The sequence below is a fragment of the Collinsella sp. BIOML-A6 genome (assembly GCF_009875845.1).
In the GTDB taxonomy this organism is placed as follows: Bacteria; Actinomycetota; Coriobacteriia; order Coriobacteriales; family Coriobacteriaceae; genus Collinsella; species Collinsella aerofaciens_H.
Map to the genome: position 1 here is coordinate 57672 of NZ_WWSL01000005.1, position 57671 is coordinate 115342.

General features: G+C 59.7%; 52 protein-coding genes, 1 tRNA gene and 1 pseudogene (1 of these 54 only partly in view). 6 read left to right on the forward strand and 48 right to left on the reverse strand.

Translation table 11 applies throughout. The features are described from left to right. Positions 1 to 21, reverse strand: a pseudogene (locus tag GT495_RS10810) (transposase) (its annotated part extends 219 nt beyond the left edge of the window); the annotation flags it as partial. A gap of 254 nt (positions 22 to 275) precedes the next feature. Between GT495_RS10810 and GT495_RS02835 the strand changes: the two are divergent. Further along, positions 276 to 1709 (forward strand): radical SAM protein, encoded by a 1434-nt coding sequence (locus GT495_RS02835; protein ID WP_161161418.1) that lies wholly within the window; start codon positions 276 to 278, stop codon positions 1707 to 1709. A gap of 188 nt (positions 1710 to 1897) precedes the next feature. Here the strand turns inward: GT495_RS02835 and GT495_RS02840 are convergent, their stop codons facing one another. The 9 genes from GT495_RS02840 to GT495_RS02880 all read right to left on the reverse strand — a co-directional run bounded on the left by GT495_RS02840 (position 1898) and on the right by GT495_RS02880 (position 12609). Next, entirely contained in the window at positions 1898 to 2509 is a 612-nt protein-coding gene (locus tag GT495_RS02840; RefSeq protein WP_158558596.1) for a TetR/AcrR family transcriptional regulator, read from the reverse strand. 116 nt (positions 2510 to 2625) lie between these two features. Beyond that, positions 2626 to 3933, reverse strand: coding sequence for a lysylphosphatidylglycerol synthase transmembrane domain-containing protein (locus GT495_RS02845; protein ID WP_161161419.1), 1308 nt, complete (start codon positions 3931 to 3933; stop codon positions 2626 to 2628). Between the two features lie 151 nt (positions 3934 to 4084). Further along, a tRNA-Glu gene (locus GT495_RS02850) sits at positions 4085 to 4161 on the reverse strand. Between the two features lie 127 nt (positions 4162 to 4288). Next, positions 4289 to 5683, reverse strand: coding sequence for a CCA tRNA nucleotidyltransferase (locus tag GT495_RS02855; protein ID WP_161161420.1), 1395 nt, complete (start codon positions 5681 to 5683; stop codon positions 4289 to 4291). Positions 5684 to 5848: 165 nt separating this feature from the next. Next, on the reverse strand, positions 5849 to 6781 hold the full coding sequence (locus GT495_RS02860) for a 1-phosphofructokinase family hexose kinase (RefSeq protein ID WP_161161421.1): 933 nt from the start codon (positions 6779 to 6781) through the stop codon (positions 5849 to 5851). A gap of 189 nt (positions 6782 to 6970) precedes the next feature. Next, positions 6971 to 7903 (reverse strand): 1-phosphofructokinase family hexose kinase, encoded by a 933-nt coding sequence (locus GT495_RS02865; RefSeq protein WP_161161422.1) that lies wholly within the window; start codon positions 7901 to 7903, stop codon positions 6971 to 6973. Between the two features lie 74 nt (positions 7904 to 7977). After that, positions 7978 to 9681, reverse strand: coding sequence for a phosphoenolpyruvate--protein phosphotransferase (ptsP, locus tag GT495_RS02870; RefSeq protein WP_035138206.1), 1704 nt, complete (start codon positions 9679 to 9681; stop codon positions 7978 to 7980). Between the two features lie 133 nt (positions 9682 to 9814). Next, the gene (locus GT495_RS02875; RefSeq protein ID WP_022094575.1) at positions 9815 to 10078 is read right to left on the reverse strand and encodes an HPr family phosphocarrier protein; all 264 of its coding nucleotides are present in this window, start codon (positions 10076 to 10078) and stop codon (positions 9815 to 9817) included. Positions 10079 to 10605: 527 nt separating this feature from the next. Beyond that, the gene (locus GT495_RS02880; RefSeq protein ID WP_161161423.1) at positions 10606 to 12609 is read right to left on the reverse strand and encodes a fructose-specific PTS transporter subunit EIIC; all 2004 of its coding nucleotides are present in this window, start codon (positions 12607 to 12609) and stop codon (positions 10606 to 10608) included. A gap of 272 nt (positions 12610 to 12881) precedes the next feature. Here GT495_RS02880 and GT495_RS02885 point away from each other — a divergent pair, with 272 nt between their 5' ends. After that, a complete protein-coding gene (locus GT495_RS02885) occupies positions 12882 to 13739 on the forward strand; it encodes a MurR/RpiR family transcriptional regulator (protein ID WP_240128422.1) in 858 nt (285 codons plus the stop codon). 59 nt (positions 13740 to 13798) lie between these two features. Here GT495_RS02885 and GT495_RS02890 read toward each other — a convergent pair whose 3' ends face one another. The 25 genes from GT495_RS02890 to ileS form a co-directional block, all read right to left on the reverse strand. Beyond that, positions 13799 to 15427 carry a DNA repair protein RecN gene (locus tag GT495_RS02890; RefSeq protein ID WP_161161425.1) on the reverse strand — a complete coding sequence of 543 codons (1629 nt, stop codon included), beginning with the start codon at positions 15425 to 15427 and terminating at the stop codon, positions 13799 to 13801. Beyond that, positions 15417 to 16277 (reverse strand): NAD(+)/NADH kinase, encoded by an 861-nt coding sequence (locus tag GT495_RS02895; RefSeq protein ID WP_035138200.1) that lies wholly within the window; start codon positions 16275 to 16277, stop codon positions 15417 to 15419. The genes GT495_RS02890 and GT495_RS02895 overlap by 11 nt, the downstream gene beginning before the upstream one ends. Then, the gene (locus GT495_RS02900; RefSeq protein ID WP_161161452.1) at positions 16274 to 17077 is read right to left on the reverse strand and encodes a TlyA family RNA methyltransferase; all 804 of its coding nucleotides are present in this window, start codon (positions 17075 to 17077) and stop codon (positions 16274 to 16276) included. Before GT495_RS02900 ends, GT495_RS02895 begins: the two co-directional genes overlap by 4 nt. Positions 17078 to 17112: 35 nt before the next feature. Then, positions 17113 to 17352, reverse strand: a complete 240-nt coding sequence (locus tag GT495_RS02905) for an exodeoxyribonuclease VII small subunit (protein ID WP_006233978.1) — start codon at positions 17350 to 17352, stop codon at positions 17113 to 17115. A 2-nt stretch (positions 17353 to 17354) separates the two neighbouring features. Beyond that, positions 17355 to 17939: a transcription antitermination factor NusB gene (gene nusB / locus GT495_RS02910; protein ID WP_082437720.1), complete on the reverse strand. Its 585-nt coding sequence runs from the start codon at positions 17937 to 17939 to the stop codon at positions 17355 to 17357. A gap of 3 nt (positions 17940 to 17942) precedes the next feature. Continuing rightward, positions 17943 to 18305, reverse strand: a complete 363-nt coding sequence (locus GT495_RS02915; protein WP_006233982.1) for an Asp23/Gls24 family envelope stress response protein — start codon at positions 18303 to 18305, stop codon at positions 17943 to 17945. A 24-nt stretch (positions 18306 to 18329) separates the two neighbouring features. After that, complete coding sequence (gene efp, locus GT495_RS02920) at positions 18330 to 18893, reverse strand: elongation factor P (RefSeq protein WP_006233983.1); 564 nt, start codon at positions 18891 to 18893, stop codon at positions 18330 to 18332. A gap of 160 nt (positions 18894 to 19053) precedes the next feature. Then, positions 19054 to 20184, reverse strand: a complete 1131-nt coding sequence (locus tag GT495_RS02925) for a Xaa-Pro peptidase family protein (protein ID WP_161161426.1) — start codon at positions 20182 to 20184, stop codon at positions 19054 to 19056. 132 nt (positions 20185 to 20316) lie between these two features. Further along, positions 20317 to 21426: a hypothetical protein gene (locus GT495_RS02930; RefSeq protein ID WP_055309496.1), complete on the reverse strand. Its 1110-nt coding sequence runs from the start codon at positions 21424 to 21426 to the stop codon at positions 20317 to 20319. Beyond that, positions 21423 to 21956, reverse strand: coding sequence for a shikimate kinase (locus GT495_RS02935; RefSeq protein ID WP_161161427.1), 534 nt, complete (start codon positions 21954 to 21956; stop codon positions 21423 to 21425). The genes GT495_RS02930 and GT495_RS02935 overlap by 4 nt, the downstream gene beginning before the upstream one ends. A gap of 8 nt (positions 21957 to 21964) precedes the next feature. After that, positions 21965 to 22462: a YqeG family HAD IIIA-type phosphatase gene (locus GT495_RS02940; RefSeq protein ID WP_118098527.1), complete on the reverse strand. Its 498-nt coding sequence runs from the start codon at positions 22460 to 22462 to the stop codon at positions 21965 to 21967. A 1-nt stretch (position 22463) separates the two neighbouring features. Next, positions 22464 to 23897 (reverse strand): endolytic transglycosylase MltG, encoded by a 1434-nt coding sequence (gene mltG / locus GT495_RS02945; protein WP_229042312.1) that lies wholly within the window; start codon positions 23895 to 23897, stop codon positions 22464 to 22466. Beyond that, positions 23890 to 24318 carry a Holliday junction resolvase RuvX gene (gene ruvX / locus GT495_RS02950; RefSeq protein ID WP_035138185.1) on the reverse strand — a complete coding sequence of 143 codons (429 nt, stop codon included), beginning with the start codon at positions 24316 to 24318 and terminating at the stop codon, positions 23890 to 23892. The genes mltG and ruvX overlap by 8 nt, the downstream gene beginning before the upstream one ends. A 17-nt stretch (positions 24319 to 24335) precedes the next feature. Then, positions 24336 to 26993, reverse strand: coding sequence for an alanine--tRNA ligase (gene alaS, locus GT495_RS02955; RefSeq protein WP_161161428.1), 2658 nt, complete (start codon positions 26991 to 26993; stop codon positions 24336 to 24338). Between the two features lie 440 nt (positions 26994 to 27433). Next, the gene (locus tag GT495_RS02960; RefSeq protein ID WP_161161429.1) at positions 27434 to 28846 is read right to left on the reverse strand and encodes an AI-2E family transporter; all 1413 of its coding nucleotides are present in this window, start codon (positions 28844 to 28846) and stop codon (positions 27434 to 27436) included. Continuing rightward, positions 28843 to 29634, reverse strand: a complete 792-nt coding sequence (locus tag GT495_RS02965; RefSeq protein ID WP_022094589.1) for an RNA polymerase sigma factor SigF — start codon at positions 29632 to 29634, stop codon at positions 28843 to 28845. Before GT495_RS02965 ends, GT495_RS02960 begins: the two co-directional genes overlap by 4 nt. 1 nt (position 29635) lies before the next feature. Beyond that, complete coding sequence (locus tag GT495_RS02970; protein WP_161161430.1) at positions 29636 to 30013, reverse strand: ATP-binding protein; 378 nt, start codon at positions 30011 to 30013, stop codon at positions 29636 to 29638. Beyond that, complete coding sequence (locus tag GT495_RS02975; protein WP_138374846.1) at positions 30006 to 30593, reverse strand: hypothetical protein; 588 nt, start codon at positions 30591 to 30593, stop codon at positions 30006 to 30008. The genes GT495_RS02970 and GT495_RS02975 overlap by 8 nt, the downstream gene beginning before the upstream one ends. 100 nt (positions 30594 to 30693) lie before the next feature. Beyond that, complete coding sequence (locus GT495_RS02980; protein WP_161161431.1) at positions 30694 to 32043, reverse strand: replication-associated recombination protein A; 1350 nt, start codon at positions 32041 to 32043, stop codon at positions 30694 to 30696. 60 nt (positions 32044 to 32103) lie between these two features. Further along, positions 32104 to 33351 (reverse strand): deoxyguanosinetriphosphate triphosphohydrolase family protein, encoded by a 1248-nt coding sequence (locus GT495_RS02985; protein WP_161161432.1) that lies wholly within the window; start codon positions 33349 to 33351, stop codon positions 32104 to 32106. 31 nt (positions 33352 to 33382) lie between these two features. After that, positions 33383 to 33805 carry a prepilin peptidase gene (locus GT495_RS02990; protein ID WP_161161433.1) on the reverse strand — a complete coding sequence of 141 codons (423 nt, stop codon included), beginning with the start codon at positions 33803 to 33805 and terminating at the stop codon, positions 33383 to 33385. An 81-nt stretch (positions 33806 to 33886) separates the two neighbouring features. Next, the gene (locus GT495_RS02995; RefSeq protein WP_022094595.1) at positions 33887 to 35182 is read right to left on the reverse strand and encodes a glycosyltransferase family 2 protein; all 1296 of its coding nucleotides are present in this window, start codon (positions 35180 to 35182) and stop codon (positions 33887 to 33889) included. A gap of 82 nt (positions 35183 to 35264) precedes the next feature. Then, on the reverse strand, positions 35265 to 36278 hold the full coding sequence (locus GT495_RS03000) for an RluA family pseudouridine synthase (protein WP_161161434.1): 1014 nt from the start codon (positions 36276 to 36278) through the stop codon (positions 35265 to 35267). Beyond that, positions 36278 to 36877, reverse strand: coding sequence for a signal peptidase II (gene lspA, locus GT495_RS03005; RefSeq protein WP_240128075.1), 600 nt, complete (start codon positions 36875 to 36877; stop codon positions 36278 to 36280). The genes GT495_RS03000 and lspA overlap by 1 nt, the downstream gene beginning before the upstream one ends. A gap of 222 nt (positions 36878 to 37099) precedes the next feature. Beyond that, positions 37100 to 39877, reverse strand: coding sequence for an isoleucine--tRNA ligase (gene ileS / locus GT495_RS03010; protein WP_192924118.1), 2778 nt, complete (start codon positions 39875 to 39877; stop codon positions 37100 to 37102). Between the two features lie 511 nt (positions 39878 to 40388). Between ileS and GT495_RS03015 the strand changes: the two genes are divergently transcribed. Continuing rightward, entirely contained in the window at positions 40389 to 41471 is a 1083-nt protein-coding gene (locus GT495_RS03015; protein WP_161161436.1) for an iron-containing alcohol dehydrogenase family protein, read from the forward strand. Positions 41472 to 41519: 48 nt separating this feature from the next. On the opposite strand, the gene GT495_RS03020 is transcribed toward GT495_RS03015, so the two are convergent. Both GT495_RS03020 and ftsH read right to left on the reverse strand, forming a co-directional pair. Further along, on the reverse strand, positions 41520 to 41975 hold the full coding sequence (locus tag GT495_RS03020; RefSeq protein ID WP_161161437.1) for a DUF523 domain-containing protein: 456 nt from the start codon (positions 41973 to 41975) through the stop codon (positions 41520 to 41522). A gap of 76 nt (positions 41976 to 42051) precedes the next feature. After that, positions 42052 to 43944: an ATP-dependent zinc metalloprotease FtsH gene (ftsH, locus tag GT495_RS03025; protein WP_192924114.1), complete on the reverse strand. Its 1893-nt coding sequence runs from the start codon at positions 43942 to 43944 to the stop codon at positions 42052 to 42054. A gap of 92 nt (positions 43945 to 44036) precedes the next feature. Here ftsH and GT495_RS10815 point away from each other — a divergent pair, with 92 nt between their 5' ends. After that, entirely contained in the window at positions 44037 to 44135 is a 99-nt protein-coding gene (locus tag GT495_RS10815; protein WP_229042206.1) for a cob(I)yrinic acid a,c-diamide adenosyltransferase, read from the forward strand. 29 nt (positions 44136 to 44164) lie between these two features. Next, a complete protein-coding gene (locus GT495_RS10820) occupies positions 44165 to 44284 on the forward strand; it encodes a cob(I)yrinic acid a,c-diamide adenosyltransferase (protein WP_370457578.1) in 120 nt (39 codons plus the stop codon). A gap of 84 nt (positions 44285 to 44368) precedes the next feature. Here GT495_RS10820 and GT495_RS03035 read toward each other — a convergent pair whose 3' ends face one another. The 4 genes from GT495_RS03035 to thyA form a co-directional block, all read right to left on the reverse strand. Continuing rightward, positions 44369 to 45718, reverse strand: a complete 1350-nt coding sequence (locus GT495_RS03035; RefSeq protein WP_161161438.1) for an MATE family efflux transporter — start codon at positions 45716 to 45718, stop codon at positions 44369 to 44371. A gap of 125 nt (positions 45719 to 45843) precedes the next feature. Beyond that, positions 45844 to 46758, reverse strand: coding sequence for an RNA methyltransferase (locus tag GT495_RS03040; RefSeq protein ID WP_161161439.1), 915 nt, complete (start codon positions 46756 to 46758; stop codon positions 45844 to 45846). 109 nt (positions 46759 to 46867) lie between these two features. After that, the gene (locus GT495_RS03045) at positions 46868 to 47386 is read right to left on the reverse strand and encodes a dihydrofolate reductase (RefSeq protein ID WP_138374836.1); all 519 of its coding nucleotides are present in this window, start codon (positions 47384 to 47386) and stop codon (positions 46868 to 46870) included. A gap of 9 nt (positions 47387 to 47395) precedes the next feature. After that, complete coding sequence (gene thyA / locus GT495_RS03050) at positions 47396 to 48244, reverse strand: thymidylate synthase (RefSeq protein WP_161161440.1); 849 nt, start codon at positions 48242 to 48244, stop codon at positions 47396 to 47398. Positions 48245 to 48462: 218 nt separating this feature from the next. Between thyA and GT495_RS03055 the strand changes: the two genes are divergently transcribed. Continuing rightward, entirely contained in the window at positions 48463 to 49227 is a 765-nt protein-coding gene (locus GT495_RS03055; protein ID WP_161161441.1) for a DUF134 domain-containing protein, read from the forward strand. A 115-nt stretch (positions 49228 to 49342) separates the two neighbouring features. On the opposite strand, the gene ffh is transcribed toward GT495_RS03055, so the two are convergent. From ffh to rpmF, 7 genes are all read right to left on the reverse strand, one after another. Beyond that, positions 49343 to 50818, reverse strand: coding sequence for a signal recognition particle protein (ffh, locus tag GT495_RS03060; protein WP_161161442.1), 1476 nt, complete (start codon positions 50816 to 50818; stop codon positions 49343 to 49345). A 10-nt stretch (positions 50819 to 50828) separates the two neighbouring features. Further along, entirely contained in the window at positions 50829 to 51746 is a 918-nt protein-coding gene (gene ftsY / locus GT495_RS03065) for a signal recognition particle-docking protein FtsY (protein ID WP_161161443.1), read from the reverse strand. Continuing rightward, on the reverse strand, positions 51746 to 55282 hold the full coding sequence (smc, locus tag GT495_RS03070; protein ID WP_161161444.1) for a chromosome segregation protein SMC: 3537 nt from the start codon (positions 55280 to 55282) through the stop codon (positions 51746 to 51748). Before smc ends, ftsY begins: the two co-directional genes overlap by 1 nt. A gap of 10 nt (positions 55283 to 55292) precedes the next feature. Next, on the reverse strand, positions 55293 to 56018 hold the full coding sequence (gene rnc, locus GT495_RS03075) for a ribonuclease III (RefSeq protein WP_161161445.1): 726 nt from the start codon (positions 56016 to 56018) through the stop codon (positions 55293 to 55295). A 3-nt stretch (positions 56019 to 56021) separates the two neighbouring features. After that, the gene (locus GT495_RS03080; RefSeq protein WP_161161446.1) at positions 56022 to 56264 is read right to left on the reverse strand and encodes an acyl carrier protein; all 243 of its coding nucleotides are present in this window, start codon (positions 56262 to 56264) and stop codon (positions 56022 to 56024) included. Between the two features lie 114 nt (positions 56265 to 56378). Further along, complete coding sequence (gene plsX, locus GT495_RS03085) at positions 56379 to 57398, reverse strand: phosphate acyltransferase PlsX (protein WP_161161447.1); 1020 nt, start codon at positions 57396 to 57398, stop codon at positions 56379 to 56381. 87 nt (positions 57399 to 57485) lie between these two features. Beyond that, on the reverse strand, positions 57486 to 57665 hold the full coding sequence (gene rpmF / locus GT495_RS03090) for a 50S ribosomal protein L32 (protein ID WP_022094017.1): 180 nt from the start codon (positions 57663 to 57665) through the stop codon (positions 57486 to 57488). Positions 57666 to 57671 lie beyond the last annotated feature (6 nt).

The following is a 57671-nucleotide window of genomic DNA, read 5'->3' on the forward strand; positions in this document are numbered from 1 at the left end:
TCGCTTTCTTCTTTGGGTCATCTTGAACACCTTTCGCTCTTAACTAGGTGTCCAATTCATCATACCCACTCCAATGGATACGCCTAGGCGCGGTCCAAGAAATCGTCCGCATCCCCATCTGACACTATTTCACCGCAACTTAGAAGGTGTCGGCGTATAACGCTTCACCCCAAATTAAATTGATTCGTTGAATAGACACACTACAAATCTTTAGACTTCGTTTAATCCACAAGTGGGTATTATCACACATTAAGCACACGTGAAAGGATATACCCATGTCGCTTACACGGTCAGCAGAGCGTGCAGCGCTCAACAAGCTCATCGATTATCTCGACGACAACCCGCAAGAAAACATCGACAAAATCATGGACCTCGTGAACAAGCTGGTCCCCAATCGCGTATTTCCTGTACAGCGAGAGGCATTCACCAATGTCATCAAGAGCCGCGGCAATTGGTATGACCTGATCATGCGTGTGTTCAGCCTTAATCCCCAGATGCGAACCAAACTGCTTAAGACCCTCATTGTCGACGCCAACCTGCTAGCTTGGCCAGAGCAGGAAAAGAACCGCGAAAAGTACCAGTGCAACGTTCCGTGGGCCATCCTGCTCGATCCCACGAGCGCCTGCAACCTGCATTGTACGGGCTGCTGGGCCGCCAAGTACGGCTACAAGCAGAATCTCTCGTTCGAAGACATCGACTCTATCGTTACGCAGGGCAAAGGGCTCGGTACGCATATCTACATCTATACCGGCGGCGAGCCGCTCGTCCGCAAGCACGACCTGATCAGAATTTGCGAAAAACATCAGGACTGCGTGTTTCTCTGCTTTACCAACTCCACGCTGATCGACGAGGCCTTCTGCGACGATATGATTCGCGTAGGTAATTTTGTCCCCGCCATCAGCGCCGAGGGCAATGAGCACACCACCGACGCCCGTCGCGGCGAGGGTACCTACGCAAAGATCGAGCACGCCATGAAACTCCTGCGCGAGCGCGACTTGCCGTTTGGTATCTCCACCTGTTGGACCAGCGCCAATGCCGATACGGTTGCTACCGAGGAGAACATGGACTGGATGATCGGCGAGGGAGCACTCTTCTGCTGGTACTTCCACTTTATGCCGGTTGGCCGCAATGCAACCCCCGAGCTCATGCCCACGCCCGAGCAGCGCGAGCACATGTATCACTTTATCCGCGAAATGCGTGAGAAGAAGCCGCTGTTTACGCTCGACTTCCAAAACGACGGCGAGTTTGTAGGCGGATGTATCGCCGGCGGCCGCCGCTACCTGCACATCAACGCCGCCGGAGACGTGGAGCCGTGCGTGTTCATCCACTACTCAAACGCCAACATCCACGATGTGAGTTTACTCGACGCGCTGCGCTCTCCCCTCTTTATGAAGTACTACGAGAACATGCCGTTTAACGACAACTACCTCAAACCATGCCCCATGCTCGAGAATCCCGACGTGCTGCCCAAACTGGTCGCCGAGAGTGGCGCAATGAGCACCGACCTAATCGAGAAGGAGTCACCCGAGCAGCTGCGCGAAAAGACCCAGGCTGCCGCCGAGGCATGGTCACCTGTCGCCGACCGCATCTGGAACGACTCCGACGATCCGTTATACGCCAAGCGTCACGAGGACAAGTCGCAGGGCATGGCCGATAGCGACATGCACAAGTTCGAAAAACAGGGCCGCATACTCAAAAACGGCGATTAATGCTGCCCTACACGACAAACGCTCAGAAATGAAGCGGAGCAGTCTCGAGGCTCATCTTCGAGGCTGCTCCGCCTTACCATCAAAACAGTTTTACTAAGTTGCGGTGAAATAGGGACCAGAACGGCCTTCCAATAACCAAAACAATCCCTATTCCACCGCAACTTCTATAAGTTGTTGAATTATCGATGCTATTCGAAGCGAGATTCCAGACTCGACAGACCATTGAGAGTCAGATCGTTGGCGACCTCAGAGACGCGCTCGATAGGAACCGAGCCGTCAGACAGTGCCCACGTGCGATAGATACCGATAATACCCGACAGCAAAAACGCCAGATAGTAGTCGAACATCTCGTCCTTGAGACCTTGGGGCAGCAGATCGCGCTCGGCAATCTCATGTTCGAGCGGCGCACGAAGACGAGCCATGAAATCATCGAGCGGAATATTCTCGATCAGCTGACGATTGAGCACTAAGTTGTTGCACAGTGCCTCATTAACGGTTTTAAAGAAGGTCGCCGCCGCGCCAAGAGCGCGCTCGCTGGTGTCACCGTCCATAGAAGCAAGCGTTTTCTCGACCGAGTCGACAATCATCTCCACCACATCGACGGCAATGGCATCGAGCAGGCCGTCAACCGTACCAAAGTGAACGTAAAAGGTCTTGCGGTCGACATTGGCCTCGCGCGCGATGGCACTCACCGTAATGTCTGCCAGCGGCTTTTCCATGAGCAGGCGCTCGAAAGCCGAAAGGATGGCATTACGGCTGCGAATGATGCGACGATCAAGACGCGGTTTGCTGGTTGCCATGGGCGTGTCCCTTCGATATGCAAGCATTCATCAACAGATGAGAGATAATCTACGTAAGAGGATTATCCCCCATACAGCACAAATATGCCCCGCATCATGAAGAACGCACGACTGCCCTACTGCGACTTGGGATGCTTCTTCTTATTGAATGCCGACGGAGATACGCGAATACCATCGCCTGTCTGGCGCACATAGGCTTTATGAGCCAGCTTAGCGGTCCCAGAAGCCTTCTGAGCGCGCTTCTTGGGATCAACGGTAACAGCATTCGTGGGGTGCGGCATAGTGGGCGCAGAGGGCGTCTGAGGCGTGCGGCCGAGCTTGCGCATCACACGATCCCAGCGCACATGGATGCTCTCGTTGTGGGCGCTCTTAAGTCCCAGCAGGGGCGCAGCCAAAATGGTCGGCGCAATAAACGTAATGAGGCGCCACAGCAGATAGCCGGCGGTCGAAGCCGACCCAAAGAAATGACCCAAGAACAATGCAAAGCCGCCCTCAGCGCCACCAGTTCCACCGGGCAGGGGGACCGCAGAGCTCAGCAGCTGGACAAAGGCGCTCGCGGCCATGACCGAGAAAAAGTCGACCTCGTGGTGGCCAAAGGCAAGCATCAGGAAATACGGCACCAGATAGAAAAACGCGAGTTGCAGCATGGTGATGACCACCGTGAGCAGCATGGAAGAAAAATGTCCGGCTGAAAGCTTGAACTTCTCGGAGAAGGAGTAGATCTCGCCATCGACAAACGTGCGCCATCCCTCGATCTTAGTGGCCGAGACACCAATGCGCTCAAGCCAATTGATGATGCAATGGGCGACGCGCGTGACGGTCTTAGGCATGAGCGCGACGGCGAAGATGCCCAGCAAGATGCAGCAGTGCCCACCAAAGCTAAAGACGCACAGCAACGTCATGTCGCCATAGCGCTCGGCAAAAAACGGCATGCGAGCAAGCAGTAGGATAGCGCCCCAGGCAACGAGGCCAAACTGGTACACGATAAAACGCGTGAATTGCGTGGCGCCGGCCTCGCCCACGTTTTGGCCGGCCTTGGTCAGGCGATAGATTTGAGCCGGGGTGGAGCCCATCATCATGGGCGTCAGGTTACCAAAGAAGATGCCACTCGCCTCGACCGAGATCAGGTCGCGGATGCCGACGGGCGAATTGGGATCGAGCCAGACGGCGATCGCATAGGCCACAATGCCAAAGAACAGGTACATGAACATGCAAAGACACGCGACAACGAGCCATGACGCCTGGACGCTCGACATAGCGGCCCAGAACTGCCCCATCTGCCCGGTTACCACCAGATAGACGATATAACCTACCAGCACGACGCCGATAAAGATGGCGCCGCGGCGTGCGCTCTTATTGTCATCTCCGCCCGAGGCCTCAACCTCGACCTGGGGCTTAGACGAATGCTGAGAGGACTCCGTCATGAGACTCCTTCTAACAGTCAAAATATCTTGGATATTGTACCCGTAAGGGCCATAGGCAGAACGCAAAGCTCTGGTTCAAACGGGAATTGCAGACGGTTGTTTGAAAATAAAAAAACCCGGCCTTCCATAGGAAGTCCGGGTATCAGATGCGTGGTAGCCCGTACCAGATTCGAACTGGTGATCTCCGCCTTGAGAGGGCGGCGTCCTAAACCGCTAGACGAACGGGCCACATGACATCTGCACTGCCGTGCTGCGAGGAAATATATTACGGGACAAAAAACGTCAGCGCAAGAAGAAATTCCAAATTGCCGAAAAATTGTCGGCAGGTTATGGAATACGCAGGTAAACTTGGTAGCTAATTCAAGTTGAGATGAACCAAAAGAGCTTCGCGCTCGTTGGGAATATCGTCTTCGATCACGGCGTCGAGGGCGGAGTTGAGAAGCTGACCCAGTTCCGGCCCGGGCTTGACTCCGGCACGGATCAGGTCGCCGCCGTTGATGGCGAGCATCTTGAGCGTATAGGGCTCCCCTGCCTTCAGCAGCTCGTGCGCCAGCGCGCGCATCTCCTCAATCGTCTCAACATAATAGAAGCACGACGGGGCCTTGCCAAGTGTGTCGGCACGCTTAAGGTCCATGAGCTCGTCAATCAGGCGGGCCGTGTCGACGCCCTCACCCGAAAGCGCGCGCATCATATTGAGCAGACAGGAGCGCTCGGGGCGCAGCGGCTTGTCATGGTATTTGATGAGCAGGCACACGTCGCGCACCAAGTCGTGCGAGAGCGCCAGGCGATCCATAATGACGCGCGCCTTCTTGGCGCCGAGCTCGGGATGACCGTAGAAGTGTCCGCTACCGGCATGGTCGACCGTGAAGCACTCGGGCTTGGACACATCGTGCAAAAACGCCGCCCACATAAGGCTCGACGAGGGCGCGACGCCGTCACACAGCGCGAGCTCCCCCGCCACCGTCAGCACACGGGCGATATGCACGTAGACGTTAAACGCATGATAGACACTGCGCTGATCAAACCCGCGACCCGCTGCCAACTCGGGCACGGCGGCGCAGATGAGCTCAGGATAGCGGAGCATCGCGTCTCCCCCATGACCGGTCGAAAGAATGCCCTCGAGCTCAATACCCACACGCTCACGCGCCACGGCATCGAGCAGCGGCGCGCACTCGGCAAGCGCACGCTTGGTCTCGGGCTCAATCATAAAGTCCAGACGGCAGGCAAAGCGCACCGCACGCAGCATGCGCAGGGCGTCCTCGTTAAAGCGACGCTTGGGATCGCCGACAGCGCGAATCAGCTTGCGCTCCAAGTCACCCTGGCCGTCGTAGCGGTCGACAAGCCCGCGCTCGGGATGCCAGGCCATGGCATTGACGGTAAAGTCGCGGCGCGCCAGATCGTCCTCGAGCGAGGCGGCACGCTCCACACTCTGGGGATGACGACCATCGGTGTAAAAGCCATCCAGACGGTACGTGGTGACCTCGATACGCTCGCCATCGGAAATAGCCGTGATTCCGCCAAATTTAATGCCCGATTCCACAACCGCGATGCCGGCGGCCTCGAGCGCCGCTTTGGACTCCTGCCACAGGCCGCTACAGCACATATCAACATCGTGGCTGGGGTACCCCATAAGGGCGTCGCGCACCCAACCGCCCACGTACCAAGCCTCAAGACCAGCCGCTTCAAGCGCGCGCAGGACGCGCAGGGACGCATCGGACGGTTGAGTACCGTTGAGCGAAACATTGCACATGCCTATGGCCTCCTGCGACTATCAAATTGGCTATCGATTGCGTCTGCAAGAAGTCTAGCAAGAAACAGCCTCCACTGCACACGCAAGTCCGATAAACAAAAACGCATCCGTCCTGTTCCCAAGACGGATGCGAACCACTCGAAATACTCAAGCTTTAGGCCGGAGTTAGCAGACCTCGCGGATAGCGATGCCCTTCTTATACTCCTCGACCTTGGCAAAGTCGCCCAGGCCCGGGCACTCGACCACGTTGGCGCCGGTAGCCATCGAAAGGCGCAGGGCGTCCTCGACGCGCTCGGGGGCGTCGTGCCACACGGACAGGAAGGCAGCGAGCGAGGAATCGCCGGCGCACACCGTCGACAGCAGCTTGACGTCGAAGGTGCGGTTGGCAAACCAGATGTGCTCGCCGTTAGAGAAGTACGCACCAGCGCCGCCAAGAGTCAGCAGCACATTCTTGGCGCCCTTGGCGTGCAGCTCGGCCATCGCGCCCTTGACGGACTCGTCGTCGCCACCGCTCACCTTAATGCCAAAAATATCGAGCAGCTCGTCGTCGTTGGGCTTAATCAGCAGCGGCTCCATGGCAATGAGGTCTGCCAGCTGATGGCTCGAGATATCGAGGACGAACTCGGCCCCCTTGGCCTTGACGCGGCGCAGGACCTCGGCCAAGAAGCCCTCGGAAGTGTTGGGAGGCAGCGAGCCGCTGATGACCAGGCAGGTCATGTCATCAAGCGAATCGATGAGCTCAAACATCTCCTGCTCGTTGGCCTCGTTGATGGCGGCACCGGCGTTGACCATGTTGTACTCGGTGTCGGGTCCGGCATTGAGGAACACATTGACGCGCGTGATGCCGTCGGTCCAAACGGGCTTGACGGGCACGCCCAGGGCCTCGGCGCCCTTAACGATAAACTCGCCCGAGAAGCCGGCGAAAAAGCCCAGGATCGTGGTGTCGACACCGTAGTGATCGAGGGTGAACGAGACGTTGAGACCCTTGCCGTTGGGCGTGTAGACGGCGTTACGGGTACGCGTGACGGTGTTGGCAGCAAGGCCGTCGCAGGAGATGTTGTAGTCAATGGCGGGATTTGCAGTGAGCGTGTAAATCATGAATGTTCCTTTCACGAAGTAACGTGTTGGTGAAAGTATATTCCACCCATCGGTAAAAGGCTAGGACAACTCGGTGAACGGTGTGGAAGCGATGAAGTACGGCAGAACATCTCTCTCCAATGACGGAACAAAAAAGGCGCCCCAGCCGAAACCGGGGCGCCGCATGCGCACGAATATGTCGCGTTTCGATTACTGACGATCGAGCTTGCGGACAGCAACGCGCTTGCTGTACTCGTCGACGTGACCGAAGTCGCCGATGCCGACGGACTCGGCAACGTTGGCGCCGGTGGCCATAGCGAGCTTCATGGCCTCCTCGACGTTGTCGCGATCCCTGTACCACTTGTGCAGGAACGCAGCGAGGGTGCAGTCGCCAGCGCAGACGGAAGAAACCAGCTTGATGTTGAACTCACGCTTGGCGTACCAGATGTCCTCGCCGTTGGAGAAGTAAGCGTCGCCGCGGCTACCACGGGTGAGCAGCACGTTCTGAACGCCAGCGTCGTGAGCCATCTTCATGGCAACGCGAACCTCGTCGTCGGTGTCGACCGGCACGCCGAAGATGGCCTTCATCTCGTGATGGTTCGGCTTGATGAGCAGCGGCTTCTTGTGAGCGAGCTCCTTGAGCTTGTCGGAGGACAGGTCCAGGACGACGTCGGCGCCACGAGCCTGAGCGTGCTCCATGACCTGAGCCAGGAAGTCGGGCGTAGCTTTGGGAGGCACGGAGCCGGAAACGATCAGGCACTCGAGATCGCCCGCGGTGTCCAGGATGTTATAGAGCTCCTTCTGGTGCTGCGGCGTGATCGGAGCACCAGGGTTCAGGATGCCGTACTCGTGCTGGCCATCGTTGACGTAGGTGTTAATGCGCGTGATACCGTCGGTCCAGACCGGGCGGCAGAGGCAACCCAGGTTCATGACCTCCTCGACGATGAACTTGCCCGTGAAGCCGGCGAAGAAGCCGAGCGCGACGGTGTCGACGCCCATCTTCTTAAAGGCGAAGGACACGTCGAGGCCCTTGCCGTTAGCCGTGTAGCTGGCCGAACCGGTGCGGACGTTCTCGTCGGGCTCGAGCGGAGAGCTCGAAACCGTCATGTCGACAGCCGGGTTAGCGGTTAGCGTGTAGAACATTTACAGTACCCCCTGTATATGTGAGGGCCGCGTGGCCGGCCCATTCCAACCACGCGGTTACCTCTGATACCAAATTAGCGAGCTGCGGACTCGAGCAGTGCCTTGACCTCGGCGGCGGTGTTGCAGGCGAGCGCCTTCTCGGCGAGCTCGTCGCACTCGGCCTTGGTCCACTGGCTGATGGTCTTACGGGCGCGCAGGATCGACGGAGCACTCATCGAGAACTCCTCCAGGCCCCAGCTGATCAGCAGCGGCTCGAGCAGCGGATCGGCAGCGGCCTCGCCGCACATACCGACCATGATGCCGGCCTTCACGCCGCTCTCGATGATGTTCTTGAGCGAGCGGAGCACGGCGGGATAGTAAACCTGGTACAGGTTGGAGATGGTGTCGTTGCCACGGTCGGCGCACATGGTGTAGCCGATCAGGTCGTTGGTGCCGATGGAGAAGAAGTCGGCGACCTCGGCAAGACGGTCTGCGAGCAGCGAAGCGGCAGGCGTCTCAACCATGATGCCGACCTCGATGTTCTCGTTGAACTTGCGACCCTCTTCAGTCAGCTCGGCCTTGCACTGCTCGACAAGCTCCTTGACAGCCAAGACCTCCTCGACGCAAGTGACGAGCGGGATCATGATCTTTACGTCACCGAAGGCGCTAGCGCGCAGCAGAGCGCGGAGCTGGACCTTGTACTGGTCGGGATTGGCCAGGCAGTAACGCACGGCGCGGAAGCCCATGAAGGGGTTATCTTCCTTGACCATATGCAGATACGGAATCTCCTTGTCACCACCCACATCGAGCGTGCGGATGATGACCGGAGCACCCTTGAGCGCGCTGGCGACCTTACGGTAGGCGTTGAACTGCTCCTCCTCGGAAGGAAGCTCGGCAGAGTCCATGAACAGGAACTCGGAGCGGAACAGACCGATGGCCTCGGCGTCGTGATCGAGCGCGTTGGGCACGTCATCGGGGTTACCGATGTTGCAGGCGATGATCTTCTTGATGCCATCGGCAGTCACGGACGGCTTGCCACGGAAGGCCTCGAGGGCTGCCTTCTCGGCAGCGAAGGCCTCGGCCTTGGCGGTGTAGGCAGCGAGCGTCTCCTCGTCGGGATCGGCCTCAACGATACCCTTGCCACCGTCGACGACAACGGTCATACCGTTGCGCAGCGCGGTGCAGCTGTTGGAAACCGAAAGGACAGCCGGGATCTCGAGGGCGCGCGCGATGATCGCGGAGTGCGACGTGCGGCCACCGGTCTCGGTGACGATACCGGCAACGTGGGCCTTATCGATCGTGGCGGTCATGGACGGCGTGAGGTCGTGCACGACAACGACAGTGTTCTCGGGCAGGACGGAGAGGTCGACGACCTCCTTGCCCAGCAGCTCGGCCAGAATACCGGTGCGGATGTCGGCGATGTCGGCCGCGCGCAGACGGAACATCTCGTCGTCCATGGACAGGAACATGTTCTCGAACATGGTCGAGGTGTCCATGAGCGCCTGCTCGGCGCAGGTACCGCCGTCAATGGCGGCGTTGATGGCGTCGGTCATGCCCGGGTCCTGAGCCAGGACAATGTGTCCGCTCATGATCTCGGCCTCGGCCTCGCCCACCGTCTCCTTCATGTGGTCGGCCTGAGCCTGGGTCTTCTCGCAGAAGACCGAAAGAGCGGACTGATAGCGCTCCTTCTCTGCTGCCGAATCAGCAACCTCGTGCGGCTCAAACGTCAAGTCGGGATCGACGGCGACCATGACGGTGCCGATACCGATGCCCTCGGAAGCGTTGACTCCCTGATACATTCCCATTCCTCTCTCCGTGTCATGTGATAAAGCGTTTTGCCATATCCATGACAAAAGAGCGCAGCTACCTTACAACAGGTCACTGCGCCCCCAAATATGAACTTAGTTGTTCAACATGCGACCCGTTTGAGTTCTACTCGCCAAGACCGCTCTTGATGAGCTCGATGGCAGCAGCCAGAGCCTCGGCCTCGTCAGCGCCGTCGCACTTGACCTCGACCTCAGTGCCGCAGGGGATACCAGCAGCCATGAGGGCCATCGGGGACTTGCCGTTGACCTCCTTCTCGGGGGTGACGACCGTCACGTCACAGGCGTACTTGCCCATGGTGGAGGCGAACAGACCAGCCGGACGCATGTGCAGACCCTGAGGATTAACGAGGGTAGCCTTCTCAGAAACCATAATTGACTCCTTTTTGTGTTTAACCCCTGTCATGCATGTGGCAGGAGTCAGATTCACGACGTTGTTTATATTAACTCACATCAAACGGTTTTTCATTATGTTTCGGACGAATTGTTGGACAGATGTCGTTCCTGCACGCTCGCCCGCCGGGCGGGGCGGTTAAGTTTGCTGCTCTACAGTCCTGCGCAAGACGGAAAGCACATTAAGTGCTTTCCTTTGCGTGCGGAACTCGCGACAAACTTAACCCGCGCCCGCCCGGCAGGCGAGCTGCGGAAACTCGGTCGGTCCAGAGTAATATCGTGCGAACGGAATTCTGGCTGATGACCTGTTCGCGACAAAGACTCGATAGGCAGCCCTCTCTATGCCCTTTTATAAGTTGCGATGAAATAGAGACTGAATTTGGGGTTGAATCGTATAAACAGTCCCTATTTCACCGCAACTTATGGGAGGGATGTAAAAAGGGCGGAGACCCTGGGGAGGGACTCCGCCTTATATACAGGGGGCGATGTTATTCGCGAGCTGGTGGATTAGACCAGGCGGGCGTTGATCGTCTTGGCGATCTCGGCGGCGTCGGTGGAACCCTTGACGGTGGCACGGAAGTCCTCGTCCATAAGCGCCTCGGCGACCTTGGACAGGATCTTGAGGTGCGTGGTTCCAGCCTGAGCGCCCGGGATGAGCAGGGCGATGGCAACGTTGACGGGAGCGCCGTCCATGGTGTCCCAACCGGTCACGCCGGACTCGTCCTTGACGACGATGACGGCAGCCTCGGTAATGGCGTCGGACTTGGCATGCGGGATGGCGAAGCCCTCCATCATGCCCGTGGTGCCCTCGGCCTCGCGGGCCAGGAAGGCGTTCATCACGGCGTCGGCGTCGCTGGCGATACCGGCCTTGACAGCCTGGTTGGAAACGAAGCTCAGAGCCTCGTCACGAGAAGCGAAGTCCTCGGCGACAAAGACGTTCTCGACCTTCACGAAGTCAGCAGCCTCGGCCTTGGGGGCCTCGACGGCAGCGGCCTTGGGGGCCTCAACCGGCTTGGTTGCAGGAGCGGGCTTCTGGTTCTTCTCGAAGTCGTACTTCTTGAAAGCCACGAACAGGATGCCACCGACCACGGCGCCGATGAGGATCGCGAGGACCCACAGCGGACCGTTCTCGACAACGGGCAGGACCAGGAAGCCGCCGTGAGGCGCCGGATCGTGAACGTTGAAGAAGATGGTCAAGATGGAAGCGATGGAAGAACCGAGCATCATGATGGGCATAACGGGCCAGATGTTCTTGGTCATGAACGGAATGGCGCCCTCGGTGATGTGGGTGCAACCAAGGATGAGGTTGACGATACCGGCGTCATGATCCTCCTGGCTGAAGTACTTCTTGCCGACAACGACGGCGAAGGTGGTGATCAGCGGCGGAACGATGCAAGCGGCGGAGACGGCAGCCATGAAGTTGGTGCCGAAGTTGTAGGTCTCGGTGCCGACGCCAGCTTCGAGAGCGGTACCGAGCAGGAAGGTGCCAGTAGCGTAAGCAGCCTTGTTGACCGGGCCGCCCATATCAAAGGCGCACATGCAGCCGATGGCCAGGCCAAGGATCACCGGACCGGAGTTACCGAGGCTCTGCAGGAAATCCATCATGCCCTGGTTAATGGCAGCCATGGGGCCGGAAATACCAAGCATGACCAGACCGACGATGGCGGTAGAGCACAGCGGATACAGGAAGATTGCCTTCAGGCCATTAAGGCTCGCAGGAATTTTAGAGAAAACCTTCTCGAGCAGCAGGATGACATAGCCAGCGAGGAAGCCGCCGACGATGCCGCCTAGGAAGCCAAAGCCCACACCTGCGCCACCGGCGTCGATCATGCCGGTATCGGCGTTAACAGGCAAGCCCTGGATGGCAATCATACCGGCGACGAAACCGGGGACGAGCGCCGGGCGCTTGCCGATGGACTCGGCGATGTAAGCGGAGAGCACCGGAACCATGAGGTTCATGGCGATACCGCCGATAATCTTGAGCATCGCGGCAAAGCTGTTGTAGTCGGCAGCCGTCGAATCAAAGGACGTGATGCCCCACAGGAACGAAATGGCGGTCAGAACACCACCGGCAACGACGAAGACCAGCATGTGGCTGACGCCGTTCATGAGGTGCTTGTAGATGACGTGACCGATGGACTCCTTCTCCTCGACCTCGTCCTCGACATCGGCGGCAGCGGCAACCGTGTCGTCGCCCTTGGCGGCGAGCGCGCGGTCAATCAGCTTACCGGCGGCCTCAACGGACAGGGCCTTGGAAACACCAACGGAAACCATGGGCTTGCCGGCGAAACGCTCAGCCTGGACATCCTTGTCGGCTGCGACGACGACGGCCTTGGCACCAGCGATCTCACTCTTGGTGAGCTCGTTCTCGACACCGACCTGGCCATGAGTCTCGACCTTAATGGTCAGACCGCGCTCGGCAGCTGCCTTCTCCAGCGCCTCCTTAGCCATGAAGGTGTGCGCAATGCCGGTCGGGCAACCGGTCGCGGCGATGATGTCAAACTTAGCCATGTGTCCCTCCTTCTTGAGTACAGCGCCCGCGGGCGCTCCCCTACACGCGCTTCAATGCGCGTTTTTCCACAACTGAAAGATACCAACCTACCGTCCGCGTGAGAAGAGACAAGGTGCAATTCTCCGGTGAAAGGTTCTTTCATAACCGTAAACGGTAGGTGAAAGTTTACCATCAACACTTGAAACAGCAAGGTGTATCTTGTAATTGAAAATGCCCGTATACTATGGCATTGCAAATCGAGTTAGATTATCATGCCAACCAGGAGCCATCCATGACCGATAGTAGCAAGAGCGCACTTTCCCTCATTAGTACCCATCAGGGATACAGCGAGTCCGAGCAGCGCATTGTCGACTATATATTGGAGCACCATTCCGAGGCGCCACGCCTCACGGCGGCTCAGCTCTCGCGCGCCGCTGCCACGTCCGAAGCGACCGTTTCGCGCTTCTGCCGCAAGCTGGGCTTTGGTAGCTTCCGCAGCTTTCAGTTTTCGTTGGCGAGGGATTTGGAAAGCCAGCGCAACGAGGGCCTGACCGACGAGGTCTCGCTCGACAATATGGAGCAGAGCCTCAAGAACATCCTGGCTGCCAAGGTAAGCGAGCTTAATGCGACCATCGACGGCATTGATCACGACACCTTGGCCACAGTTGTGCACGCACTTAAGAATGCCGGGGTTATTGAGTTTGCAGCTGTGGGCAATACGAACGCGGTCGCGCTCGATGCGACGTTTAAGTTTTCGCAGCTGGGCCTGCGCTGCATGGCGAGCACCATTAGCGAGACATCAATCGGCTTTGCGCTCACGTTACGCCCGGGTGACGTCATCGTGCTCATCTCAAACTCTGGCAAATCGCGCCGACTGAATCGCATGGCAAAAGCGGCTCGCAACTGCGGCGCAACCGTAGTCGTCATCAGCAGTGACAGCAAATCCCCACTTGCGCGCCTCGCCGACTACACCTTTAATACCGTCAATCACGAAGCGTTGCTGACAACGGGTGACTTCGCGTTCTCCAAGATCAGCGCCACGATGATCATCGAAGTCATCTACAACTTCCTGCTGCCCGAGATTAAAGACGCGCGTGAGCATATCAGCTACTACGAGGAGCTCATCCAGCCGGATAAGGTTGTGGAGTAAAACGCGTAGTGGGACAAAAATTTCAGTCTATTTTGTCCCACCAACACCGCTGATACGACCTAACCTCGAGCTTCTTCGAGCATCTGCTTTGCGTGGGCCAAGCTTGCCTCGGACTGATCGCCGCTCAACATGCGGGCGATCTCGGCAGTACGCGCTTCGCCGGTTACCTCGCCCAAATGCGTCTGGGGAACATCGCCCGGTTCCTTGCTGACGACATAATGCTTGTCAGCCATGACGGCGACCTGCGCCAAGTGGGTTACGACAATCACCTGATGCGTAGCGGCGAGATCTGCCAGCACGCCCGCGAGCGCACGCGCCGTGGAGCCACCGACACCAGCATCGACCTCGTCAAACACCAGCGTATCGACACCGTCCGCGTTACCGAGGACAACCTTACTTGCCAGCATGACGCGGCTGAGCTCGCCGCCCGACGCAATTCGACGCAGGGGGCGCGGCGTCAAACCGGCACCGCTGCGGTATAGCAGCTCGTAGCTCGAAGGACCAACGGGCGTCCACTCAGCACGGGGAAGATCACGCGACTCCCAGACGAGCTCGGCGCTGCCCATCTCCAGGCGAGCCATCTGGCGGCCCACCTCGTGGCAGAAGCGCGGAGCCGCCGTATTGCGTGCACGCTTAAGCGCCTTGGCGGCGGCGAACAGTTCATGCTCTGCTGCGCCAAGCGCTTCACGCGCCTTCTTGATCTGCTCATCACCATCGTCTACCAGCGACAACAGCTCTTGCGAGCGATCGCGCATGGCAAAAACATCGTCCATAGTGGGACCCCACTGACGCAACAGACCCTTGAGGTCGGAATACCGCTCACGCATGCGAGCGAGCTCGCGCGGGTCGAAGGCGATGCCATCGCGATAGGCACGAAGCTCGTTCGCGCAATCCTCAAGGGAGATACAGGCATCCGATAGTGCATCGGCAATGTCGCCGAGTTTGCGATCGACGGTAGCCATTCGGGAAAGCTCTGCCACGGCGCTGTTCACGGCATCGAGCGCTCCCCCTTCGGCGGCAAGCGATGCATGGGCATCGTTAGCCGTGGCAACCAGTACCTCGGCATGTTCGGAGCGCGGCAGCAGCTTCTCGAGTTCCTCATACTCACCCGGCTTGGGGTCGACCTCGCCGATGCGCTCGAGGGCAAAGCGCGCCTCCTCGACGCGGCTCCCCTGCGCACGCGAGGCCTCTTCGACACGTCGAACCTCCTTGGCGGCAGCCCGCGAAGCCTTAAAGCAGGCGCGGTACGCATCCAGCGCCTCGAGCGCAGAGCGTCCCGCCCACGCATCGACCATCGCAACGTGATGCGCCGGATCGAGTAAGCGCTGGTGCTCGTGCTGGCCGCACAGATCCATCATCACGCCGACGCGCTCCGAAAGCTCGCGCACGCTGGCGATGCGGCCGTCAATCTTGACGCGGCTGCGGCCCTCGGCGGAAAGGCTGCGCTGGACCGTGAAGCCTTCCGTGTCGTGCGGGCCGTCAAACAGGCGCGCCTCGACGCTCGCCAGCGCCTCGCCCTCGCGCACCGTCGACGAATCCGCGCGCTCACCCAAAATAAGCTTGAGGGCCGAGAGCAGCGCGGTCTTGCCGGCGCCGGTCTCGCCGGTCAGGACAGTCAGGCCGGCACTCGGCACCAGCGTCGCCTCGCGAATGAGTGCAATGTTAGAAACCTGCATCTCATCGATCATGGCGGACTCCGTAGAATACGCGGCTCACCGAGTTGTAAAAACTCTCGGGGCCGTAGTCGAGCAGCAGCACATCGCCGGGGCCTCGGCGCACGGCCACGCTCTCGACCGTGCCGTCGCAGGTAATAAACTGTCCATCGATAGCGATCGCCGGAACGCTCGGACGGTCATCAGACATAAAGATTTCGACGACATCGCTCGGCGAAGTCAAGAAAGCGCGAGCTTGAATGGTGTGCGGCGCAATGGGTACGCAGACCATGCCCGTATAGTCAGGGCTCACGATGGGGCCACCGGCGCTGAGCGCGTAACCCGTAGAACCAGTCGCCGTCGAAACGACGACACCGTCACCGCGTAGGCGGTCGATATGGTGACCGGACACCGTGATGTCAAACTCGACCATATCGGACAGGGGGCCGCGCGTAAGCGCCATGTCGTTGAGGGCGAAGGTGCGCACAACATCCTTCGTACCATCTTCGCGCACGGACACGATATCCGCGGCGATGGTAGCGCGACGGCTCACATGCAGCTCGCCGGACAGGGCGTCGCTCACGACCTGCAGAATGTCGCGCTCCTCGGGACTCGCAGCAGTTAAAAAACCCAGGTGACCATAGGAAAGACCGAGGATAGGAATCTCACGATGGTTGAGGATGCGGGCAGCGCGCAGCAACGTGCCGTCGCCGCCGAGCGTAATGACCAGATCGGAGCCGTCAATATCAGGCGTGCTTTGAATCTTCGATCGCTGGTCGGCAGCCCATGCGACCTCATAGCCCTGGCGCGTCAGCCAAAGCTCGAGCATCAGGCCGCTCTCGACCGCCTCTTGCTTGTAGTAATTGGGAACCAGAAAGACCTTCATAGCGTTGCAGCTTTCTCGCTCATAACCGATACCTGGGATTGCAGCTCGTCTTGCGAGCGATCGCCGGGGTCAAATCTCGTGCCGTACAGGAAAAACTCAACGTTGCCCTTGGCACCATGAATGGGCGACACGCACACATCGACCGGGAACAGGCCCTTGGCAGCAAAGAGTTCAACCGCCGCCACGAGTGTATCGCGGCGCACGGCGGAATCGGTCACAATGCCGCCCTCGCCCACCAGCGCCGCCGGAGCCTCAAACTGCGGCTTTACGAGCGTGCAGAATGCACCCGTAGGCGCCAGGCACGCCAGTACCGCATCGATAATGTTCGCGATGCTGGTAAACGAGACATCACACACAGCCAGGTCGATAGTGCCGGCATAGCCAAGCTCAGGCAGCTGCGTCACGTTTGTGCGCTCATGCAGCGTCACGCGATCGTCCTGGCGCAACGACCAATCGAACTGGGCGCGACCCACGTCCACCGAGACAACGGTCGCAGCTCCGCGCTTGAGCAGACAATCGGTAAAGCCGCCGGTAGAGCAGCCCACATCCAGACAGGCAAGGCCCGTCGGATTGATGCCAAACGCATCAAGCGCGCCTTCGAGCTTAAGACCGCCGCGGCCAACATAGGGAATGCGCCCCTTCACATGCAGCGGCAGCCCCGGGATCACCTTAAGGCCCGGCGAAGTCAAGCGCTCACCGCCACTCGAGACCAAGCCGGCCATAAGAGTGCGAAGGGCATCCGCGCGATCGGCGCAGATGCCCTGTGAAATCAGTTCGTCATCAAGACGCACGCGTTTCATGAATGCCATCAACCATTCGTATCCGGAGATGCGGCCTAGCTATCCTGGGATTCGTTTGCCGCATCCTCATCGTATTCCTGTTCGAGCTTGTCGGCCTCACGCGGCGTCAGCTCAAACTTGTCGACCATGTCGACCGCACGGGAGCCCAGCTCAATCGCCTCGTCAAACAGATCGAGCGAACGCTCCAAGGACGTATCCTTAGAGCGAACGGTAGCTATGATCTGGTCCAAGCGGTCCGAAATCTCGTCGAAGTTGCGGACGGAACCCTCTGGCATGGCTACTCCTCGACGGTACCGGTCTCGGCCTCGGCGACCTCAGCGTCCTCGTCGAGAACGCCGGCCTCGGCCTGAGCAACCGCAACCTTTGCGGCAGCCTCGGCAGCCTGTGCCTCCTCGCGAGCGCGATCCTCGGCCAGCAGCTCCTGGTATAGGTCCTCGCCCGGCAGCTCCTCGCTGCGAGCGATCTTACCCAGCACGCCGTTGACGAACGACGCGGACTGGTCGGTGCCATAGGCCTTGGCAAGCTCAACGGCCTCGTTGATCACGATGGCGTCCGAGACCTCCTCGTCGGTGAGGAAACGCATCTCGTAAACGGCGATACGCAGCAGGTTGCGGTCGGCGCCGGGCATGCGCATAAGATCCCAGTTCTTGGCAACGGAGCGCAGAGCACAGTCGATGCGGTCGATATGCTCGTAGGCACCGCGGCACAGCTCCAGAGCATAGGGATCGAGGGGACCCTTCGAGATCAGGAAATCACCCTCGAGGACGCGCTCGAGCGGGCTGTCCGTGGCCTCGGCCTGGAACAGCAGCTGCAGCGCCTGACTGCGGGCAAGCGTACGCCCGCGATAAACCTTAAGGCTCAAAGGTTACTCCTTGGGGAAAACGAGGCCGTCGATGCAAACGTCAACGCGCTCGACCTCAACGCCAACCTGGGCATCGATGGCGGCGACCACGGCAGCGCGAACGGCCTCGGCGAGTTTCTTGAACGGATAGCCAAAGAACACCACGACGCGCACGGTGAGTGCGAGCTTGTCGCCGACGACCTCGGCCTCGACCGCCGGCTCGGAAGCCGGGGCCTTGGACGAGAGCATCATGGAGACAAGGTTGGTGGCAAGGTCCTTGACGCCAACGGAGGCGATGCCCTCGACATCGGACACGGCGCGCGAGACGATGGCGGTCAGAACATCGGGCGAAATCCCGATGCCGTCAATCTTGATTTCCTGGGGCATGAGTCCTCCTAGAAGAGTTGGTTGCTAGACGCGGGAGACGAACTTGCCGTCGCGGGTGTCAACCTTGATGACCTCGCCCTCGTTGAGGTACATGGGGACCTGGATGACAGCGCCGGTGTCGATCGTGGCCGGCTTGGTGGAACCCTGGACGGTGTCGCCCTTAAAGCCCGGGTCGGTCTGGACGATGGTGGTCTCGATGAACATCGGCGGGGTCACGCCCATGAGCTCATCGTCGGCGAAGAGCAGCTGGCAGATGTCGTTCTCGCGCAGCCACTTGGAGTTCTCGCCCACCATGTCCTCGGGAACGGGAACCTGCTCATAGGACTCGTTGTCCATGAAGATGTAGTCGGTGCCATCGTTGTAGAGGTACTGGAACTCACGGGTGGTGAGCATGACGCTCTCGAACTTGGTGCCGGCGTTGCAGGTGTTCTCGACGACGCGGCCGCTCTTGATGTCGCGGGTCTTGTAGCGCACAAACGCGCCGCCCTTGCCCGGCTTGACATGCTGGAACTCGACGATGGTGTAGACCTTGTCCTTGATGCGGAGACCGAGGCCGTTCTTGAAGTCGGCGGTGGAAATGGTAGGCATAGCGACCTTTCTTGTTATAGGCAGAACGCACAAGCGTCCAAATTACATACGACAGAAATTATACACTTGCAGACGGCGCCTGCGGCGAGCGCATAAAAAGAGAACGCGGGGCGTCCGAATCAATCCGGACGCCCCGCCCCAAACTATCTACTGAAGTAAACTAGCAGTCGATAACGTGCAGGTCGTGCGGGGTCTTGGTGAAGGGCTCATAGCCGTTCTCGGTGACCACGCCGTAGTCCTCCAGGCGCACGCCGCCCACGCCGGGCAGGTAGACGCCGGGCTCCATGGTGATAACCGAGCCGACCTCGATGATATTCTTGCTGCGGTTATAGTTGGGCAGCTCATGGATGTCGATGCCCACGCCGTGACCCAAGCCATGGTTATAGTAATCGCCATAGCCGGCATCGCCGATGATCTTCTTGGAGAGCTTGAAGATGTCGTTGCCCTCAACGCCCGGATGGATGGCGGCGACGCACTCCTCGTGCGTACGGCGCACGAGTGCGTACAGGTCGAGCTGCTCCTGGGTGGGCTCGCCCATCACGACAGTGCGCGTCATGTCGGAGCGGTAATCGCAATAGCCCGCGCCGTAATCCATAAGAACGAAATCGCCCTTCTCGATCACGCGGTCGCTCGGCACGGCATGCGGGTTGGCGGTGTTGGGGCCGCTCGCGACGATGGAACCGAAGGCCAGGCTGTCGGCACCGTTGGCGAACATAAAGTTCTCGAGCTCGTTGCGTACCTGCTTCTCGGTCATACCGGGCTTAATAAAGCCGAGCATGTGCTGGAAGGCGGCATCGGTGATCGACTGCGCATGGCGCATGAGCTCAATCTCCTCGGCGTCCTTGATGGCGCGCATCTTGCGGATATCGTCGTGCATCAGCGGCAGCATACAGGCGACGGAACGGTCCTCCAGGCCGCGCTGAATACCCTGGTAGAAATTAATCTGCATATCGTCCTCGACAGCGCAGACGCGGCATTTGTTGGCCGCGATCTTGCCGGCGACCCAACCGGGGATGGTGCCCTCATCCATGTCGTAGACCCAGGGGCTGCCGGCTGGCGTGTTCTCCTCAAAGCTGTTGAGGTAGCGCGAGTCGGTGTGGAACAGGCACTGGTCGGCCGTAATAAACGCAGCGTGCGGGAACTCGAAGGTGTAGTCGAAGACGCCCTTCACGCCCGTAAGCCAACGAAGGTTGGCCTCGTCGCGCACCACGATGGCGTCGTAGCCACGCTCGACCATCAGGGCACGGACACGCTCGATACGACCGGCAGGACCGGCAGCAAACTCAGACATGCAGATTCCTTTCTTGTTGTCTCAATATAGACGGGACGGGTCTCAACCGAACGACGGAATCGCATGCGATCCGCAACCGATTGAAAACCCGCCCCTCAACATGATACGAAAGACGATGGAAGTCAATAAATCTTAGAGAAGTTCTTTACGAGAAGCCAAGTAGGCGTGAGCATGGCGCTCAAGAACCTCGTCCTCGACGCTCGTTAGGCGAATGGCGCCGAGCGCCGCGGGCAGCGGCAGCATGCTGCGGTTCGAGCGGACAAACTGCTGTCTGCGGAACTCCTCGATATATGCGGCAGGCTCCAAGTCGAAGGCAAGCTCCTCGATGCCAAAGTCCTCCAGGCAGTCATCGAGATCAAACACATAGTCGATATCGAAGTCGCAGGCATCGTGTGCTAGGCGCGCCTCAAAGCGCATGCCCTCGGACAACAGCTGGTAGGCAGGGACCTGCGAAGCGGCATCGCCCAAGCAAGCGCGCAGGGTGCGCTCCCCCGTCTTGCCAAAATCGAGCGCATGGCGAGCGCTCGGGTTCGTGGCCGTCAGCACGTCCTTGCGGGCAGTCTGAGACCATTGAACGGCATTGACGAGTGCGACCTCCTCGCCCGCGAGAATCTCGGGGACGGTCTCAGTAAACTGATTCCAGCGGGACTTGCTGCTCGAAAGCATGGTGCCAACAAGTACCGCATAGCCGAACTTGAGGTCCTCGGGTTCCGCCTCGCGAACAAGGTCGAGATCACACACAACCAAGCCCGGTTCGGGACGGAACGCGATAGCGGGAAGCGCATTGGCCAACGAGGCGACGAGCGGCTTCATGGTCGTCGCGACCGTGAGCATGGCGTCGAAGGTCGTCGGCAGCAGCGCGCACTCGGTTCGGCCACACCACTGGTTGGCGCACCAGCCAACAACCGAACAGGTTGCGGCATCGCCAACAGCGACAACCAGATCGTCGCAGGTGATGCGGTTGGCAGACAGGGCGCCAAAGATAGCATCGGCGTCGGCCAGCGTGGCACCAGCAGGCGAAACCTCGAGGACGAGCAGCGACACGGCAAAACCGGCGTCGACCAGCGCATGCTCGACGACCTCACCAAAACGCTCGGATGTGGCGTCGTTCCAAACCACCATCGCGCGCTTAGGCTTGCCCACGGCCGAGGCAAACATGCGCGGCAGCTCATCGAACGCGCCCAATCCGACGCGGACATCGACACTGCGGTTTTGGAAATTGATCAGTTGACGGCGAATCATAGCAGTCCACGCTCCAAAAGCATCTCGGCACAAAGGTAGGAAACGTCCTCGAAGGACTTGTTGCGAATATCAAGGGTAATATCGGCGGCCTGGCGATACAGCGGACGACGATGCTCAAACAGGCGCGCGGCATGCTCGGGCGAACGGAAATCGGGGCGCGTGTCGGACCGACGAATCTGGCGAATCGAATCCTCGAAGTCGCCCTCGAGGTACACGCACGTACCCATTTCGTGCATCAGCTCAATATTCACCGGCGTCTCGACGATACCGCCCCCGCACGAAACCAACAGGCTGCGCTCGCTTTGGAGCGAACGGAGCGCCGAGGTCTCGAGCTCGCGAAAACGATCCTCGCCCTCGGTCTCAAAAATCTCGGTTACCGACTTGCCGCAACGGCGCACGACCAGGCGGTCGGTATCGATAAAACGCCGATTGAACATAGTGCCGACGTTGCGCGCAAGCGTCGATTTGCCCGCGCCCAAAAAGCCGATAAAGAAGATATGGTCGCAGCCGTGTTTGATGTGCTGAGACATGGCGAAACCTATTCCTCGCAGGGAAGGTCGCGCAGGGCCCGGCGCTCAAAGATACGGAAGATCTGCGTGTACCACAGGTCCTGGGTTGCCTGCGGCTTAACCAGGATAGTATCGACGCCGGCAAAATTGCCGCTCCACACGTCCGTGTAGAGCTGATCACCGATCAGCACCGCCTCGTCGGCCGTGGCGCCGAGGCGCTTAAGACCCGCCTTGAGGGCAAACGGCGCCGGCTTCATGGCGTGGCTGATGGCCTCGAGTCCCAGCTCGCGTGCAGAGCTCATGACCTGGTCGCGATGCCAGTTGTTGGACACCATGCACAGCTTAAAGCCTTTGGCGCGGGCGGCATCGAGCCAAGCGGAAACCGCGGCGGGAACCTGCTCGGTGTCGCGCGGCACCAGGGTGTTATCGCGATCGAGCAGAATGGCGCGTTTGCCGTCGGCCCACAGGGCATCAAGGTCGATGCGATCGACCGAGGCAACGTATCGTTTGGGGCTAAAAATCCTCATGCTAATTCCAAGACTGTTGATGCTCTTCGTAGGTTTGCGAGAAGTACTCCTCGTCCTGCGTAATGTAGAAATACAGGTCATCGGAGTCGGTCGGCTCAAGCGTGGCCTTGAGTGCCTCGAGCGACGGAGAGCAGATGGGCGTGGGCGGCAGGCCCTCATGCTTATAGGTGTTATACGGGCTATCGCTCTGCAGGTCGTCGGCGGTAACCTCGCCACCGGTGACATACATCATGGTCGCATCGCTGTTGAGATAGCGCAGACCGTCGAGCTTGCCGGCAAGGCGGTTGTAGAAGACCGAGGCCACGTGCGCACGTTGATCGGCGTTGAGGCCCTCGCGCTCAACGATAGAGGCCAAGTTGACGATGTCGTAGTCGGACATCTCCACACCATAGCGCTCCTTGATCTTGGCTTCGCAGCTCGCAAAGTCAAGCGACTTGTACTCGGTCTTAAACTGATCGAGCATAGCGCGAATCACGTCATCGACCGTCGGCGAATCGCCCAACGAATAAGTCTTGGGGAACAAGAAACCCTCAAGCGAGTCGTTGGCGGCGCCCTTAAGGAAGCTATAGTCGTCCACGTAGTTGGAGGCCTTAGCCTGGTTGAGGAAGTCTTCCTTAGAGATGCCATCGTAGGCCTGGGCCACACGGTCGGCGACTTGATCGACCGTCAGGCCCTCAGGGATAGTTAGCGCATTGGAGCCCGCGTTGGGACCTTCCATGAGCTGCTGAACAACCTTGGTCGCGTCCATGAGTGTGGTGAACAAATAGGTACCAGGCTTGAGCGACATATCGGCGTTGAGCTTTTTCACCGCCGCATAGTAATCCTTGGGATTCTCGACGATATGGTTCTCGGAGAGAATCGAGGCGATCGTATCGCCCGAAGCACCGTCGGGAATGGTTACCGTAACCTGCTGACCAGCCGTGACCTTCGTATCCTCACCGGCAAAGAAGCCCTTGACGGCCGGCACGACAAAGAAAACGATCGCGACAAGCGCAAGCACCGCCACCACAACGCCGATGATCATGGGAACCGGAGAGCTCTTCTTTTGAGCACCGCGACGAGTATGCGTGTTGTAGCTCGAGCGGGTCGCCGGAGCAACGCCATGCGAACCGCGGGCGTGATGAGAATGCGATTGGGGGGCCTGCGTTCGCTGGGTAGGTGCCTGCTGCTTAAAGCGGGTACCGCCTGCAGGCTGGGCCGTACGAGCAGTGGGCTGCTGAGCCGCGTGAGAAGCCGGATGCTGAACCGAACGAGCAGAAGGCTGCTGACCCGTCCGTTGAACAGGTTGGGCCGAACGAGAGAAGGACTGCACCGGGCGCGCGGCAGGCTGAGCTGCGCGCTGCGTCGGCTGTGCCGGACGCTGGCCAGGCTGGGCAGGGCGCGACGCCGGCTGACGTGTACGATTCGGCTGGCGCGGATCGGAAGCACTAGGCATGCGAAACCTCCTCGTTTTTACGATCGAGCCACGTCTGCAAAAAAAGGCTGGCGGCAATCATGTCGATCTTGCCCCTCATCTGCTTTTCGTTGAGGCCCTGCTCGCGCAGGATACGCTTGGCCTCTTGCGAGGACAGACGCTCGTCCTCAAACTCCAGCGGAAGATCGAGCTCGTCGGCAATCTTTTGCGCCACGGCGGCAACGCGCTCGGCTTGGGGGCCGGGCTCACCGGCCATGGTCAGGGGACGTCCGCTTACCAGGATGTCGGGCTCATAGTCTTCGACCAGGTAGCGGAACGTCTTGGCCATACCGGTGACCTCGGCGGCCGGGAGCACCTTGACGGGCATCGCCATCTTGCCATCACGGCTCGAGACGGCGATGCCAATCCTGGTCTCCCCTATGTCCAGCGCAAGCGCGACCACAGTGACTTCTTAGATTCTTAGGCGCCGAGCGCGGTCTTGGCGGCCGCGAGGGCATCGGCGATGCCGGCAGCATTCTTGCCACCGGCCTGGGCCATGTTGGGACGGCCACCACCGCGACCGTCGACCAGACCCGCGATCTGCTTGATCACATTACCGGCGTGGAACCCGGCCTTCACGGCGTCATCGGAGCCGGCAGCGAGCAGGGCCGGAGTGCCCTTCTCAGTCACGCTGGCGACGACACAAGCGACAGGGCCGGCGACCTTCTGGTGCACGGTATCCCATACGTTGCGCAGGTCGGCAGCCTCAAGGCCCTGGAGCTCAGCAACGACGAGCTTGTAGCCGCCGAGCTCGACAGCACCCTCGATGGCGCTGGAAATGGCGTCGGAGGAACCACCGGTCAGAGCCTTTTTGAGCTTGTTGGACGTCTCGCGCAGCTCGACCTGCAGGTTCTCCACACGGGCGGGAACCTCGTCGACGCGGCACTTGAGCGCAGCAGCGGCGGCGTCAACGAGTGCCAGGCGGTCGGCCATATAGTCGAGAGCACCCTTAGAGGTCACGGCCTCGATACGGCGGACGTTCGAGCCCGTAGAGGACTCGGAAATAATCTTGAACAGGCCGATCTCGGCGGTGTTGGCAGCGTGCGTGCCACCGCAGAGCTCGCGAGAGAACGGCTGGTCCTCGGCGCCCACGGAGACGACGCGGACGACATCGCCGTACTTCTCTCCAAACAGAGCAACAGCGCCGGCAGCCTTAGCCTCGTCGATGCCCATAACACGGGTCACGACCGGCTTGGAGGCGAAGATCTGCTGGTTGACCAAGTCCTCGACAGCCTTGAGCTGCTCGGAGGAAAGGGCCTCGAAGTGCGTAAAGTCAAAGCGCAGGTGCTCGGGCGTCACCAGCGAGCCGGCCTGGGAGACGTGCTCGCCCAGGACCTGCTTAAGGGCAGCGTCGAGCAGGTGCGTGGCGGTGTGGTTGCGGCGCAGGAAGCCACGGCGCTCGGCGTCGAGAGCGGCGGTCACAGCGGCACCGACAGTCAGCGTGCCATCGGCAACGTGCGCGACGTGGGCATACAGGCCGTTGTGGTTCTTGGTGTCGGCAACGGTCAGAACAACGCCCTCGGCGGAAAGCTTGCCGGCATCGCCCTGCTGACCACCCATCTCGGCATAGAACGGGGTGCGGTCGAGCACGACCTCGACATCCTCGCCCGCGGCTGCGGACTCGACGGACTCGCCGTTGCGCACGATGGCGACAACCTTGGCGCCCTCGATCACATCGTTGTCATAGCCGTCGAACTCGGTCGCTGCGACCTTGTCGGAAAGCTCGACCCACACGTCGTTGAAGCTACCCCAGGCGTCGCCCTTGGCGTTAGCGCGGGCGCGGGCCTTCTGGTCCTCCATGCAGGCAGTGAAGCCGTCCATGTCGACGTCGTGGCCAGCGGTGCCGGCGATCTCGACGGTCAGATCGATGGGGAAACCAAAGGTGTCGTGCAGCTTAAAGGCGACATCGCCCGGAAGCACAGCGCCCTCGGCAAGCGCTGCCAGGGCCTCGTCCAGGTACACGCGGCCGTTGTCGAGCGTCGTGGAGAAGCGCTCCTCCTCGGAGGCAACGATACCCTTGACGAGCGCGACGTTCTTGAGCAACTCGGGATAGGCCTCGCCCATTTGAGCGTTGACCTCGTCGATGAACTTGGTCAGGAAGGCGCCCTCGATGCCCAGCAGGCGACCGTGGAACACGGCACGGCGGAGCAGACGGCGAAGGACGTACTCGCGACCCTCGTTGCCGGGAAGGATGCCGTCCGAGATCATAAAGTCGACAGCACGGGAGTGGTCGGCGATGATGCGCAGGGAGCGGCTGGCGCCGGAGTAATCGTCGGCGTCATAGGTCTTGCCGCTGATCTCCTCACCGAGCTTGATGAGGTGCTGCATCAGATCGCCGTCGTAGTTAGCGGTCTTGTGCTGCATGATGGCGGCCATGCGCTCAAGGCCCATGCCCGTATCGAGGTTACGGTGCGGCAGCTCCGGCATGGAGCCGTCCTCCTGGCGGTCGTACTGGGTAAAGACGAGGTTCCAGAACTCCAGGAAGCGGTCGCAGTCGCAGCCAGGCTTGCAGTCGGGGCTGCCGCAGCCGACCTCCTCGCCCATGTCAAAGTAAATCTCGGAGCACGGGCCGCAGGGGCCAGTGGGGCCAGCGGCCCAGAAGTTGTCGTCCTCGCCCAGGCGGGAGATGTGGTCCTCAGCAACACCCAAAGAACGCCACACGTCGTGGGTCTCGTCGTCCTCGGTAAAGACGGTGAAGTACAGGCGGTCGAGCGGCAGCTTGAACTCCTTGGTGATGAGCTCAAAGGCCCAGGCGCAAGCCTGCTGCTTGGAGACGCCGCCAAAGGAGAAGTCGCCGAGCATCTCAAAGAAGGACAGGTGACGGCCGTCCTCGCCGATGCAATCGATGTCGTTGGTGCGGACGCACTTCTGGCAGGAGATAGCGCCGATCTCCTTCATGGTCTTCTTGCCCTGGTAGTACTCCTTAAACTGGTTCATGCCGGCGTTGGCAAGCAGCAGCGAAGGATCGTCAGGGACGAGGGACGAAGAAGGATAGAGCTTAAGACCGCGCTCCTCAAAGAAGTTGAGGAACTTGGAGCGAATCTCGGCCGTAGTCATTGACGGGTAGTCAGCACTCATAGAGGGAATCTCCTCGGTTTCACATCGAAACAGTTCAAACGTAACGATATTACCATCCCGCCGCGCCTGTGCAAAAAAGAGGGTCGCCAAACAGCGACCCTCCAGCGAAAGTGCACGTTATTTAGTACTGCGCGATCCTTTGAAAAAGGACTGCTGTATAATTGCATATAAGATTCACCCGGAAGGAGCGATCGATGAAAAGCAAACGATTTGTCCTGAATGCACTTCTGGTTGTAGCACTTTTAGCGCTCTTAGCCTTCTCATGCTGGTACGCAAACCAACCATCATTTGGATACGTATTGTATACAGTAATGTCCGGCGATAAGGCTTATTACACTCTACGCGCAATTGACGTTCTCTTTTTCTATGTAGCCGGCCCCTTATCAATCGCTTTGGTCGCGTTTCTTGTCATTTACAACTTCAAGAAACGTTAATAGAACCTATTTAGAATCCGAATCGTCCATGGAGCCGTCGATGCCGGTTTTGGTTTCGTCGTTCATATTGAAATCGTCGTCTTTGGCGAAGGGATTCTTGAAAAAGCCCGTAGCATCGGGCTGAAGGCCCGAGAGCTTCATCCAGGGATTATCGAGCTCGGGCTTGGGCATGGCCTTGGCCTCGGGCGCAGTCTCGTTGCCGATAAGCTCGGACTCGTAGATGAAGGTGTCGTCGCCGAGCGCGTCATAGGCGGCGACCGGGTTGCCATCGGCATCGCGGTACGGTGTGCCCTTAAACACGGCGCCGTCATAGGCCACAAGCTGACGGCCGGTCTCATTCTCGAAGTAGTACACGAAGATGCCCTTGAGGGCCGCACAAAGCGGGATGGCAATAATCATGCCGATGGGGCCCATGAGTGCCGAGCCAATAACGAGCGCCGTGAGGCTCATGATGGGATGCACCTGCACCGAGCTCTGCATGACCTTAGGAGAAATCACGTTGTCGGTGACGTTTTGCGCGACCATCGTCACGATGAGCGTCCATAACGCCAACATGGGGCTGAACATGAAACCGAGCACCGTGGCGATTGCTGCGCTCACCCAAGGACCGACGACCGGAACCAAATGCATGATGCCGGTAAAGATAGCCATGAGCGCCGCATACGGATGACCGATGATCATAAAACCGATAAAGGCGAGGAAACCACCGCAGATGGACGTCACGACCATACCGCGCATGTAGCCGCCGACAGAGCAAGAAAGGATGGCGACCATAAAGCGGTACGAGGTCTCCTTCTCCTGACCGATGATGGTGCAAATCTCGTGATGCATGCGAGGGTAGTCGCAGGCCATCCAGTAGGCAAGCACCAGACCAAGGAAGATCACGAACAACTGCGAAGCCGTATTGGTGATGAGCGGGAACACACCGCGGCCAAGCTCGGCAGCGATCTGAGACACATACTTCGATGCCACGGCAACCAGCGACGAAAGATTATCGTCCAAATACTCCTTGAGCGGCGTGTTGTTGAGCGTCTTGGCATGCGAGATCATCTCGTTGAGATCGCCACCCGCAACACGAAGCTGCTCGGGCAGGCGGCTCAGGACTTCCATGATCTGACCAAAGAGAATCGGCGACAAGATGCAAACGACACCGACGAGCACGGCAACAACAACAATTAGCGCAATAAGCGAACCGATGCAGCGATTCACGCCATGGTGCTCGAGCCAGTTGGTGATCGGGGACATCACAAAAGCAATGATGGAGCCAACGGCAAGAAACTCAATAACCGGTGCCAGGATGCCCATAAGGTTAAAGATGACAGCAGCAATAACAATGCAGCCGACAACAGCCCAAATGCGCAGCGTCAGAACGCGGGTGTCGCGCAGCACGCGATCGGTTTGTTGGGGGTGCTCACTCATGAACGAATCATCACTCCGTCGGGGTCGATCTTGTCCTGAATCTTCTTAAGCGTGCGACGCAGCAGACGCGAGACCTGCACCTGCGAGATGCCCAGCTTCTTGGCAATCTCGATCTGGGTCATGCCCTTCACAAAGCGCAGCTCGATCACCTCGCGCTCACGCGGCGAGAAATCGCGGATGGCTTCCTCGATCACCAGGCGGTCATCGGTAAAGTCGAGCTCGTTGTCATCGTCGGCGTAACGGTCGAGAATCGAGGGCGCATCGTCGGAATCGGACGCACCAGGAGCCTCGATGGGCACCGAGGTATAGGCCGAAGACGATTCCATAGCCTCGAGGACCTCATCGACAGTCACATCTAGATACTCAGCGATCTCCTCAACCTTGGGCGAACGCTGCAGCTCGTTGGTAAGTTTGTCAGTAGCCTGGTTGACCTTGGCCGAGAGCTCCTGCAGACGACGCGGTACGCGCACACTCCAGCCCTTGTCGCGAAAATGGCGTTTGATCTCGCCCAGGATAGTGGGTGTCGCAAACGTCGTGAACTCGAGTCCGCGCTCGGGATCAAAACGGTCGATAGCCTTGAGCAAGCCCAGATAGCCGACCTGCATGAGGTCGTCGAGCGGCTCGCCGCGATTCTTAAATTTGTTGGCAAGAAACCTTACCAGGTTCATATGGGACATGACGAGCTGCTCACGGGCGTCCGGATCACCGGTCTCCTTGTAACGACGAAACAGCTCGCGAGTTTTCTCCTTGTCCCAAGCGGTCTTTCCGCTCCGGGAACGTTCGGTCATATTAGATATCCGCCTTGAGGTCGAGGGAAAGCGTCAGGGGCGCCGTAGTCTTTTCGTAGGAGTCGCACACGCTCGCGAGGATGAGCTCGGTATACACCGCAGCCTGGTCGTCTTCATCGACCGTAGCCTGGTCGCCAAAGGTAATAGTCATGCCAACGTGGGTCTCATCGACATCGAATTTGATGGTGATGTCATCGCAGTCGACCGCGGTGCAACCAAAGATGAAAGCCTCCTCAGCAGCCATGCGGATGTCCTCGATGCGATCGACAGACATAGAGCACAGGGCACCAACGTTGGCTGCCGTCATGCGCACAAGGCGAGCGAGACGCGGGTCACCGGCAACGGTCAGCGTGATAGGGCAGGTTGCTTCGCTACTCATCGCAGGACTCCTCAGAGGTCTCGGCGGGCGTATAGGTGTAATACTGAGCCGGCTTGGATACAGACTTCTGACCATCATCGTCGCCCGCGGCGGCCTCGTCCTCGCCAATTAGGACGCGCTCGGTAGGCTGCTCGGCCTCCGCAGCGGCAGCGGCGAGCTTGCGATCGGCGTCGGCTGCAGGAGCCTTCACCTTATTGAAGAGCTTCTGCACAGCACCGGCGGCAGAGTCGGTCACGCTCGACACAGCATTGCTGGCCTCGGCCATGCTGCCCGTAACCTCGGAAATGTCGCGAACCACGGCTTCGACCTCTACGAGATTGGAGGTAAGGGCATCAACTGCCGTCTTGCTCGACTTAAGCAGCGGCTCCATCTGGGCAAGCGCCGGCGTAAGCTCATCGACAGCGCCATCGAGCTTTGCCACCACAGGCTGAGCCTCGGCGATGGTGTTGTTGAGGTCGTTCACGGTCTTATCGAGCGAGTCGACAACATTGCGGGTCTTGCGCAGGGTAAGCGCGAGCTCAGCGATGGCCCACACGCCGGCAACGGCGAGCAGCAGCAGGGCGATTTGAATGGGACTCATACAAGCCTCCCGGAAGAATCGAAATACAGACGCTTTTCATGGTACCCCAAAGGGGACCGAACATGCCAAGAGCAGCAACGTGGGACAAAATTATCAGCAGCTACCTCGGTGCATTCCCGCTGCGGTCGCGTTCGCTTTGCTCTACGCGCCACTCTTCCCAGCCGCGCCCGGCAGGCTGCCAAAATGCACCGCGTTCCAAGCCATCGGGCAAATAGCGCTGATCGACCCAGCCTTCGGGATAATCATGTGGATACTTATACACACCGTATTCATCGCTGCCCGGGCGATGGCGATCGCGCAGATAACTCGGCACCTCGCGAAGCCCACTAGAATGGATATCGGCCAGCGCCGCATCGATCGAAGCCTCACACGCGTTGGATTTTGGCGCCAAGCACACATAGAGTGCAGCCTGAGCCAGGTTAATGCGGCACTCGGGATAGCCAATGACCTCGGCAGACTTAAACGCGGCATGCGCCACCAAAAGCGCCTGCGGGTCGGCGTTGCCAACATCCTCAGAAGCGTGAATCATAATGCGGCGAGCGATAAACTTAGGATCCTCCCCAGCATCGATCATGCGCGCGAGCCAATAGATCGTGGCATCGGGGTCGCTACCGCGCATGGACTTGATGAACGCACTGATGATGTCGTAGTGCATGTCGCCGTTTTTGTCATACGTAAAGCCGCGACGCGGGTTGGCAATCTTTACGTCATCCACGGTGATGGGATAGCGCTCCCCCGCCGCGGGCGCTGGCGTTCCATCGGTATCGGGACGCGTGACGGCAATCTCGCTCGCAAGCTCGAGCGTCGTGAGCGCCGAGCGAGCGTCACCCGCTGCCAGCGTGCAGATGGTCTTGACCGTATCCTCATCGGCCGAGAACTTACCGTTCAAGCCCTGCGGCGCCTCAAGCGCACGTTCAATAAGCGTGGCGATATCCTCATCCTTCAGATGCTCAAGCTCCACGACGCGACCACGTGAGAGCAGTGCCGAGTTGACCTCGAAGTACGGGTTCTCCGTCGTAGCGCCAATCATAATGACGGTACGGTTCTCAACTGCATGCAGCAGGGCATCCTGCTGCGACTTAGAGAAGCGGTGAATCTCATCGATGAATAGAATGGTGCGGCGGTCGTACGTATTCAGGCGCGTCTTGGCCTCATCAATCACACGACGCAGGTCCTTCACGGTACCCGTGACGGCGCTGACCTCGACAAACTCGCTCTTGGTATGGTTGGCGATAATGTGGGCCAGCGTCGTCTTGCCCGTACCGGCAGGCCCGTACAGAATCACGCTCGAAAGCACGTCGTGCTCGATCGCGGCACGCAGCCATGAACCCTTACCGACGGCCTTTTGCTGGCCCACGTACTCGTCGAGCGAATTGGGGCGCATGCGCACCGCAAGCGGCGCATTCTGAAAGGAACGCTCGCGCGTCGAAGCAGAAAAAAGGTCGTCCATAGCCATCCCGTGTATCAATCAAAAACGTTTTCCACTAACAGTATACCGAATTAATACGAACTACCGTTCGTTAATATAGGTACGGTGCGGAAACTCCAGACCAGGGAACAGCTTGCTCGTCAGCTCGCAGAAATAACCGTCCGTCATGCTCGCGATATAATCCACCACGGCTTGATCCTTGTCGTCCTGCCAGGCATAGGTGCGATCATAGTAGGAAAGCTGCTGCTCAATGCGCGAAATATGGTGCTTAAAGATGTAAGAGGACTCGTCGCCACTGTTTAGATCCCGCAGGCAACGGTCGTAGAGCTTTACGAACGCCTCGCGCAGCTCCGCCTCGGAATCGCCTTCGATACCGCCCTTGCTATAGATCTTCTCGTAGTTCTCGCGCTTGGCTCGGCGAATTTCCTCAAACAGGTCCTCGCTCATCTCGATGCGCGGCTTACCATAGCTGTGCTCAACGATATCGATAGAGGCATGCGTGAGGATCCAACTGTTGTAGGCACCGCCCCGGCCATCATCAAAAGCGTCGGGCGAAAGCAGGCCCGCCGCGATCGCATCCTGACGGTCACGACCGACGTAGGCAAGAATATCCGAGATGCGAACGACGCAGCCCTCGAGCGTCATGGGACGCAGATGCTCAATTGCGCTATAGCCCGTGGCAATGCAATCCTCAACCGTCTGGTCAAACTGGTCAAAGGAGCCCATGTCCGAGAGCTCAAACACACGCTGCTCGTACTCGCCGTTATGGCATAGCACGCCGTCGAGCGTCTGGAGCGACACGTTGCGGCCATACAACGCGTCGAGCACGCGGACCGACTGCACGTTATGGAAAAAATAACGCCCCGTACGCTCGTGATAGATATCGTTGAGGAAGCGCTCGCCGGAATGGCCGAAAGGCGTGTGTCCCAAGTCGTGGCCCAGGCCAATCGCCTCGATCAGATCGCAATTGAGCCCCAGGGCGCGACCGATATCGCGCGCAATGCGCGAGACAAGCTGCACGTGCAAACCGCGGCGTGACAGATCGTCATTGCTACGAAAGCTAAAGACCTGCGTTTTGCCCGCATACCGGGTGTAAGCCGGAAGATGAAGTATCTTTTCGGTATCGCGCATAAACGCCGGACGCATAAGCGTGCCTTTGTCGGTAGTGCGATCAATACGACGAATGACCTGATCATCGTTGCAACGATACGGGTTGACATAGCCCGAAGCACGATCGGCGGCAATGCGCTCGACAAGCTCGGGCGACAACGCTGAGGGAATACGGTCCATGCGCGCCTTAATGACGGCCGTTTCTTGATTAGATTCCATGGCATGCTCCTTAAGAAGGATGCGCAATCGGTTACATAGTGCAGCCCACGACCTCGATTATGGCAAAAATCGGCACTAAAAACGGGAGCAATGGCAGGGAGCGCGATTTTGTGAAGAGGCAGGAAAGGGCCAGAGCCAGGAGTGCGACGGCAAATGCCACGATGCCACCCATAGGGTCGAGCGTGCAAAGCGCGAAGAGCGCCTTGGCATCCCCCATGCCGATGCCCGGGATTTGGCGAAGACGACGCCAGAGGGACTCAGTCAGCACGAGAGCAAGATACACAATGACGGCAAGACCCGCGTGGTCAAGCGCTGTGTTCAAACCGAGGTCGAGCCAGACGCCTGCAAGAGCCGCCACCGCACATGCGCCGGCAAGCCCATTGGGAAACCGTCGCTCTCGGGCATCAATTGCCACGCCGGCAAAGATGCAAATCCAAAACGGGATATAGACCATCGGACGCCTCCTCGAGCTGCATCGCAAAAGCAAAAACCACCACAAAGGTGCCTGTCCCCTTTGCGGTGGTTTTGGTGGTGGTTATTTGGCGCCTTGCATGACCTCGTCGAGGGTGACGTTTACGGCATGCTGGGTAGGAACCCAGTCGACCTTCAGGAACAGCGCGGCCACCGTGATGGGGATATAGCTGAACATAAAGATCGGGAAGGTAAACAGGTTAGTCACCAGACGCCACTTTTGCGCGCAGTGAATATGCTTGTACTCAAAGATAGTCGTGAGCAGCGCCAGGATAAAGAAGGTCTGGTACATCATGGCAAAGGTCATAATGAGCGACGCGGCACAGGCCTGCATCTCGACTTCGGTAGCCAAAAAGCCGTGCGAGAGTCCACCCACGATCAGGAACGTCGCATTGGCGAGCATCGAGATGAGCGACAGCAGCATACCCGGGGCGATCGTCATGAACATGTCGTAGGCGGCAAAGCGATGGTAGCGGAACGTCGATTTGACAAGATGCTTGCCATAGGTAAAAAAGACCTGGTAGAAGCCCTTGGTCCAGCGCATGCGCTGTTTCCAGGATGCCTTGAACGTCACGGGCTGTTCGTCAAAGAACTCCGCCGGCGCATAGCCAATGCGAATGCCGTGAATGGCGCAGAACGTGGTGAACTGAATATCCTCGGTCAGCGTGTGGAACTGCCAGCCGTGCATGCCCTCGATAACACTGGCGGAGATGAGGTAGCCCGAACCCGAGACAGCGCAAGAAGTCTTGCAGATATTGCGCGCGTTGTTGAGAAAGCGCGCCTCGCGCAAATACCAGGTAGCATTAGCTGCCGAGATCCACGAGCTGCCAAAGTTCTTGGAGTTGCGATAGCTCGTGACCACATGGAATCCCTGGTCAAAGGCATCGTTCATCTTGGACACGTAATCGCGGGATATGACGTTATCAGCATCGAAAATAAAGTAGCCCTCAAACGTGTCGGGATACTCGTTAAGGATGCGGTCAAAACCAAAGTCCATGACCCAGCTCTTACCCTTGCGGGCCAGGTCGTTGCGCTCATAAACGATGGCGCCCGCCTCGCGCGCGAGCTGCGCCGTGTTGTCGGTGCAGGCATCGGCGACCACGAAGACCTCGATAAGCTCGGACGGATAATCCTGGTCCTTGATGGAGCGAACGAGGTTGGCAATCACGGCCTCCTCATTATGCGCCGCGATAAAGAAAGCATAGCGATGGAGTTTTTTGGCCTTAGGAGGCGCGACCTCGCCACGAAGAGCGCCAATGACAAAGAAGACCACCTGGTACAGAAAGCAGACCGTGAGCAGCGTGACGACAATCTGGTTGAAGATCACAATGGGTGTGTTGGTTTGTAAAAAGGCGAGCATGCAGGCTCCCGAGAACGCGTTACGTAAACAACCGTATATCTTACCGCAGGCTAATCGAGTTCAAGAAACCACCTAATACTGGCTAGACTTCGAGAAGACCGAGCTGCGGAACGATTTCGTCGCCAGCGGCAGTACGACCGAGTGAGCGAGGAGCCAGGTCGTCGAGAACCGCGGCAAGATCCCACGGCAGCTCATCGCGGCACTCAATACGCTCCCCCGTCACGGGATGGTCGAATGCGACGCGCCAGGAATGAAGGAATTGCCTGGTCAGACCCTGATCGGCGCGTGCATCGCACTTGCCGTAGAGCGGATCGCCCACGCAGGCATGGTTGATATGGCGCATATGCACGCGAATCTGATGTGTGCGGCCCGTAAACAGGTGGCACTCGACGAGCGTATAGCCGTCATCAAAACGCGTGGAATCAAAGCGCTCAAGGACCTTAAAGGTCGTAATGGCCTGACGCGCGAAAGGATCGTCCGAAACCGCCATCTTGACGCGGTCGCGCGTGGAACGGGCAATACCGGTATTGATGGTGCCCTCGTCCATGGCGATGTGCCCGTGGACAAGCGTGATATAGCGACGATCGAGCGTGCGCGTGCGAATGAGATTTTGAAGCGCGCGCTGCGTGTCGTCGTCCTTTGCCGCAAGCATGAGACCCGAGGTATCGCGATCCAAACGATGCACGATCCCGGGGCGGTCCTCACCCTGTACGGTACCCAGATGGTCGATGCCGCAGTGGTAGACCAGAGCGTTCGCAAGGGTGCCGCTCTCGTGGCCATGGGCGGGATGGCACACCAGGCCCCGCTGCTTGGAGAGCACGATAAGGTAGTCGTCCTCGTAGCGGATATCGAGGGGAATGGCCTCGGGAATCACGTCGGTCGGGTCGTGCGGCTCGGGCAAGTCGACCGAGATGCGATCGCCGGCGCGTACGGCGTACTTTTTAGAGAGACAAGTCTCACCGTTGACGGCAACGGCGCCTCCCTCGATCAGATGCGCGCAGGCAGAGCGCGTGGGACAGCCATCGTTGGCGCCCAAATAGGCGTCAAGACGCTGGCCAGAGCAATCGTCGGCAACAAGAATATGGATGTCGGCCATTAACGCTCATTCCTTTCGCGAATCTTGCGGGCACGCTCCCCACGCTGTTTGGCTTTGCGTTTGGCGCGGGCTTCGTCACGGGCGTTGAGCTCAGCGGTCGCATCGACCTCGCGAGCAGCGGGACTCAAGAACATGTACCCGATGAGTGCGAGCACGACGCCCGCGGTAATGCCGATATCGGCCACGTTAAAGACAGGGAAGTCGATGAAAGTGGTGGCAATAAAATCGGTCACAAAGCCAAAAGCCAGACGGTCGATCGCGTTGCCGATGGCGCCACCCGCAACCATAGCCATGCCTACCACCTCAAGACGAGCGAGCTGAGGCGCACGGAGCAAGTACACGGCAATGGCGACAATGACCGCAAGCGCCAACACAGCGAACGCGACGCCATGACCCTCGCCCATGCTAAAGGCGGCTCCGATATTGCGGACAAATAGAAAGTCGATCACACCGGGGATAACAGTCACATGCAAAGCGTCGCCCACGGCACGAACCGCAAGCTTGGTCAGCTGGTCAACAAGCAGCACAACCAGCGCCACCCCACCAGCAACACCCAACCGCCAACGCAAAGGCGGCGTCATATCCCCAGTACGACCCAAATCAATCCCCTGCCCTCAGAACAATCGAATTCCGTTTAACGCAATTATCCATCTTATATTGCCACATGCAGAGCGCACGACATATCCACCAACACAAGCGAAATAACCAGCATAAAAAGAAAGCGGCATTCCGAAAAACAGAATGCCGCTTTTATTCAGCGGAGCAAATGGGCCGAAGGCGCCCAAATTCTACCTATAACTAAAATGCCGAGTTACCGTGCCTTAAAGGGCATTCGCACACCTCTCGCAGATATGTGCGTGGCCGTTGTACTCGCCGACGGTGGTGCGGTAGTTCCAGCAACGGTCGCAGCACTCGCCCTCGGCAGCTTCAATGGCAACGGAGAGTTCCTCGCCCTGGGTCAGCTCAACATCGGAGACGATGTAGAACTCGGCCAGGTCGACGGCCTTATCACCGGTCAGCAGCGCGTACATCTCGGCGGGAACGACCGCCTTGACGCGGACCTGCTGGCTCTTGGTGAAGGTGCCGGCAGAACGGGCATCCTCAAGGGCCTTGGTCACGGCGCTACGGAGCTCGAGCGAAGCCTCGAGCACGCCCTCGAACTCATTGGCCTCGTCGACCGTGATGGGCGACTTGTACCAATCGAGCAGCGCGGCGTACTTCTGGTGATCGACGCAGCCAGCGGGCGCATATGCCATGGCCTCGTCAACCGTGTAGGACAGGATCGGCTGCAGGTCGCGCATGAGCATCGAGAAGAGCTCGGCCAGCACGGTCTGGGCGCTGCGGCGCTCGAGCGAGCCGGGCTTATCGCAGTACAGACGGTCCTTCAGGGCGTCGAGGTACACGTTGGAAAGCTCGGTAACCACGAAGTCATAAAGCGCACGGTAAGCGCGCGGGAACTCGTAGCAAGAGTAAGCGTCGTCGACCTCGGCCTGAACCTGAGTCAGGCGGGCAACCATGAGCTTGTCGAGCGGCAGCAGGTCGGCAAAGGCGACGCCGTCGGTCTCGGGCTCAAACTGACCCTCGAGCTCGGAGAGCAGGAAGCGCAGCGTGTTGCGGAAACGACGGTAGGCATCGGACGTACGGGCGAGAATCTCGTGGTCGATGGAGACGTCAGAGCTGGTGTCGACGGAGGCAACCCACAGACGGATGATATCAGCGCCCATCTCGTCGCAGACCTTATTGGGGTCGATAACATTGCCGAGCGACTTGGACATCTTGCGGCCCTGACCATCGAGTGTGAAGCCCTGCGAGACGACCGCCTTGTACGGAGCATGGCCGTTGGCACCCACCGAGGTGAGCAGCGAGCTCTGGAACCAACCGCGGTGCTGGTCGGAGCCCTCAAGATACACGTCCGCCGGGTACTCAAGCTCAGGGCGATACTCGCAGACGGCCTTCCAAGACACGCCGGAATCCCACCACACGTCGAGGATGTCCTTATCGGCCTTGAGGTGATGACCGCCGCACTTGGGGCAGACGCAGGCCTCGCCCAGGTAGCTCTCGGGAGCGTCGGTGAACCAGGCGTCAGAGCCCTTCTCGTGGAAGAGCTTGATGACGGCGTCGAGCGTAGCGTCGTTCATGACCTTCTCGCCGCAGTCGGCGCAGGTGTAGCTGGGGATAGGCACACCCCAGTTGCGCTGACGGCTAATGCACCAGTCGGGACGCTGCTCGACCATGGCGCCGATGCGGTTGGCGGCGTGAGCCGGATACCACTTGACGTTCTCGCGAACCTCCTTGCCAGCCTGCTCACGCAAGCCGGTCTTGTCCATCGAGACAAACCACTGGTCAGTAGCACGGAAGAGCACCGGGTGTTTGCAGCGCCAGCAGTGCGGATAGCTGTGCGTGATCTTCTTCTCGAGGACCAGGGTGCCGCGCTCGCGCAGGAACTCGATGATGTGCGGGTTGGCCTCATCGGTATCCATGCCGCTGAAGGGACCACCGGTGCCAAACTCCTCGCCGGTGTAGAACTTGCCGTCATCATCGACCGGCATGCAGATGTCGGTAATGCCCTCCTTGAGGCAGGCAAAGTAGTCGTCGACGCCGTGGCCGGGCGAGTTGTGGACGATACCGGTACCGTCATCGACACCGACGTAATCGGCCAGCAGCGCCACGCCCTCAACACCGTCAAAGATCGGCTGCTTGTAGTGGATGTGGTGGAAGGTCTCGGCGGGAACCACATAGGGCTTACCGTCGACCATAACCGGGGTGTACTCCCAACCAAACTCCTCGCAGCACTTGGGAGCCAGGTCCTCGAGCATGACCTCGGCACGACCCTCGTGCTCAACGGCGACATAGGCGGCGCCGGGCTTGAGGGAAACTGCCTGGTCGGAGGGGATGGTCCACGGCGTGGTCGTCCAGATGATAAAGTCAACCGGGCCGTCGAAGTTCTCGAGGCCGGCGGGCTTGGAGGTCATCTCAAAGCGCACGAAGATGGACGGGCTCGTCTCGTCGGAGTACTCAATCTCGGCCTCAGCAAGTGCGGTGTGGCAGTGCTTGCACCAGTGAACCGGCTTGTGGCCGCGATAGATCATGCCCTTGTCGAACATGGCCTTGAAAACCTCGATGTCGGCGGCGTCATGCTGGTGATAGAGCGTCAGATAGGGGTTGTCCCAATCGCCGAGCACGCCCAGGCGACGGAAGCCGGCCTTCTGCAGCTCGATGTTCTCGACAGCGAACTTGTTGCAAAGCTCGCGGATCTTAGCCGTGGAGGTCTGGTTGAACTTCTCGGTGCCGAGCTTCTCCTCGACTTTATGCTCGATCGGCTGGCCATGGCAGTCCCAACCGGGGACATAGGGAACCTCATAGCCCTGCATCATCCAGTAGCGGTTGATCATGTCCTTGGAGATCTTGTTCATGGCGTGGCCGATGTGGATCGGGCCGTTGGCGTACGGAGGGCCGTCGTGCAGCACGAACTTCTTGTGACCCTCGTTCTTCTTCAGAACCTGCTCGTAGACCTTGTTGTCCTGCCAGTCCTTGAGTCGCTTGGGCTCGGACTTGGAAAGACCGGCACGCATGGGAAAACCGGTTTTGGGCAGATTCATCGTCTGCTTGTACTCGTTTGCCACGGTACCCCTTTCATGTCGTGGGCGCGCACGCCCGTTGGGCACCAAAAAAGCGCCCGTCCCTACAAGCTGGGACGAAGCGCCACAAAAACGGGCTGTATGCCCGCAAAAGCTCTTCGTTTAACCACCCAGCTTAGATGCCCTCGCCCGCGTATTCGCGCGCTCGCATCCGTTACTCGGCTGGCCTGTATCGACGACCATCTCGGCGATATCTACTAAGACGTGCCTGCGCGGCACGTCCGTTGGGACCGCAGCTCCGGGGTGATTTTCATCGGTCGCATGCACGGGTTCTCAGCGCTCCCCGCTCTCTGTGGCATGCGGACGGCCGACTACTCGTCCCCATCAACGCTTATGCGGAGTATGCTAGCACGTTCCGCGCCGGCGAAAAACCCTCAACACTGGTTTCATACGTAAGAAATTTCTCGTGGTCGTTAGCCTTCTCTAGGAGCAAAATACCTGAAAGCACTTTAACTAACGAAAGAAGGCTGCCATGCGCACAATCGGAATGAGCGACTACACCGTCGGCGAGGATTGCTTTACCGAGCTGCCCGCCGCACTGGCGGAGTACGGCGCGAAGAAAGTCGCCATCATTGGTGGCAAGCGAGCCCTAGCTGCGGCGCTGCCGGGCATCGAGGCGGCGCTTGAAGGTACCGACGTCGAGATTCTGGAGACGCGCGTCTACGGCACAAACAGTACGCGCGCCAATATCGCCAAGGTCGTGAACTCCCCCGCTTGCCAGCAGGCAGACGTGCTTATCGCCTGTGGCGGCGGCAAGGCACTCGACACCGTGAAGACCGCAGCCATCGAGCTCAAGAAGATTGTCTTTACGGTGCCGACGATTTGCTCTAACTGTTCCGCCGCGACCGCCATTGCCGTCGTCTACAACGACGATGGATCGCTCGAGGGCTATTCGTACCCCAACCGACCGGCGCACATCTTCATCAATCCCAAGATCATCGCCGAGGCTCCGGCGGAGTACTTCTGGGCCGGCGTGGGCGACGCCCTGTCCAAGCAGCCCGAAGTCGAGTACGCCACGAGCGCCGGCGACCTGGAGCACACCGCCGGCCTTGGCCTGGCTCTTGCCCACACCTGTTCCGAGCCGCTGTTTACCTATGGTGTTCAGGGTCTTGAGGACGTTCGTCAGAATCTGTCGAGCGAGGCCGTCAAGCAGATCGCGCTCGACATCGTGGTCAACACGGGCTATGTCTCGAACCTGACCAACCAGAACGATTACTACTACAACTCGAGCGTGGCGCACGCGTTCTACAACGCCACCTGCAGCATTCCGCGTGAGGGCACCTACCTGCACGGCGAAGTCGTAAGCCTGGGCGTGCTGGTGTTGTTCGCCTACACGGGCGACACCGAGAACCTTAAGCGCTATGCTGACTTCAACAAGCAGATGGGGCTGCCCGTAACGCTTGAGCAGGTCGGGCTTTCCGAGACCGATATCCCTGCCCTGTGCGAATACGCACACGCCACCAACGAGTGGAAGCAAGGCAACCCGGAGCCCTTCACCGACGAAAAGTTCGCCGCCGCCATCAAGGCCGCCAACGCCTACGGCCACACGCTCTAGGCCTAGCCCAAAACCACCACAAGGGAGCAGTGCCCTTGTGGTGGTTTTTTATTGCTCCAGCATGCTGGGGTCGAACTCGCTAGCTGGTATAACGCGATAGCCGTGACGCAGCAACAGATCAACGAAGACGCCGTTGCCCGCGGTGAGCGTACCGCTAAAGGTACCGTCGTAGATGCGACCCGCGCCGCACGAGGGACTGCGGTCCTGCAAGACGCACGCAGCAATCTCGGACGGGCCGCCCGCCTGCTCGCACATATCGAGCGCACGTTGGGCACCCAGGCGAAATTCGCGATCAACCGAGATGCCCTCGCAGGTACGAACCTCGCCGTTCACAATCTCGGACGGCTTGCGCGGCGTGGGCAGGCCGCCAAAGACCTCGGGGCACACGAGGAGGACCTCGGTCCCCGTGCGCTCGCAAGCCTCGACCAACGCGCGGTGGTAGTTATCGAGCCCGTTATACTTGCAGCTCTCGCCCATCAAGCAGGCGCTCACCACGATCTTCATATACAACACTCCCCACGCAAAACGCCCCATTTGAGATGGACACTCAAATGGGGCGATTGACACTGCGCAACTAGTATTACTGTTGCTTGGGCATCAGCGGATTCTCGCGCGTGAGGAGGTTCATGAACTCCTCGCCCGTGATGGTCTCCTTCTTATACAGATAACGAGCCAGCTCGTGGAGCTTAAACTTGTTCTCCTTCAGAATCTGCAAAGCGCGGTCGTGCGCATCCTCGATCAGCTTGGCGACAATCGCGTCCACACGCTCGGCCGTACCGGGGGCGCAGGTGAGCGACGTGTCCTGATTGAGATACGCGTTCTGCACGGTACCGAGCGCCATCATGCCAAACTCGTCGGACATACCAAAGCGCGTCACCATATTACGGGCGAGCTTGGTGGCCTGCTCGATATCGTTGGCGGCGCCGGTCGTCATCTCGCCAAAGATGAGCTCCTCGGCCGCGCGACCACCGCAGTAGACGGCGAGCTTATCCAGGACCTCCTGGCGCGTGGTCAGGAAGCGCTCGTCCTCCTCGACCTGCATGGTGTAGCCCAGGGCACCGCTCGTGCGCGGAACGATGGTGATCTTCGTGACCGGCGCAGAGCCCTTCTGGCGAGCGGCAACAATGGCATGGCCGATCTCATGGTAGGAAACGACCTGCTTCTCGTGGTCGGAAAGCACCGTGGACTTACGCTGTTGGCCGGCAATGACGACCTCCACCGACTCCTCGAAGTCGTCCTGGGTTGCACGCTTGCGACCTTCGCGAACGGCGCGCAGGGCGCCCTCGTTGATGATATTGGCCAGGTCGGCGCCCGAGGCACCGGGCGTGGCGCGGGCAATCGCGGTCAGATCGATCGGCGGCTCGGTCTTCACACTCTTGGCGTGAAGCTCGAGAATGTTCTTACGGCCGGTCAGATCGGGCAACTCGACGGGGATGCGGCGGTCAAAACGACCGGGGCGCAGCAGCGCCGGATCGAGACTGTCGGGGCGATTGGTTGCGGCAAGGACAACGATACCCTTGTGGTTATCGAAGCCATCCATCTCGGTCAGCAACTGATTGAGCGTCTGCTCACGCTCGTCGTTGCCGCTAAAACCGCCGCCATCGCGCTTCTTACCGATGGTATCGATCTCGTCGATAAACACGATGCACGGGGCCTTTTCCTTGGCCTGCTTAAAAAGGTCACGCACCTTGGCGGCGCCACGGCCGACGAACATCTCGACGAACTCAGAACCCGAAATGCTAAAGAACGGAACACCAGCCTCGCCGGCAACAGCCTTGGCTAGCAGGGTCTTACCGGTACCCGGAGGGCCAACAAGGAGAGCACCGCGCGGCAGCTTGGCGCCAATCTCCTCGTAGCGCTGCGGCTTCTCCAGAAAGTCGACGACCTCCTTGAGGGACTCCTTGGCCTCTTCCTGGCCGGCGACGTCCTTAAAGGTCACGCCCACGTCCTTGGAGGCGATCACGCGCGCGCCGGACTTACCCAGTCCGCCGCCGCCAAAACCGCCACCGCCAAAGTTCATCGACGGGCCGTCATCGCCCATAGCCTTCTTCATGCGGCGGTTGAGCCACCAACCAATGAGGAAGAAAATCGCCATGGGAAGAATGAGTGTGAGCAGGTAGTAGGTCATCAAACCCGAGCTCTTATCGGGAACGACCGACTCCAGCGAAGCGCCAGACTCAAGCACGCGATCGGTAAAGCCCGCATCGTTCGGCACACCGGTCGTCTTATAGGCGATGTTCTCGTCCTCGCCCTTCTTGGTGTAATAAATCGAGTAATCGTCCGTGTTGTACTCGACCTTGTCGACACTCTTCTTATCGAGCGCTTTGACAAACGTCGAGTAATCGGTCTTCGTAATCTGCTGCGTGTGACCGATGTTAGGGAACAGAACGGTCGAGAGCACGAGGTAGACGACGAAGGCGATGAGCACGTAGAGGATCATATTCCGTCTACGCTTGTTGTCATCCATCTCCATCTGCTTGAACTCCATCTACTGGGGTTGATAATGCTTTCTAGAATACCCAACCCAAGCGACGATAAACCGACGCCGGGCACGAAAGGACAGAGATGGCATCACTGGAAGTCGGCAAGGTTCAAATCTATACGGGCGACGGCAAGGGCAAGACGACGGCTGCGTTGGGGCGCGAGAGGATGTCGAGGAACTGATTGCGATAAAGCCCGCCACCACGGAGCTCGTGCTCACCGGCCGCGGGCTGCTGCCGTTGGCCTACCTCGCGGACTTAGTCACCGAAATGCGCCCCGTCAAACACTACTTCGACGAAGGCCTCCTAGCCCGCCAAGGCATCGAATACTAATTGATCCGAAGGGGACAGAGGAAAACGGGTCATCGACATCACGACGGAGAGCAATGATCCATTTTCCTCCGCCCCAAGGGATCATTAGGCAGTGGCGCGGCCTAGCCAGTTGCCGCTGTGGTGGTAGATGGTGAACATCGCGGCCGTAATGAACCAGGTTACGGGGTAGACCAGCAGCAGGTGCTCAAGCGACGGATCGAACGGCATAATCGCAAACACCCAGATCACCCTGAGCACGACGGTGCCAAAGATGGTGAGCATCATAGGCTGCAAGCTCACGCCGGCGCCGCGGATGGAACCCGAGGCGTTCTCGATAATCGAGAAAATCGCATAGAACGGCGCAATGAAATGGAGGATGGTCGTGGTGTACGCCGAAATCGAAGCATCGTCGACAAACAGGCGCGACAACGGACCCGAGAACACCAGCAGCACGGCAGACAGGCCACCAATGAGCATAAACGACAGCACGAGCGACGTATGGTAGCCCTTTCGCATGCGCTCGTAGTTGCGCGCGCCAAAGTTCTGTGCCGAGAACGTGGTAATCGACACGCCAAGCGCCTCGGTAACCATCCAGACAATGCCATCCAGGCGGCCCGAAAGACCCCAAGCCGTGGTGACATCGGCACCAAACGAGTTGACCGACACCTGAATCAAAACGTTGGAAATCGAATACGCAGCAGACTGAAAGCCAAGCGGCAGACCACACGAAATCATGCTCTTACAAATACCAGGATCAATGCCGAGTTTGGACAGTGAAAGCCGCCACGCACCCGGTGCGTGCATCATACGAATCACGATCATCGTGGCATTGGAGCAAATGGTCAGCGCCACCGCGATGCCGCAGCCCAGAGCCTCCATATGAAGTACGGCAACGAAGATGACATCCAGCACCGCATTAACAAGGCAGCCGGAAGCGATGATCACAGCGGGCCCGCGCGTGTCGCCCACGGCGCGCAGCAATGCCGTTCCCATATTGAGCAGCAGCGCCGCAACCATGGCGGCAAAATAGCAACGGGCATAGGCCACGCCCTCGGCCAATAGTTCATGCGGCGTATTCATAAGCACCAGCATGGGCTCAACGAACACTATGCCAAGAATCGAGAAAGCGATACCGCCCACCAGCGCGAGCGTCATGGCCGTGTGGACCGATCGGCTCAGGCGCTCGTCATCGTGCTGGCCAAAAAACTGACCGGTAATAACGGCACAGCCAGCACCCACACCGACGCAAAAACCAATGCAGAGCTCGGTGAGCACCATCGTAGCTTGAATGCCACCTAGCGCGAGCTTGCCGCCAAACTGACCGACGATATAGGTACCGATAAGCGTGTAGGCCTGCTGAAAAAACGAACTAAAAAAGATGGGAACGCACAGCGAAAGCAGCTGCTGCCAAATAACACCCTGCGTTACATCGATAGCCGTAGATTTCTTAGCCACACGCCCTCCCCAAAAGCGTACGTCAACCGACAAAACAGTAATTAAAGACCTAAGCTAATAGCAGCTTAGCACCGACCGACGTCGACCGAAACACCCCGAGTCAGAGCCCGGTGCAAACTATCTGCCTAGTGATACAGCCCCGGCTGGTAGTGATACTCGTTGCTCACGTGCGGGCACAGCTGCCAAAAGGCGACGGCACTCGCCGCGGCCACGTTGAGCGAATCGACCCCGTGCGCCATCGGAATGCGCACGGCTCGGTCGCAGCCCGCGATAGTCTTGGCGCCCAGGCCGGCACCCTCGGTGCCCATAAAGATCGCCAGGCGATCAACCTCCTGCAGCGCAGGATCGTCCAGCGAAACGGAGTCGTCCGTCAGCGCCATCGCAGCGCACGAAAAACCGGCTTCGTGCAGTGCCGCCAGGCCATCGTGCGGCCACACACGAGCCTCGCTGCCAATACGCGTCCACGGCACCTGAAACACCGTGCCCATGCTCACGCGGGCCGAGCGACGGTACAGCGGGTCGCAGCACGTCGGACTGACCAAAATACCGTCGACATTGAGCGCGGCGGCCGAGCGGAAAATCGCACCCACGTTCGTGTGGTCGACAATACCCTCGAGCACGCACACGCGCACCGGGCGCTCCCCCGCCGCCTCGACGACGCCACCCAAGAACTCATCAACCGGAATCTGACGCGGGCGACGGAACGCCGCCAGCGCGCCGCGCGTCACGTTAAAGCCCGTCAACTGCTCCATGAGCTCCATGGAGGCCACGAACACGGGAACCGGACCCGCTCCCTCGCGCACGACAAGCTGGTCAAACAGCGGCATCATCTGGTCGAGCCAGCGCTCGCCCAGAAGAAAGCTCACCGGCTCATATCCGGCGCGAACCGCACGCTCGATGACCTTGGCACTCTCAGCGATAAAAATGCCCTTCTGCGGCTCCAGCACGCAGCGAAGCTCACGCTCGGTCAGTCGCACGTAGGCATCGAGCCGCTCGTCCTCGAGCGAATCAATTCGCAGAACCTCAACGGCATCAGTCATAGCAGCCAGCCCGCACCCTTCTTTACAGCACATCTATACCAAACGAGGCGACGCTAAGCGCCGCCCCATGCATTCAATCAACCCGATGATACCGTTCACGCCAGACGATTTACGCCTCGATGCGACGATACGTCACGAACTCATAATCGACGCCCTCGTCACCCTCACCGGCGGCAATCGTCGCGACCCCGCTACGCTGCGCAATCTCCCACGCAGGATCGGCTTCCAAATCGGGAAAGTACGTATCCACGACATGGACGCAGTGGTTATGCGTGACCTCGGCCTCGACGCAATACGGCAAAAAATGCCGATAGACATCGCCGCCACCGATCACCCAGGCAACGGGCTCATCGGCAACCGCGGCGAGCGCCTCGTCGATACTATGCACCACGTCGACGCCCTCGGGGGCAAAGCTCTCGTCGCGGGTGAGCACGATATTGCGGCGGTTCTTGAGCGGACGCCCGCCGGGAAAACTCAGCAGGGTCTTGCGTCCCATGATAACCGGGCAGCCCTTGGTGCAGGCCACAAAATGGCGCATATCGGCGCGATTGGACACCACCATGTCGCCCTCGCACCCAATGCCCCAATCGTCACACACGGCGACGATAGCAGATAGCTTACACGTCATGAGCACCACCTACACCGCAATGGGAATGTTCTTGACCTGCGGGCCGTGCTCATAGCCCTCGACGATCAGGTCATCGGTCGTAAACGCATAGAAGTCATGCACATCGGGGTTGAGCGTTACCTTGGGTGCCGCAAACTGCGGACGCTCGATAAGCTCGCGGACGATATCGACATGACGATCATAGATATGGGCGTCGGCGATCACGTGCAGCAGCTCACCGGGAATCATATCGACCGACTGCGCGACCATCATCAGCAAAATGGCGTACTGGCACACGTTCCAGTTGTTCGCGGCCAAAATGTCCTGGCTGCGCTGATTGAGAATCATGTTGAGCGTCGGCTTGTCGTCCAGAGGACGCTGCGTCACGTTATAGGTCACGCTATAGGCGCACGGATAAAGGTGCATCTCGGACAGATCGCTAAACACGTACGTATTGGTCATAATGCGGCGACTATACGGCGTGTGCTTAAGGTCGTACAGCACACGGTCCATCTGGTCGAAGTCGCCCTCGGCGTAATGGCTCTTCTGACCAATCTGATAGCCGTAGGCTTTACCGATGGAACCGGTCTCATCGGCCCACTCATCCCAGATATGGCTGTTGAGATCATGCACGTTATTGGACTTCTTTTGATAGATCCACAGAATCTCGTCCATGGCAGACTTAAGCGCCGTACGACGCAGGGTGAGCGCGGGGAACTCCTCGCGCAGATCATAGCGCGCCGTGACACCAAAGTTTTTAATGGTATAGGCAGGGGTGCCGTCCTCCCACACCGGACGGACCTTTTGGCCCTCGGTGGTGGTGCCATGATCCAAGATATCGCGGCACATGGTTACAAACTGCTGATCAGCTTTGCTCATTGACCCTCCTGTCAGTCGCCTATAAGCGAGATTTATTGTAGCCCAGGCGCGCGAGTGTCGAATTGGACACTTAGTCCGGCACACGCAATGCACGGCAGCGCGGCTCCGCAAGCGGCAACGAGGCATCTTAGCCTTTTTCTGACATATGCCAGAAATGCCTTGCGCCCAACGACTAACGCGTTATCCTATTGTTGACATATGTCAGATAAGGAGTGTGCATGGCAGGAAGACGCGAAAAACTGCGCCGCGTCGGGATCATCCCCGAATACCGCGGCTTCACCCCCGATGGCCTGGCCAGCGGTGATGCCATCGACATGACCGTCGACGAGCTTGAGGTGCTGCGCCTGTGCGACCTGGAAGGTCTCAACCAAGAGGCGGTCGCCCAGCAGATGGGCATCGCCCGTGCAACGGTGGCGGCCATTTGCAGCCGCGCGCATCGCAAGGTGGCCGATGCGCTGGTCAACGGACGAGCGCTCGTCATCGAGGGCGGCAATATCGCGTACTCCCCCATCGCCTCGACGACGGCCGCATGGCCAGCAAAGGAGGTCGGCACCATGAGGGTGGCAACGACGTACGACAACGGCAACATCTTTATGCACTTTGGCCGCAGCGAGCAGTTCAAGATCTACGACATTCAGGACGGCAAGGTGCTCAACGAGCAGGTCGTGGGCACCGGCGGCACCGGCCACGGCGCCCTGGCGGGCCTGCTCGCCAACGGCGGTGTGGACACGCTCATCTGCGGCGGCATCGGCGGTGGCGCCATCAACGCGCTTGCCCAAGCCGGCATCACGGTATACGCAGGTGCCCAGGGCAGCTGCGACGCTTGCGTCGAAGCCCTCATCGCGGGCACGCTCGCGCAGACCGGCGAAGCCAACTGCGACTGCCACGGACACGACCACGAACACACCCACGAGCATGGCGAATCCTGCGGTTGCCATGGCCATCACGACCACGAAGGCCACGAGGGCTGCGGCTGCCACTAACGGCAAGCGCCTCGGTGCCGACACACGCCACGCACACAACAAACTACGCAACAACGGCGAAGGCCGCCTGGAACACCATCCAGGCGGCCTTCGCCATACACGACTCAACTGGTCGTTACTTCTTATTGCGCATCTGCGCTTCCATCTGGCGCAGCAGGTCCATATCGGACTTGGGGCCGCCCGTTCCTAGGCCACCCATACCGCCCAGGCCCATGGCATCCAGACCGGGAATATTGGGCATGCGCATCTTTTTGCCCTTTTTGCCCTTCTTACCCTTCTTGCCGCCGGCCTGCGCCTGATTGGCCATTGTGCGCATGCGGCCCATCATCTTATTCATCTCGCCCCACTGCTTCATAAGGCTGTTGACCTCGGTGGGGGTCACGCCGGCGCCCTTGGCGATGCGGGCGCGACGCTGGCCGTTGATAATGGAAGGACGCAGGCGCTCCTCCTTGGTCATCGACATGATGATGGCCTCGTTCTTGTCGAAGATGCCCTCGTCCAGGTTGCCGCCCATCTGGTTGAGCGCACGCTGGCCGCCGGGGAGCATGCCCAGGATGCCCTTCATGCCGCCCATCTTCTTGACGGCCTTCATCTGCTCGAGCATGTCGTTCATGGTGAAGCCCTCACGCAGCATGCGCTCGGCAGCCTCGAGCTGCTTGGCGTCAGCCGCCTCCTGGGCCTTCTCGATGATGCCGACGACGTCGCCCATGCCCAAGATGCGCTTGGCCATGCGGTCGGGGTAGAACGGCTCCAGCGAATCGGGCTTCTCGCCCATGCTAACAAACTTGATGGGCTTGCCGGTCACCTGGCGCACCGAAAGCGCGCCGCCGCCACGGGCGTCACCATCGAGCTTGGAGATGATCACGCCGTCAAAGTCGGTGCGCTCGGCAAACGTCGAGACGACGTTGACGATATCCTGGCCAGTCATGGCATCGACGACCATCAGCACCTGATCGGGCTTGACGGCCTTCTTGATATCCACGGCCTCCTGCATCATCTGCTCGTCGATCTGCAGGCGACCGGCGGTATCGACGATGACCACGTCGCGCAGGTGGTCGACGGCCTCCTGGATGGCGCCCTTGGCGATATCGACCGGGTGCGCGCCGTCACCGCGGAAGACCGGCACGCCGATCTCGCCGCCGAGCGTTGCCAGCTGGTCGGCAGCGGCGGGGCGGTAGACGTCGCACGCGGCGAGCAGCGGCGAGCGACCCTGCTTCTTGAGCAGGTAGGCCAGCTTTACGGCTGCCGTAGTCTTACCGGAGCCCTGCAGGCCCACGAGCATGATGACGTTGGGGATGCGGTTGCTAAAGACGAGCTTGCTCTCGGTGGAACCGAGCATCTCGGTGAGCTCGTCGAGCACGATCTTGACGACGTTTTGCGCCGGCGACAGCGACTCCATGACCTCGGCGGTCATGCAGCGCTCCTTGGTCTTGGCGACAAACTCCTTAACGACCTTGAAGTTGACGTCGGCCTCGAGTAGCGCCATGCGGATGTCGCGCATGGCCGAGGTGATATCGGCCTCGGTCAGCTTACCCTTGCCGCGCAGACGGTCAAATGTGTCGTTGAGGCGATCGCTCAGAGAATCAAACACTAGTCACTCCTTAGTTGGACTCGCCCACCAGGGCGCGGCAGAAATCTTTGGCATTGAACTCCTGCAGGTCATCGACCTGCTCGCCCACGCCGATGCGCAGGATGGGAAGCTTGAGCTTCTCGGCCACGGCCATGGCGATACCGCCCTTTGCCGTGCCGTCGAGCTTTGTCATGATAATACCGTCCAGGCCCAGCGCCTCGTTAAACTCAAGCGCCTGGTTGAGGCCGTTTTGGCCTGTCGCGGCATCGATTACGAGCACGACATAGACGGGCATGGGGCCGGCGGCCATTTGACCAGCGCGCTTACGGGTCACGTTGACCACCTTGGCAAGCTCGCGCATGAGCTCGGGACTCGTGTGCAGACGACCGGCGGTATCGATAAGCACCAGGTCGCTGCCGCGCTTGTCGGCCTCGTCGAGCACGTCGTAGCACACGCTCGCCGGATCGGAGCCGCGGTCGCGCTTGATGACGGGAACGCCGGCGCGCTGGCCCCATACATCGAGCTGTTCGATGGCGGCGGCGCGGAAGGTATCGGCCGAACCGATTACGACGTTCTTGCCGCGAGCTGCCATGGCGCTCGCGATCTTGCCGACCGTCGTGGTCTTGCCGGCGCCGTTGATGCCCACAAACAGCACGCAACTCGGCGTATCGGCGAACGGATCGCGCTCAATGGGCACAAAGTGCTGCTCGAGCTGCTCAGCCAGGGCACGACGGAGCTGTGGGGCTGTCTTGAGGTTCTTCTTGGCCGCGGCATCGCGCAGGTCATCAGAAACCTGGATGGCGACCTCGGCACCCATGTCACCCATGACGAGCGTGTCCTCTAGGTCCTCCCAAAAATCTTCGTCGACCTCGCCGCCAAAGTAGAAGACCTCGTTGAGGGCCTCGCGGCTGCGCTCAAGTCCGCGCGAGAGAGCATCAAAGAATCCCATTACGCATTCACGACCTTTCCGGTTTCGCGATCGAGTTTTTGCGAGACGACGCGACTGACGCCGTCAGCTTGCATCGAGACGCCGTAGAGAACGTCAGCGTCCTCCATAGTACGGCGCTGATGCGAAATGACCAAGAGCTGCGTATCAGAACGCAACACGTCCAGCGCGCCGATGAGCTTGGACAAGTTGGCGTCGTCGAGCGCCGCCTCGACCTCGTCCAGTACGTAGAACGGCACCGTGCGCGTGCGGTACACGGCAAAAAGCAGGGCGAGCGCCGTCAGGCTCTTCTCGCCGCCCGACATGAGCATCATCTTGGTGATGCGTTTGCCGCGCGGCTGCGCCACGACCTCGATTCCCGTCTCGGCCGGATGCTCTGGGTCGGTCATCTCCAGATGAGCCTGGCCTCCCGGGAAGAGCATGGCGAAGATCTCTCTGAAGTTCGCATCGACCTTCTCGAATGTTACCAGGAACGCCTTGCGCATCTTGCGGTCGATAGCCACGGTGATTTTGGTGAGCGCCTTGCGTGCGCTCTCCAGATCGGCCAGCTGTTCCTCGATGTAATCGGCGCGACGCTTGAGCTGCTCGTACTCTTCCATGGCAACCTGATTCACCGGACCCAGGTTGTTGATTTGGCGCACGAGCTGGTTGAGCTCGCGCTCGGCAGCGTCACGGTCGGTGGGCGCGGGAAGCATGAGCGCTTCCTCGAGCACCGTGGTGCCGTCGGCGGTGATGGCCTTGATGGCCGCCTCCACCTGCACCTCGAGCTTACCGCGTGCGACCTTGAACTCGTTTTGCGTCGCGGCGGCGGTATCAACCTTATCTTTGGCGCGAGCGACTTCGGCCTTGGCGTCCTCGATGGTCTTCTTGAGCGAGGCGGAGTCCGCCTCCTCGAGCGAAGCTTGGTCACGAAGGCGTGCGGCCCAGTCCGAGGCGCGCTCCAGCAGGGCCGAGTAGCGCTCGTGCATGGGATCGACGCGCAGTCGCAGCAGCTCAAGCGAGCGCGAAGCCTGGCGCGTTCCGCGGATACGGCGGTCGATACCCTCCAGACGATGCTCCAGATCGGGAACGCGGCCCTTCAGCGAACGCAGGCGCTCGCTCGTCTGGGCCAGACGTACCTTGGCATCGGCGAGCTTACCGGCGGCCTCGGAGTCATCGCGGCGCACACGGTCGAGCTCATCGTTGGCCTCGGCAATCTGCAAGCCCAAGTCACTCGCCTGCGCACGAGCTTCGTCACGCGAGCGAGTAAGTTCATCCACGCGTGGACGAGCGGCACGGACGGCCTCGGCGGCCTGCTCACGGCGCTTGGAAATGCGCACGCGCTCGACCTCGGCGTTGTTGGCGCTTTGCTCAAGGCGGCCGATCTCGGACAGTAGCGAGCGACGCTCACCCTCAAGGCGGGCAATCTCGCCGGCGGCATCGCCCTCGGCAGCACGGGCCTCCTCGACGGCGGCGTTGGCCTCGACGACTTGGTCCGAAACATGCTCAAAGATAGCAGCCAGATCGGGCTCCAGGCCCTCGAGCTCACGGATGCGGCGCTTGCGCTCCAAGGCACCCGAAGCCTCGCCGGCATCGAGCCCCACGCGCACCAAGCCGCCGCAGCACACGCGGGCGCCATCGGGAGTCACGTAGGTCACACCGTCAACGACAGGCGCAGTCAGCGCGGTGGCCAAGTCATCGACCACGTAATAGCCGCCGAGCAGCGCCTCGACAATCGGACCATAACCGGCGCGCACAGACAGACGATCGACCAGACGAGAGCCGGCAGCGCCCTTGGCAGCTGCACCGCCGCTCACGCCGCGCGCCACCAGCAGTGCCTCGCCCGAGGCCTTCTTCTGGTCCAGGGCGGCACGCCCGGCGCGCTCGAGCGCATCAGCGTCATCAAACAACAGGGCATCGATATCGCCGGCAAGCAGCTGCTCCACCAGGCCTTCGAGTTCGCGCGGGGCTTCGAGCACATCACCCAGGCGACCCGTTATGTCATCGCCCAACGCCCCCACCAGTCGGCTCACGAGCGGCGAGCTGTCGGCCATACGGGCATCGAGTTTCTTTTGGCTGGCAAGCTCCGAGCGCACCTCGGACAGCTTGTTGCGCGCCTCGCTCTCGCGGGCACGCAGGTCCTTAAGGGCAGCGCGGGCGACCTCGGTGGTCTCGCGAGCATCGACCTGGGCTTGACGAGCCTGATCGAGTGCGCCTTCGAGCTCCTCAGCGCGGTCGCGACGGCTCTCGAGCGAGGCCGTAACCTCCTCGAGCTGCTCGTCAATCTGCTCCAGGCGCGAGGCGTACATGTTGTCCTCGACCTCGGCGTTGCTCAGCGAGTCCTTCACCTTGGCAAGCTCGAGCGCGGCGTTATCGGCAACGCGCTGCACATCGCGCTGCTCACGTGTGAGCTGCGAAATCTGATTGTCGAGCGCCACGCGACGCTCGTGGAGAGCAGCGGCGGCAGGTCCGGCGGCGTTAACGTCCTCCTGGGCCTGCATATGCGCGCCGGTCACTTCCTCGAGCTGGGCGCGCGCATCCTCGAGTTCCTCGACCACGCGACGGCGCTGATGCTCGGAGCCCGAGATCTGTCCGCGCATGTCGGACAGGCGCGACACCATGTTGTGACCCTTTTCCTCGAGCAGGCGCATGTCTGAGTTAATGCGGCCGACCACGTCTTGCATATGACGGCGTTGCTCGCCCAGATCGCCCACAAACAGGCCTTTTTCCTCGAGCATGACCTGAAGCTTCTCGAGCTCACGCTCTTTCTCGCCCAAGCGGTACTGCGCTAGCTCAAGCTCGGCCGCGCCCTCTTTGGAGCGGCTCTCCAGATCGTTCCACTGCGACTGCAGGGAACGCAGCTCGTCAACGGCCAGCATCTGCGTAAGCTCGTTTGCGCGCGAGGACAGCTCCTTGTACTTGCGCGCGCGATCGACCTGACGCTCCAGCGGACGCAGCTGGCGGGCGATTTCCTTATTGATGTCGCGGGCACGGGTCAGGTGCTCGTCCATCGACTTGATCTTTTTAAGCGCACGCTCCTTGCGACGCTTGTGCTTGGAGATACCGGCGGCTTCCTCGATGAGGGCGCGGCGCTCCTCGGGGCGGCTCTGCAAAATGGCGTCGAGCTTGCCCTGACTGATGATGGAATGCGTATCCTTGCCCAGGCCCGAATCGTGCAGGATGTCCTGAATGTCCATCAAGCGGCACGGACTCGAGTTAATGAGGTACTCGCTCTCGCCCGAGCGATACATGCGACGGGTGATGGCGACTTCGTCAAAGTCGACAGGCAGCATATGGTCCGAGTTATCGAGCACCAACGTGACCTCGGCCACACCCACCGGCTTGCGCGCCGACGAGCCCGAGAAGATGACATCCTCCATGGCCTGACCGCGCAGCTGCTTGGCGCTCTGCTCGCCCAGGACCCACAGAATCGAGTCGGAGATGTTCGATTTTCCCGAGCCGTTGGGACCGACGATTACGGTCAGGCCCGGCTCAAATGACATATGGGCGCGGTCGGCAAACGACTTGAACCCTTTGAGCGTGAGGGACTTGAGATACACGGTTCCTCGCTTAAACAGGCTTCTTGTTGAGAATCACGCCATTGGTGGTGTAACCCATACGGTCGAGCGCCTCGAGCGCGGCGGCTCCCTCGGCTTCCTTCTTAGAGGAACCGGTGCCGCGACCCTGACGAATGCCATCGATCAACACCACGGCGGTAAAGGTGGGCGCATGCGCCGGACCCTCGGATCCGATCAGCTTATACGCCGGAGGCTCGTGGCCGTCGGCCTGCACGCACTCCTGCAAAAACGACTTGGGGTTCGCAGGGTGTTCGGCACGCTCGGTAGCCAGGTGCGGCTTAAGCGTGCGGTGAATAAACTCCGCCGCGGCATCCCAACCAGCATCCAGGTACAGCGCGCCCACGAGCGACTCATAGACGTTCTCGAGCGCCGAATGCAGGCCGCGTGCGCCCGTACCGGTCTCGGAGGCACCAAAGATGATGATGTCGTCGATACCCAGCTCGTGGGACACTTCAGACAACGTGGCGCCCGAGACGAGCGACACCTTCAAGCGGGTGAGCTTGCCCTCGTCAAACTCGGGATAGGACTCAAAGAGCGAGCGGGCGACGACGGCACCCAAAATGGAATCGCCCAAAAACTCCAAGCGCTCGTAGCTTGCCGAGACTGGCTGGCCTTCGACGGCCGAAGGATGCGTGAGGGCTGCGCGCAGCAGCACCTTGTCATTGAACTCATGGCCCAGAATCTCCTGGGCGCTCGTAAGTCGTTCGGATAAAGCCAAGACTTAGGCCTCCTTGGCAGCTTCGATAGCGTCGACGGCGTCGGCGACAGAGTTGAGCGAGAGCAGGGTCTCATCATCGATCTCGAGGTCGAACTCGTCCTCGATAGCCGTAACCAGCTGCAGGCGCTCGAGCGAGTTGGCATCGAGGTCGTCAAAGGTGGTCTCATCGCTAATTTCGGCAACATCGACGCCCAGAACGTCAGCAGTGACCTCGGCGATCTTGTCGAAGATTTCGGAGCGGTCCATAGCGCTTCCTCTCATAGTGCATGAATACCAAAAGAATGGTACCGCCCGGGCGGTACCAAGACACGGTTCTGATTCTACCCCACGACGCACGCCCCGAGGCGCATAACGCCGCTGTTATAAAACGATGCCGTCCATGGAGTTGGCGACGTTCTCGACCAGTCCGGCACGTACGGCCTCAGCCGCGGCGAGCGTGCCGTTTTTGACGGCCTCGACCGACGTGGCGCCGTGGCCGATCAAGACAACACCACGCAGGCCCAGCAGGATGGCGCCGCCCTTGGCATCGCCAGAGAGCTTGGCCTTAATCTCGCGCATCTGCTTTTTGATGAGCAGCGCGGCGATCTTGGTGCCGAGCGAGGCCATAAAGGCGCCCTTGAGCTCCTGCAGCAAAAACTTGGCAGCGCCCTCGGTAGCTTTGAGAGCGATATTACCCGACATGCCATCGGCAACGACGACATCGAAGTTACCTGAGGTGAGGTCGGTGCCCTCGCAGTTACCAACAAAGCCGGGAACGGCGGCCTTCATAGCAGGGAAACAGGCCTTGGTAAAGTTGGAGCCCTTCTCATCCTCGGTGCCGTTGGCAAGCAGGCCCACGCGAGGATGCTCGATGCCCAGGACGACGCGGGCATAGGCGCTACCCATCTGGGCAAAACGCACCATGTCATCGACCTCCACATCGGGGTTGGCACCCATGTCGCACAGCACCGTCAGACCGCCGGCGCGATTGGGCAGCGCATTGGTCAGACAGGGGCGCACCGGCTGCTTCTTGCCTTCGGCCTGATACCTAAACGGCGTCACATAGGCGGTGGCGGCGGCGGTCATGGCACCGGTGGAGCCGGCGGAGAAGAACGCATCCGCGTTGCCCTTCTTAATGGCGCGGCAAGAAAGCACGATCGACGACTTACGCTTGGTCATCACGGCGCGAATGGGATCGTCATCCATGGCGATAACGTCGGGTGCCTCCAGGGCCTCGACGCGCGCATGGGAGGCGGCAAAGGGATTGACGATTTCGGCGGAGCCAGCTGCCAAGACCTCGATATCGGGATCGGCGGCAAGCGCAGCCTCGATACCATCGAGAACAACCTGAGGTTTCTCGTCTCCGCCCACAACGTCTACACAAACGCGAACGTTACTCATATAAATGCTCCTTATACAAAAATGGCCGACTCATTGAGCCGGCCATTGTGGTTCCATTTGGAACGGCATCGCATCCAGAGTATACCGTTACTCGGTAACGATAACCTCGCGGTCCTTGTAGAAACCGCAGCTGGGGCACACGTGATGCGGGAGCTTGACAGCACCGCAACGGGGGCACGTGGACTGAGCCGCAGCCGAGATCTTCATGTTGGCGGAACGACGGGTGTGAGTGCGGATACGACCCTGCTTTTGTTTAGGTACGGGCATAGTGAC

What these genes read in the sequence shown, in the direction of transcription:
- GT495_RS02980 (WP_161161431.1), bottom strand. Translation starts at nt 32,043, where the DNA reads ATGGACGACCTTTTTTCTGCTTCGACGCGCGAGCGTTCCTTTCAGAAT.
- GT495_RS02905 (WP_006233978.1), bottom strand. Translation starts at nt 17,352, where the DNA reads ATGCCAGAGGGTTCCGTCCGCAACTTCGACGAGATTTCGGACCGCTTG.
- ftsY (WP_161161443.1), bottom strand. Translation starts at nt 51,746, where the DNA reads ATGGGATTCTTTGATGCTCTCTCGCGCGGACTTGAGCGCAGCCGCGAG.
- GT495_RS02900 (WP_161161452.1), bottom strand. Translation starts at nt 17,077, where the DNA reads ATGAAACGCGTGCGTCTTGATGACGAACTGATTTCACAGGGCATCTGC.
- GT495_RS02845 (WP_161161419.1), bottom strand. Translation starts at nt 3,933, where the DNA reads ATGACGGAGTCCTCTCAGCATTCGTCTAAGCCCCAGGTCGAGGTTGAG.
- GT495_RS10815 (WP_229042206.1), top strand. Translation starts at nt 44,037, where the DNA reads ATGGCATCACTGGAAGTCGGCAAGGTTCAAATCTATACGGGCGACGGC.
- GT495_RS02880 (WP_161161423.1), bottom strand. Translation starts at nt 12,609, where the DNA reads ATGGCTAAGTTTGACATCATCGCCGCGACCGGTTGCCCGACCGGCATT.
- GT495_RS03040 (WP_161161439.1), bottom strand. Translation starts at nt 46,758, where the DNA reads ATGACTGATGCCGTTGAGGTTCTGCGAATTGATTCGCTCGAGGACGAG.
- GT495_RS03020 (WP_161161437.1), bottom strand. Translation starts at nt 41,975, where the DNA reads ATGAAGATCGTGGTGAGCGCCTGCTTGATGGGCGAGAGCTGCAAGTAT.
- GT495_RS02995 (WP_022094595.1), bottom strand. Translation starts at nt 35,182, where the DNA reads ATGCTCGCCTTTTTACAAACCAACACACCCATTGTGATCTTCAACCAG.
- ftsH (WP_192924114.1), bottom strand. Translation starts at nt 43,944, where the DNA reads ATGGAGATGGATGACAACAAGCGTAGACGGAATATGATCCTCTACGTG.
- GT495_RS02930 (WP_055309496.1), bottom strand. Translation starts at nt 21,426, where the DNA reads ATGATTCGCCGTCAACTGATCAATTTCCAAAACCGCAGTGTCGATGTC.
- GT495_RS02990 (WP_161161433.1), bottom strand. Translation starts at nt 33,805, where the DNA reads ATGGTCTATATCCCGTTTTGGATTTGCATCTTTGCCGGCGTGGCAATT.
- thyA (WP_161161440.1), bottom strand. Translation starts at nt 48,244, where the DNA reads ATGAGCAAAGCTGATCAGCAGTTTGTAACCATGTGCCGCGATATCTTG.
- ptsP (WP_035138206.1), bottom strand. Translation starts at nt 9,681, where the DNA reads ATGTATCAGGGAGTCAACGCTTCCGAGGGCATCGGTATCGGCACCGTC.
- GT495_RS03055 (WP_161161441.1), top strand. Translation starts at nt 48,463, where the DNA reads ATGGCAGGAAGACGCGAAAAACTGCGCCGCGTCGGGATCATCCCCGAA.
- GT495_RS02975 (WP_138374846.1), bottom strand. Translation starts at nt 30,593, where the DNA reads ATGAGTCCCATTCAAATCGCCCTGCTGCTGCTCGCCGTTGCCGGCGTG.
- GT495_RS02875 (WP_022094575.1), bottom strand. Translation starts at nt 10,078, where the DNA reads ATGGTTTCTGAGAAGGCTACCCTCGTTAATCCTCAGGGTCTGCACATG.
- rpmF (WP_022094017.1), bottom strand. Translation starts at nt 57,665, where the DNA reads ATGCCCGTACCTAAACAAAAGCAGGGTCGTATCCGCACTCACACCCGT.
- GT495_RS03000 (WP_161161434.1), bottom strand. Translation starts at nt 36,278, where the DNA reads ATGGCCGACATCCATATTCTTGTTGCCGACGATTGCTCTGGCCAGCGT.
- GT495_RS02970 (WP_161161430.1), bottom strand. Translation starts at nt 30,013, where the DNA reads ATGAGTAGCGAAGCAACCTGCCCTATCACGCTGACCGTTGCCGGTGAC.
- GT495_RS02925 (WP_161161426.1), bottom strand. Translation starts at nt 20,184, where the DNA reads ATGTCTGAGTTTGCTGCCGGTCCTGCCGGTCGTATCGAGCGTGTCCGT.
- GT495_RS02985 (WP_161161432.1), bottom strand. Translation starts at nt 33,351, where the DNA reads ATGGAATCTAATCAAGAAACGGCCGTCATTAAGGCGCGCATGGACCGT.
- GT495_RS02960 (WP_161161429.1), bottom strand. Translation starts at nt 28,846, where the DNA reads ATGAGTGAGCACCCCCAACAAACCGATCGCGTGCTGCGCGACACCCGC.
- plsX (WP_161161447.1), bottom strand. Translation starts at nt 57,398, where the DNA reads ATGAGTAACGTTCGCGTTTGTGTAGACGTTGTGGGCGGAGACGAGAAA.
- alaS (WP_161161428.1), bottom strand. Translation starts at nt 26,993, where the DNA reads ATGAGTGCTGACTACCCGTCAATGACTACGGCCGAGATTCGCTCCAAG.
- GT495_RS02935 (WP_161161427.1), bottom strand. Translation starts at nt 21,956, where the DNA reads ATGTCTCAGCACATCAAACACGGCTGCGACCATATCTTCTTTATCGGC.
- GT495_RS02860 (WP_161161421.1), bottom strand. Translation starts at nt 6,781, where the DNA reads ATGATTTACACGCTCACTGCAAATCCCGCCATTGACTACAACATCTCC.
- GT495_RS02915 (WP_006233982.1), bottom strand. Translation starts at nt 18,305, where the DNA reads ATGCCCCAGGAAATCAAGATTGACGGCATCGGGATTTCGCCCGATGTT.
- GT495_RS02855 (WP_161161420.1), bottom strand. Translation starts at nt 5,683, where the DNA reads ATGTGCAATGTTTCGCTCAACGGTACTCAACCGTCCGATGCGTCCCTG.
- GT495_RS03045 (WP_138374836.1), bottom strand. Translation starts at nt 47,386, where the DNA reads ATGACGTGTAAGCTATCTGCTATCGTCGCCGTGTGTGACGATTGGGGC.
- GT495_RS02885 (WP_240128422.1), top strand. Translation starts at nt 12,882, where the DNA reads ATGACCGATAGTAGCAAGAGCGCACTTTCCCTCATTAGTACCCATCAG.
- GT495_RS02840 (WP_158558596.1), bottom strand. Translation starts at nt 2,509, where the DNA reads ATGGCAACCAGCAAACCGCGTCTTGATCGTCGCATCATTCGCAGCCGT.
- efp (WP_006233983.1), bottom strand. Translation starts at nt 18,893, where the DNA reads ATGCCTACCATTTCCACCGCCGACTTCAAGAACGGCCTCGGTCTCCGC.
- GT495_RS02965 (WP_022094589.1), bottom strand. Translation starts at nt 29,634, where the DNA reads ATGACCGAACGTTCCCGGAGCGGAAAGACCGCTTGGGACAAGGAGAAA.
- mltG (WP_229042312.1), bottom strand. Translation starts at nt 23,897, where the DNA reads ATGCCTAGTGCTTCCGATCCGCGCCAGCCGAATCGTACACGTCAGCCG.
- GT495_RS03080 (WP_161161446.1), bottom strand. Translation starts at nt 56,264, where the DNA reads ATGGACCGCTCCGAAATCTTCGACAAGATCGCCGAGGTCACTGCTGAC.
- GT495_RS02890 (WP_161161425.1), bottom strand. Translation starts at nt 15,427, where the DNA reads ATGATCGATGAGATGCAGGTTTCTAACATTGCACTCATTCGCGAGGCG.
- ileS (WP_192924118.1), bottom strand. Translation starts at nt 39,877, where the DNA reads ATGAATCTGCCCAAAACCGGTTTTCCCATGCGTGCCGGTCTTTCCAAG.
- GT495_RS02835 (WP_161161418.1), top strand. Translation starts at nt 276, where the DNA reads ATGTCGCTTACACGGTCAGCAGAGCGTGCAGCGCTCAACAAGCTCATC.
- GT495_RS02895 (WP_035138200.1), bottom strand. Translation starts at nt 16,277, where the DNA reads ATGAAGGTCTTTCTGGTTCCCAATTACTACAAGCAAGAGGCGGTCGAG.
- GT495_RS03015 (WP_161161436.1), top strand. Translation starts at nt 40,389, where the DNA reads ATGCGCACAATCGGAATGAGCGACTACACCGTCGGCGAGGATTGCTTT.
- GT495_RS02940 (WP_118098527.1), bottom strand. Translation starts at nt 22,462, where the DNA reads ATGAGGATTTTTAGCCCCAAACGATACGTTGCCTCGGTCGATCGCATC.
- GT495_RS02865 (WP_161161422.1), bottom strand. Translation starts at nt 7,903, where the DNA reads ATGTTCTACACGCTAACCGCTAACCCGGCTGTCGACATGACGGTTTCG.